This window comes from Nocardia canadensis (genome assembly GCF_032656385.1).
Taxonomy (GTDB): Bacteria; Actinomycetota; Actinomycetes; order Mycobacteriales; family Mycobacteriaceae; genus Nocardia; species Nocardia canadensis.
In genome coordinates, this window is the sequence record NZ_JAVCWB010000008.1 from 567521 (window position 1) to 623298 (window position 55778).

Here is a 55778-nt window from a genome sequence, read left to right on the forward strand (position 1 = left end):
GCACGTTCGACGTGGCGACCAGATCGGCGCAGGTCAACGCGAAACTCGGGCCGCCGGGCAGGATCTGGCCGAACTCGGCCGACGCCGCGGCGAACACGATCCGCCCGACCTGCGCCCACACCATCGCGGCCGCGCACATCGGACACGGTTCGCCGCTGGCGTAGACGGTCGCGCCGCGCAGTCGGTCGGCCTTGCCCGCGGCGGTGGCCGTGGTGATCGCGGCCAGCTCGGCGTGCGAGGTGATATCGCCGCTGCTGCTCACCGCGTTCTCGCCCTCGGCGACGACGTGACCGTCACGGTCGACGGCGACCGCGCCGAAAGGGCGATCACCGCGCGCGGACGCCTGGCCGGCGAGCTCGATGGCCCGACGCAGGTGGGTGAGGTCGTTCTCGGTGAGTGCGGTCATGCGCTGAGGTCCACTTCCGTTCCGATGCCGTTGGCGCGAGCCTTGTCGATGAGCAGGCGGGCGGCGGCCAGGTCCTGCAGGCCGATGCCGACCGAGTTGAACAGGGTGATGTCGCGATCGCCGGTGCGGCCCGGTGCCCGCCCCGCGACGACCTCACCCAGCTCCGTGCCCACCGCCGCTTCGGTGATCGCGCCCTCGGCGATGGCCAGCAGCGTGTCACCGGACTTGGTGAGCGTGGTGCCGATCGAGTCTACGACGACCGTCGCACGGCGCAGGGCCTCGCCGTCGACCTCCCGGTGATCGGCCCGCGGTGGTGCGCCGACCGCGTTGACGTGCAGTCCGTCGCCGAACCACGCGCCGCGCACGATCGGCTCCCGCGAGGGCGTGAGCGTGCACAGGATGTCGGCGGCCCGGGTGACCGCCTCGGGCGAGGGTTGCGCCCGCACCTCGAGTCCGAGATCGGCGACCGCCGCGCGGAACCGTTCGACGGTCGCGATGGACCGTGACCAGACCAGGACCGTCGTCAGCGCGCGCACCTGGGCGATCGCGCGGGTGTGCTCGACGGCCAGCCCGCCCGCCCCGATCAGGCCGAGCACCGAACTGTCCCGGCGTGCCAGGTATTTCGTCGCCACCGCGCTGGCGGCGGCGGTGCGGACGGCGGTCACGAGCCGCCCGTCGATGAGCGCCTCGCAGGCGCCGTCGACGGCCGAGGTCACCAGGATCGCCGAGCGCTGCACCGGCAGCCCGCGCTCGCGGTTGGCGGGCAGATCGGCGAGCAGTTTCACCGCGGCGGCGCCGGCGGATTCGGCGGCCGCGACCATCGGCACGAAGGCCGCGCCGCCGAGCGTCACGGCGGGCGGTGCGGGGACCAGCGCGGTGCCGAGCGCGAGGTCGGCGTGCGCGCGTTCGACCGCGGCCAGCACCTCGGCGCGGTCGAGGACGGCGGCCACATCGGAATGCGACAGGATCAGAGTCAACGCGGGTGCTCCTCGAAAGCGGGGACGGGTCAGGACGTTCGGGCGAAGGCGACGGTCAGGTCGCGCGGCGAGCGGCTGTTGCCGACCAGGCCGCTGACGGCGACGATCGCGATCAGGTAGGGCAGCATCACCAGCAGGGCGAACGGCACGTCGACGCCCAGCGCGGGCAGCGCGAACTGCAGTGCCTGCGCGAGGCCGAAGAACACCGACGCCCAGATCACCCCGAGCGCGCGCCACCGGCCCGCGATCACCGCGACCACGGCGAGATAGCCGATGCCGCCGGTCATGTTGTCGCTGAACGAATGCACCTCCGACAACGCCAGCTGGGCACCGCCCAGGCCGGCGGCGACCGAGGCCAGCAGCACGCATCCGTAGCGGACGGCCCGCACGGACAGGCCGGTGCGGTCGGCGGCGACGGCGTCCTCGCCGATGGCGTCGACGACCAAGCCGAGCTTGGTGCGCCGGGAGAACACGATCGCGAGGACCGCGACGACGGCGATGCACAGGTAGCCGAGCGCGGTCTGGCCGAACAGGGCGGGACCGATCACCGGGATCCGGTGCAGCAGCGGAATCGCCAGCGGGTCGAAGCCGGGGACGGCGTGCCCCTTGCCGTCGGCCAGCAGCAGCCGCGCGCCGTAGGTGGTCGCGCCCAGGGCCAGCGCGTTGGCGGCGATGCCGACGACGATCTGGTCGGCCCGCAGGCCGATGCTCCAGACCGCTTGCAGCACACCGAAGATCAGCGCGGCGATCACGGCGGTGAGCGCGCCGAGCACCGGCGAACCGGTGGTGACGGCACCCAGCACACCGGCGAAGGCGCCGGTCAGCATCATCGCCTCCAGGCTCAGATTGAGCACGCCCGCGCGTTCGCTGACCAGTTCGCCGCTGGCGGCGACCAGGATGGGCAGGGTGAAACCGATACCGCTGGTGGCGATGTCGGTGACCGTGTCGAGGCTCATCGCGGCGCTCCTGCCAGGTCGGTGGAATCGGCGGTGTCGATCGGGGAAACCGTCGGTGGCGAAGCGGGTTCGGACCTGCGCCACGATCGGGTCCACAGCGCCGCGCCCGCGATGAACACGATCATCAGCGACTCGACGACCGAGATGGTCGACGCGGGCACGTTCGCCGCCAGCTGCAGATTGATCCCGCCGGAGACGAGGAAGCCGAGCAGCAGCGAGACGGCGACGACGGCCGACAGCGAGCCACGGGCCAGCAGGCCGACCACCAGGCCGGAGAAGCCGTACCCGGAGGAGAAGCCCTCGGCGAGCACGAACGGCGCGGTGGCGACGAGCAATCCGCCCGCGACGCCGGCGAACGCGCCCGCGGCCGACAGGCTCAGGAAGCGCAGTCGCTGTACCGGCAAGCCGAGCCGGGCCGCCGCGTCGGGGTTGAGCCCGACCGCCCGCAGCCGGGTGCCGAGCGCGCTGTGGCGCACCAGGATCGCCGTGCCGACCGCCGCAGCCAACGCGATCCACAGGGCGATCGTCGCGGGGGAGCGCTCGATGCCGAGCAGCGGCAGATGCGCCGCCGGGGTGAGCGGTTCGGATTGCGGCAGCGTCTCCGAGGACGTCACCGGCTGGCGCAGCAGCGCGGGTTCGTGCACCACCAGCAGCACCAGCGCCAGGCCGACGAAGTTGAGCAGCAGCGTGGTGATGATCTCGCTGGTGCCGCGCCGCACCCGCAGGTACGCCGCGATGGCCGCCCACAGCCAGCCCGCCGCCCCCGCACCCACGATGACCGCGGGCAGGGTGATCGCGGCGGGCGCGCCGGTGAGAGTGGTGCCGATCGCGGTGGCGGCGATGCCGCCCGCGCAGATCTGACCCTCCCCACCCACATTCACCAGTCCGGCCCGGTGCGCGATGGTGAAGCCGACCGCCACCAGCATCAGGGTCGCCGCCACATTGAGCGAGGCCCCGATCGCGTAGTCGCTGCCGAACATGCCCTCCCACAGGGCGGTCATCGTCGCCGCGGGCGCGGCACCGGCCGCGACGGCCAGAAGCAGTCCGATGACCCCGGCGGCCAGCATCGCCGCCACGGCCACGACGAGCGGTTGATGCGCCCACCGGCGCAGGGGGATTCGGTTCGCGAGCGGAGCGATCATGCCGCGACTCCCATCATGAGTTCGCTGATCTGCTGGGCCGCCGTCGGATCGGCGGTCTCGACCGGACCGGCGAGCGCGCCGCGATAGGCGACGAAGACCCGGTCGCACAGGGCGAGCAGCTCGGGCACCTCGCTGGACACCACGAGCACACCGCAGCCGTCGGCGGCGGCGCGGCGCAGCTGGGTCATCACGAAATCGACCGCGCCGATATCCAATCCGCGCGTCGGCTGGGCGGCCACCAGACAGCGCAGGTTCGCGGTGGACAGCTCCCGGGCGAGCACCACCTTCTGCTGATTGCCGCCCGAGAGCGAGCCCATCGGTACCCACGGGCCCGCCGCCCGCACGTCGAACCGCTCGAGTTCGGCCTGCGCGGCCCGGCCCATGGCGCGTTTGTCGAGCAGGCCGAACCGGCGGAACCGGCCGAGCTGCCCGAGGAACAGATTCTCGGCGATCGTCATGTCGGCGACCATCGCGTCGCGGTGCCGGTCCTCGGGGACCACCCCGAGCCCGAGCCCGGTGCGGGTGGCCGGGCGCGCCGCGGTGATGTCGGTGCCGTCGAGGGTGACGGTGCCGCCGGTGACCGCGTCACCGCCCGCCAGCACGGTGACGAGTTCGCTCTGCCCGTTGCCTTCCACACCGGCGATGCCGACGATCTCGCCCGGCCGCACCGCGAGCCGGACCTCGTCGAGCGCGACGCTGCCGTCGGGGCGTCGCGCGCTGACGCGGTCGACCGCGAGCACCGGGGCGGTATCGCCGAGCTCGGTCGCCGCGCGCGCCACCGGTTCGGTCGCCGTGTCCAGGCCGAGCGTGGCGGCCACGGTCGGGTCCAGATCGGCGGCGGTGCGTCCGACCATGGCGGTGAGCAGTTGCGCGATACCGGTGTTCGACATCCGCCCGCCCCCGGCCACCGTGCCGCGGCGCAGCACGGTCGCGGCGTCGGCGACCCGGGCGACCTCGCCGAGCTTGTGGGTCACCAGGACCACGGCCTTGCCGTCGGCGGCGACGGCGCGGCAGGTGTCGATCAGCGCGTCGATCTCGGCCGGATCGAGCACGCCGGTCGGTTCGTCGAGCAGGATCAGCGACGGATCGCGCAGCAGCGCTTTGACGATCTCGACCTTCTGTCGCGCGCCGACCGGCATGGTCGCCACCCGCTGGTCGAGATCGACGCGCAGCCGGTAGCGGCGGGCGATCTCGTCGAGCCGGTCGGTCAGCTCCGCCCGGCGCATCCGCACGCCCCGCTGGGTGAGCAGCAGGTTCTCGGCGACGGTCATGGTGGTGACCAGGCTGAAGTGCTGGTGGACCATGGCCACGCCCGCGGCCATCGCGGCGGCGGGGGAGTCGGGCCGGAACTCGGTGCCGCCCAGCGTCATCCGGCCCGTGTCGGGCCGGTAGCCGCCGAAGACCAGGTTGCACAGCGTCGACTTGCCCGCGCCGTTCTCGCCGAGAACGCAATGGACGGTGCCGGATTCGACGGTGACGTCTACATCGTGCAGGGCCTGCACGTCACCGAAGCTCTTACCCAATCCCTGCAGGGTCAGTGCGGAAGCGCTCATCGGATCAGTACGGCTCGACTGCGCCGGTGGCCAGGGCCGTCTTCGCCTTGGCGAGCGCGTCGGCGACCGCGGCGTCCTTGCTGCACAACACGAAATCGGTGCCGTGGTTGGGCGAGGTGAGCCCGAAGCGCACGTTCTCGGCCTTCCAGGAGTTGTCCAGCGCGGCGTTCACGGCGTACTCGACCTCGGCGCCGATGTCGGTGTGCACGTAGCCCAGGTAGACCGGATTGGTGCAGTCGCCGGGGATCGGGCCGCCGACCATGGCCGCGCCGGATTGGGTCGCGGCCTGCTCCATGCCCGCCTTGCCGAGGTTGACGATCTGGCCCAGCGCGCCCGCGCCGGCGCCGTAGTCGGCCAGGGCGGCCTGCTTGGCCTTGGCCGGATCGTTGAAGTCGCCGACGTACTGCGGGGTGAGCACCTTCACGTCGGGCTTGGCGAACCGGGCGCCGTTGCCGAAGGCGTTGGCGGCGTTGACGATCGCGGGCAGTTCGACGCCGCCGACGAAGGCGACCGCACCGGTCTTCGCGCCCGCCGCCGAGACCGCGCCGCTGAGGAATTCGGCCTCGGCCTGCTGCGGGTCGTAGTAGGCGAGGTTGGCCATCGGCGCGGCGTCGGCGGGACCGCCGATCTCGACGAACTTCACATTCGGGAACTGGGGGGCGACCTTGCGCACATCGGCGTCGGTCTGGCCGCCGAGGGAGATCACCAGGTCGTTGGTGGAAGCGAAGCGGACCAGGGCCTGCTGGTAGTCGCTGGCGGCGACCTGTTCGACCTTGCTCAGTTCCACCTTGTCGCCGAGTTTGTCGGCGATGCGCTGGTACCCGAGATACCCCGACTGCATGAAGCCGGTGTCCGACAGCGAGCCGGGGAAGAACACGCCGACCTTGAGCTTGCCGCCCGAAGCAGCGGAGTCGGAGGATCCGCAGGCCGACAGCAGGGCGGCGGCGGCGAGAGCGGCCGAGCCGAAGGCGATCGCGCGCCGAGTGGACTTGTGCACGGGGTACTCCTTGATCGAACGAACCGCTCACTTAGCGGTATACCGTTAAGTGTCAGCTTCGTGCCCGCAGATGACGGGCGGATTACCGAAACGTAAGAAACGGTCGCCGGTGGCCCGCGGTACTACCGTGGTGGACGTGCAGGCGCGGAAGGATGGTGCGGTGGCGGAGGAACCTGCTAAGAAATCGCTGCGGGATCGGGCCTACGAGGAGCTGCGCGACCGGATCATCGACCTGCGACTGAGCCCCGGTCAGCGGCTGGTCGAACGCGATCTCGCGACCGAATTGGCGATCTCCCGGATTCCGCTGCGCGAGGCGCTGCAGATGCTCGAGCGCGAGGGGCTGGTCGTCATCGTGCCGCGGCAGGGGGCCATCGTCGCGCCCTTCACCGTGACCGATGTGCGCGATCTGTTCGACGTCCGCGAGAGCCTGGAGGTCCTCGCGGCCCGCTTGGCCGCCGAACGCGCCGCCCCCGCCGACCGCGCCGCGCTGCGCGACCAGCTCGACGCCGCGCGCAGCGCCACCGCCGCCGGTGACCAGGCCGCGATCGCCGCCGCCAACGCCGGCTTCCACGCGCTCATCGTCGAGGTCTCCGGCAATCCACTGCTGCAATCGTTGCTGCGCCCCTTGGAATCTCGCGTCCGCTGGCTGTTCCATCTCACCAAGGAGCGCGACCCCGGCACCCAGTGCGAGGAGCACGAAGCCCTCTACGCCGCCATCGCCGCGGGCGACCCCGACGCCGCCGCCGAGATCGCCTACCGTCACGTCGCTTCGGGCCGCGAACCCAGCCTCGCCCTCTCGGCCCAGTGGTCCATGCCCGCCATCGACCCGGTCTCGGCCACCCGCACCCGCCAGCGGACTCCGCACCGGGAGAGGACCGCCGCGGGCGGTGGGTGATCGGTTGCCGGAACGGGTGACCGGGCCTGGCTTTCAGGCGATGTCCGCGGCGCGGGCCGCCGCGCGCAAGGCGGTGCGAGCCGCGTGGAGAGCGGGGTGGTCGGCGGTGCCGTTGCGGTAGGCGAGATGGGTGCGGCGGCGGGTCGTCAGCGGGGTGAGGACGATGTCGCCGGGTGGGGAGTGCAGGGCGAGGGCGGGGACGATCGCGGTGCCCGCGTCGGCGGCGACCAGGGCCAGGACGGTGTTGAAGTCGTCGGCGTGGTGGCGGATGTGGGGCGTGAAACCTGCGGCCTGGCAGGCGCGCAGGGTGACCGTGTGGCAGAGGGTGCCGGGAGTGCCCGCGATCCAGGGGGCTTCGCGGTGAGCGCGGAGGGCCTCGGTGGTGACGGTGGGGTGTCTGGTGGCGAGATAGACGGTCTCGGTGTGCAGGGGCTCGGTGTGGATGGCTGGGTCGGTGGTGGCGGGGACGAGGTCGTAGTCGTGGGTCAGGGCGATGTCGAGGGTGCTCGCGCGCAGGGCGTCGGGGACGTCGGCGGGGTCGATCTCGGTGACCGTGAGTTCCAGGCGGGGGTGGTCGGTGCTCAGGGTGACCAGGGCGGGGGAGAGCAGGGTACGGGCGGCGGTGGGGAAGGCGCCGATGCGCAGGGTGCCGACGAGTTCGTCTCGGGCGCAGGCCAATTCGGCATCGGCGCGTTCCAGCGCGGCCAGCACGGTCTCGGTGTGGCCGACGAGGACGTGCGCCGCCGGGGTGAGCCGGACGCGTCGGCCCGTGCGCTCGAGCAGCGGGACGCCCGCTTCGCGTTCGAGGGCGGTGAGCTGTTGGGAGACCGCCGACGGCGTGTAGCTGAGCGCGTCGGCGACCGCGGCGATGGTGCCGCGATGGGCGAGTTCGCGCAGCAGACGGAGTTTGCGGACGTCGAGCATCAGATCAGCTTACGTTTATCGTCACGAACGTGAACTGGACCTGATGAATCCGTGGCTCGACGATGGACCCATGACATCGCTGCAGGGACTGTTCGTTCCCATGATCACCCCCTTCACCGCCGACGGCGAGCTCGCGCTCACCGCGCTGGACGAGCACGCGCACCACGTGCTCGACGCGGGTGCGACCGGGCTGGTCGCCCTGGGCACCACCGCCGAACCCTCGGCACTCACGGCCGGGGAACGGGCACGGGTGCTGGATCGCTGCGCCGCCGTGTGCGCCGACCGGGACGCGCCGCTGATCGTCTGCGCGGGCGGCAATGCCACCGCCGACTCGGTGCGGGCGGTCGGCGAACTCCGGCAGCCGGTCGCCGGCGTGCTGGCGGTGGTGCCGTACTACGTGCGGCCCAGCGAGGAGGGCGTGATCGCGCACTTCACGGCGCTCGCGGCGGCCAGTCCGGCCCCGCTGTACGTCTACGACGTGCCCTACCGCACCGCGCGTCCGCTCGGTGGCGAGACCCTGGTGCGCCTCGCCGGGATTCCGAACATCGCCGGGTTCAAGCATTCCGTCGGCGGTATCGACGCGGCCAGTGTCGAGCTGATGGCGCGGGCGGGGGAGACCACGACGGTGCTGGGCGGCGACGACCGGTTCGCCTCGGCCCTGCTCGCACTCGGTGCGCGCGGCGGCATCCTGGCCGCGGCCAATGTGGCGCCCGCCGCCTACGCCGAGCTGGTCGCCGCCTGGCTCGCCGGTGACGTCTCCCGAGGACGCGCTCTCGGCCACGGCCTCGACGCCCTCGGCGCCGCCCTGTTCGCCGAACCCAACCCGACGGTGATCAAAGCGGTGCTCGCCGAGCGGGGGCAGATCCCCAGTGCGGCGGTCCGATTGCCGTTGTTGCCCGCTTCGTCCGAGTCCCTGGTGGCGGCGCTGCGGGCGGCCGAGGCGGCAGAATAATTCCACTGGTCTTCGGCGTCGAAAGGTGCCAGGCTCAAGCGGTGACGAAACCTCCGGATATCGGCGCCGCCGATCCCACCTCCGACAAGCTGGACGCAGCCGTACTCAAAGTGGCGGGCGTAGTCGTCCTCGGCGCGGTGATGTCGATCCTCGACATCACCGTGGTCACCGTCGCGATTCCGACGTTCATGGCGGACTTCAACGCCTCCGTCGAGGTCGTCGCCTGGACCATGACCGGCTACACCCTGGCCCTGGCCTCGGTCATCCCGATGACAGGCTGGGCCGCCGACCGCTTCGGCACCAAACGTCTCTATATGGCCGCGCTGAGCTTCTTCATCCTCGGCTCGGTGCTGTGTTCGATGGCGTGGAGTATCGAGTCGCTGGTGGCCTTCCGTGTCATCCAGGGCATCGGTGGCGGCATGCTCATGCCGCTGGGCATGACGATCATGACCCACGCCGCCGGCCCGCAGCGGATCGGGCGAGTGATGGCGGTCCTCGGTGTGCCCATGCTGCTCGGCCCGATCTGTGGCCCGATTCTCGGCGGCTGGCTGATCGACTCCTTCAGCTGGCACTGGATCTTCCTCATCAACCTGCCGCTGGGCCTGGTCGCTCTGGTCCTGGCCTACCTCGTGCTCGCCCCCGACAAGCCCAAGCCGTCGGAATCGTTCGACTTCCTCGGCATGCTGCTGGCCTCGCCCGGTCTGGCATTGTTCCTGTTCGGCGTCTCCTCCATCCCGGAGAAGGGCACGGTGCTCGCCGCGCGCGTGCTCGTTCCGGCGCTCATCGGCGCGGTGCTGCTGGTGGCGTTCGTGTTCCACGCGCTGCGCACCGAACATCCGCTGATCGACCTGCGCCTGTTCCGCAATCGGTCGCTGCGCTTCTCGGTGCTGACCATGTCGCTGTTCGCGACGGCGTTCTTCGGCGCAGGCTTCCTGCTGCCCAACTACCTGCAGCAGGTGCGCGGTGAGACGGCGTTCGACTCCGGTCTGCTCATGGCGCCACAGGGTATCGGCGCCATGTTGACGATGCCGATCGCCGGCTTCCTGGTCGACAAGATCGGGCCGGGCAAGATCGTGTTGTTCGGCATCACCTTCATCACCGTCGGCCTGGCCGGGTTCACCCAGCTCGAGGCCGACACGTCCTACCTGATGATCGGCGGCGCGCTGTTCGTGATGGGTCTGGGCATGGGCTGCACCATGATGCCGGTGATGACCGCCGCCATCCAGACGCTCTCGCACGCCCAGGTCGCGCGCGGCTCGACGTTGATGAACATCATCAACCAGACCGCGGCTTCGATCGGCACCGCGACGATGTCGGTGGTGCTGGCCGCCCAGCTCAACGATCACCCCGCGACGCAGATCGGCATCGCCTCCAACGCCAAGCCCGAACTCGCGGCGCAGTTCCCGCCCGAGGTGATCCAGCACGGCTTGGACCTGGCCGCCGAGGCGTTCAGCCACACCTACTGGGTCGCGGTGATCCTGGCCGGGTTGACCTTGATCCCGGCGTTCTTCCTGCCGCGCACCAAGCCGGACGCCCCGGTCGACGCCGAAGCCTCGCTCATGGTCTGATCGGCCGATCGAACCGGAAGGCCCGGGTGGAACACGATGGTCCACCCGGGCTTTCGCGTCGTCGCGGCATCGGGCGGCGCGCTCGCGCCGGACCACGCCACAGCAGGCGCCGACGTGACCGAGGGCACCGCCGGTCGGGTGGACCACCTCAGCCGTAGAGCTTCACGAATGCCTCGAGCGAGCGTTCGATGTCGCCACGCAGTGCCTTGGCCACGGCCGAGCCGATCGGGCCGAACAGCGGTGCGCCGCCGAGGTCGATGTCGACGCTGACCTTCGAGCCGGTGCCCTTCGGTTCGACCAGCAGGGCCAGGCCGAACTTGGTGCCGCCGATGCCCGCGCCGGTGAGCGCGAGACGGCGCGGGGGCTCGGCGGTGCGCACGGTCCAGGTGACCTTGTTGCGGAATCCCTTCACGCGCGCGATGCCGACCAGCACGGTGCCGGGGGTGAGGTCCTCGGGCAGGGTGCCGCGCCAGGCCTCGTGGATGGTGAGCCAGTCGCCGAGTGCGGGCAGGTCGGAAGCGTGGGCCCACGCCTGGTCCGGCGGGACGGGGACATCGACGGAGAGCTTCAGTTTCGCCACGCCGGGATGGTATCCGGTACCCGAGGTTCCGACTCGACCGGACCGCGGCATAGCAAACCAGAATAGATCAAGCGCCCAGGTGGACGGGCGGGAATTCTGATGCCGGACAGGACGATCCGCGCCGAAGTCGATCATGGTGCTGCTACTGTGTGCGGGTCGCTGGAAGCGGGGCGTGTGGATCGGATATCCGACCCCACCGCGCCCCCGGGCGAATGCCTCCCGGGCGGGCCGGTGAGGGCCCACCGGCCAGGGCGTGGTGTGGTCGACGACGACGAAAGATCTGATGAACTCAGGAATCGCGGTGCTGTTACTCGTCATCGGAGCGCCGCTGTTACTGCTCGCGCTGGCCGTGACGGTGTTCGCCATGCGCAACGAGCGCCAGCAGCGGCTGCGGGCCGATGCCGCTATCCGCGAGCGTGTCGCGTGTGAGAACGCGCTGATCCAGCTGGCGCAGACGACGCTGCCGGCGATCACCACGGCCGTGCGCAGGCACGAGATCCCCTCGGTCGCTGTCGATCTGCCCCCCGAGCTGCAGGAGTCGCAGGTCGGCCAGGTGCTGCAGATGATCGCCACCGGTCACGCGGAGGATCTGCGGGTGGTCGCCGAGGAGACCAGGGCGATGGTCGAACGCTACGGCGAGCAGCGGCGCATCAGCGAGGTGCAGGCCGCCCAGGAGGCCGCGCGCGACGAACTGTCGGCCACCTCGCGGGCCGCCACCAGTGCCGCGGTGCGCTCGTTCGGCACCTCCGTGGTGAGCCTGGGCACCGACCTCGGCCAGGTGGTGAGCGCGGCGCTGCGCGAACACCGCGACGACGCGATCTACGAGACGCTGACCAGGATCGACCACACCGTCCAGCAGATGATCCGGCAGGCGCAGTCCTATGTGATCGTCTCCGGTGGTCTGCCCGGGCGGCGCTGGCCGCAGCAGTCGCTCACCGATGTGGCGGGCGGCGCCACCGGCCGTGTCCGGGAGTACCTGCGGGTGCGCTCGGGACAGTCGGACCGGGTGGTGATCAGCCGCGCGGTCGAGCCGCTCGTGCACACCCTGGCCACGCTGCTGGACAACGCGTTGCGCTATTCGCCGCCGTCGTCGTTCGTCGAGGTGGGGTTCCAGGAGGGGCATCACGGCGTCACCGTGATCATCGACGACGCGGGCATGCGGATGAGTCCGGAGCAGCTCGAGGACGCGCGGCAGGTGCTCAGCGGCGAACGCGCCGTCGACATCCACGATCTGGGACCCGCGCCGAAGGTCGGCTTCCCCGGTATCGCGGCGCTCGCGCGGCGCTACGGGTTCTCCGTCCACGTCGACGGGCCGAACATCTTCGGCGGCATGCGGGCGATGGTCTATGTGCCGTCGGCGCTGCTGGTCAGCGGTGCCGCGCCGCGGCTGCCCGAACCGGAACTGGCCGCGCCCGCGCATCTTCCGGTGCCCGTCCCCGCGCTCGTCGAGGACGACGCGCCGCACGCCGAGGTACACGAGATCACCAGTGGGGGACTACCCAAGCGCCGCCGCAGGCCGGTCGCGCCGGATTCGGCGGGAGTACCCGCCGAAGAAGCGGGGCAGGCTCGCCCCGACCTCGCCGCTGCCTGGCACAGCGGCTCCCGCAGCGGTCGCCTCGCTGCGGCCGAGCGAACCACGGAAGGAACAGCCGATGAGCACACCGGTAGCCGATAGCACGAACCGATTGGCGTGGCTGCTCGAGGATCTGGAGATCCCGGGCGTCCGCTTCGCGGTGCTGCTCTCCGATGACGGTCTGCGGATCGCGCACTCCCGTGGCGTGGCCAAGGACGACGCCGAACGCTTCGCCGCGGCCGCCTCCGGCCTGCGCTCGCTCGGCAAGGCCCTCGGCGAGTTCTGCGGTGGTCCCGCGAACACGGTGCGCCAGAACATGACCGAATACGACGAGGGCATGGTGATGATCACCGCCGCGGGGTCCGGCGCGCTGCTAGGCGTCGCCACCACCGCCGATGTCGACGTCGCGCTGGTGGCGCACCGGATGAACGAGCTCGCCTCGCGGGTCGGCCACGAGATCGGCAGCGCGCCGCGGCACGGTGGCAGGTAATGAGCCGGGGCAGGCGCGATCCCGACCTGGTCAGATCGTATGTGCGCACCGGTGGCCGGGTTCGGGCCGCCCATGAACTGGACCTGGTGACCCTGGTCCGCTCGGTCGCCGACGCACGACCCGATCACCGTCCCGACGAGCGCCGGGTCCTCGCGCTCACCAGCCGCCGCGGTGCGCTCTCGATCGCGGAGCTGTCGGCGTATCTGGATCTGCCCGCGTCGGTCGTGAAGATCATCGTGTCCGATCTGCTCGACAGCGGCCATCTACAGTGCCCGACTCCGGCCGAAGTGAAGCCGGAACTCGCGTTGATCAAGGAGGTGCTGCATGGTCTCCGTGCCATCGCGGGGTGAGGTCGACTACGTCGCGGAGACCGTGACGCGATCGGTGAAGATTCTGGTCGCGGGCAATTTCGGCGTCGGCAAGACGACCTTCGTGTGCGGGGTGTCCGAGATCCGGCCGCTGCGCACCGAGGAGACCATCACCGAGGCCAGCATCGGCGTCGACGATCTGGCCGGGCTGGGCAGCAAGGTGCAGACCACCGTCGCGCTGGATTTCGGCAGGCTCACCCTGAATCCGCAACTGGCGCTGTACCTGTTCGGCACGCCCGGCCAGGAACGCTTCGCCCCGCTGTGGGAGGAGCTGGCCCGCGGCGCGCTGGGCGCGCTGGTGCTCGTCGACACCCGGCGCATCGAGAAGGCCGACGACGTGCTCTCGGCGCTGGAACAGCGCGGGGTGCCGTACGCCGTGGCGGTCAACGAGTTCGAGGGCTTCCGCCGCTACCCGCTCGAGGAAGTGCGTGAGGCGCTGGACCTGGCGCCGGAGACGCCGGTCGTCGCGGTCGACGCCCGGCGGCGCGACCACGGTCTGCGCGCGCTGATCACGTTGGCGGAGTATCTGTTCCGCAGGCAGGAAGCAACAGCGTCATGACAGTGGACCTCGCGGCCGACGAGCGGGTACCGATGTACGCCCCCGAGTTCGCCGCCGATCCCCAGGCGGCCTACCGGGAGATGCGACGCCGGTTCGGTTCCGTGGTGCCGGTCGAGCTGTCGCCGGGGATCCGCGCGACGCTGGTCATCGGATATCACACGGCGGTGCGGATCCTCAACGATCCCGAGCACTTCCCGGCCGACCCGCGGATGTGGCAGCGCAACATCCCGCAGGACTGCCCGGTGCTGCCGATGCTGCAGTTCCGCCCGGCCGCGCTGCGCACCACCGGTGCCGAACACGCCAGGTACCGGCAGGCCAATGTCGCCGGCATCGCGGGCGTGGACCTGTACTCGATGCACGCCACGATCGAGCAGTTCGCGATCCCGCTGATCAACAGCTTCTGCACGACCGGCTCGGCGGACCTGCTGAGCCAGTACGCGTTTCCGCTGGTGTTCCAGGCGCTGAACTCGATGCTGGGCTGCACGCCCGAGATCGGTCAGCAGGTGGCCACCGGCATGGCGCAGATCTTCGAGGGCGACGACGCCGAGGCGGGCAACAACCTGCTGGCCTCGGCGCTGACCGACCTGGTCGCGCTGCGCCAGCGCGAGCCGGGCGACGACGTCGCCACCCGGCTGCTGCACCATCCGGCCGCCCTCACCGACGAGGAGATGGTGCACCAGCTGCTGGTGCTCTACGGCGCGGGCATCGAGCCGATGCTCAATCTGGTGGTCAACACGCTGCGGCTGATGCTCACCGACGACCGCTTCGCCGGCAATGTCCTGGGCGGCAGCCTGTCGACCCGCGACGCGCTCGACGAGGTGCTCTTCACCGACCCGCCGCTGGCGAACTTCTGCATGACCTACCCGCGCCAGCCGATCCTGGTCGACGACATGTGGCTGCCCGCCAACGAACCGGTCGTGATCAGCATGTCGGCCTGCAACAACGACCCGGCCATCGCCGGGCGCGACGTGGTGGACAACCGGGCGCACCTGGCGTGGAGCGCGGGCCCGCACGGCTGCCCGGCCAAGTCGGTGGCGTACTTGATCGTGCAGGACGCGATCGACCAATTGCTCGACGCCCTCCCGGAACTGCGGCTGGCCGTGCCCGCCGAGGAACTGGTGTGGCGGCCCGGCCCGTTCCATCGTTCGTTGGCCGCGCTGCCGGTCGAGTTCCCGAAGACGCCGCCGCTGCCGCTGCCGTGATCCGCGCTCAGCGCGGGCGCAGGGCCGGGCCGACGAACCGTTCGACGAGCTGACGTTCGGCCGCGGCGTCGGGCAGCGGCCAGGTGAGCAGCGAGAGCACGACCCGCACGATCCAGCCCGCCGCCGCGTCGTCGGGGGCGATGCGGGTGAGCGCGGTCGCGATCCGGCCCAGTTCCGGTGCGTCGGCGAGGAATTCGTCGGTGTCGGGGGAGCGGTGCCGGACCAGCCACTGCCGCAGCACGGGATCGGCGCGGATCGCCGCCACGGCCGCCAGGATCGCCTCGACCGGACGTCGTCGGGCGGGCACCTGGTCGACCGCCGCCTCGACCCGGCCGGCGACGGTGCCCGCCGCCCGGACCATGACCGCGCGGACCAGGCGTGGCTTGCCGCCGACATGGCGATACATCGTCGCGCGTGAGCACCCCGCCGCGGCGGCGATGTCGTCGGCGGTGACGTCGTCGATGCCGCGTTCGAGGAACAGGGTGAGCGCGGCCCGCTCGATCCGGTCGATCGCCACGGCGCGGCGGTCGCCGCCCGCCAGCCAGTCGGTGGTCATCCCGGTCTCCTTCGTTGTCTCGAGGTGAGACGGATTCGCCACTGTGTCTACCTCATCTCGCGCAGGAAGAAGGCCCCTTCGTGTATCGGGTGAACCCCTGTTCTCCGCATCCTCCGTCTCACCCTGAGACGGATGTTGACCTCCTCATCACCCCGGGGAACCGTGAGCGCGACAACCTGATCAGGAAAGGCGGCGACGATGACCACGGACCTCGGGGCGATCGATCTGTTCGACGCGGCAGTACTCGACGACCCCTACCCGCTCTACGACGCGCTGCGCGAGCACGCCCCGGTCCACCGGGTGCCCGGCACCGACTTCTACCTCGTCGCATCGTGGGCCGCCGTCACCGAAGCGACCGCGCGGACCCAGGACTTCTCCTCCCATCTGACGGCCGTGTTGGTCGCCCAGCCGGGCGCGGCGCCGCTCGCCTTCGACCTCGACGCCACCGGCGCGGGCGTGCACGTGCTCGCGACCGCGGACGGCGCGGTGCATGCCGCGCACCGCAGCGTCGTCGGCCCCGCCTTGGTCAAGCGGGTCCGGACGCTGGGGCCCGTGGTCACCGACCTCACCGAACAGCTCTGGACGGAAGAACTCGACGGCGACCGGATCGATTGGGCCACCGGCATCGCCGACCGGCTGCCGCTGGCGCTGATCGCCGACCTCGTCGGCTTCCCGCGCGCCGATGTGCCGCGGCTGCTGGCATGGGCCTACGACTCCACCGAGATGCTGGGCGGCGTGGTCGCCGAGGGCCGGATGACCGAGCTGGTCACCTCGGCCGCCGCACTGGCCCACTACGCCTACCTGGCGGTGACCGCGGCGATCGCGCGGGCCGGCGGGCAGCGGGCGCCGCAGACACTGGTCGACGTGCTCGCCGCGGCCGTGGCGGCGGGCCGGATCGACGAGCAGCAGGCGGTGCTGATCGTGGTCCAGCTGATCGGGGCGGGGGGCGAGTCCACCGCGGGACTGATCGCCTCGGCGGCCCGGCTGCTGGCGACCGACCTCGACCTGCAGGACACGCTGCGCGAGCGTCCCGAGCTGGTGCCGGCCTTCCTGGACGAGGCACTGCGCGTGGAGTCGCCCTTCCGCGGTCACCACCGGCACGTGACGGCCGACACCGAACTGGCCGGGGTGGCGCTGCCGGCGGGCAGTCACCTGCTGTTGCTGTGGGGTGCGGCCAATCGGGATCCGGCGATGTTCGACGCACCGGACATCGTCGATCTGGCCCGGCCACGCGGTCGGGCGCACGCGGCCTTCGGCGCGGGCGCGCACTTCTGTATCGGGTCGGCGTTGGCCCGACTCGAGGCGACCGCCGCGCTCACCTTGCTGCTCGAGCGCACCGCGAGGTTCACCCTCGTCGAGGATGCGCCGCCCCGATGGGTGCCGAGTCTGTTCGTCCGGCGGCACGCGAGTCTGCCGATGCGGGTGGTCGTGCGCTGATCGACCGGCCGTGCGGATCGGGCGATCCCGCGGCGGCCTCGCGCCGGACCACGTGACTGCCCGACACTAGGTCCCGGGTGCGGGGTAGTGGCCGGCGGAAGGGCACCACGCAGGGTGTCGGGAGTGGCGGACGGGCGCGACGCCGGGTGCCCCGTGCCGGCGGCGGGGTGCCCTGCGGCGCAGAGCGGACGCTCTGACGGGTGTCCGGCGACCCGCGATGCCGCGTGTGGCACCGTGGCGGGGTGCGCACCACGCTGTTCCTGCCCGTCTGCCTGCTTCCGGCTACCGTGCTGTTCGCCGGATGTGCCACCACCCCGGCGTCTGCGCCCGCTCCCGTGGCGGTCGAATCCTTGACGAAAACCGGCCCCGCCCAGGCGGTCCCGTCCGCGTCACCGGTGTCGTCGGTGGCGCCGCCGGTGGCGGGCCGCACCGTCGTCCTCGATCCCGGACACAACGGCGGCAATGCCGCGCACCTCGAACAGATCACCGCGCAGGTGCCCGACGGCCGCGGCGGCGCCAAGGCCTGCAACACGACCGGCACCGCCGCGGCGAGCGGATACACCGAGCACGAGTTCACCTGGGACGTCACCCAGCGGGTGCGCGAGGCCCTGAGCGCGCGCGGCGTGCGGGTGATCCTGACCCGCGACGACGACACCGGCGTCGGCCCGTGCGTCGACCGGCGCGCGGCGATCGGCAACGACGCGATGGCCGACGCGGTGGTCTCCATCCACGCCGACGGCAATACCGGCGCGGACGCGCACGGCTTCCACATCGCCTATGCCGACCCGCCGCTGAATCCGGTCCAGGCCGAGGCGGGCGTGCGGCTGGCGACGGCCCTGCGAGACGCGATGGTGGACGGCGGCGCGGTGCCCGCCACCTATGTCGGCTCCGCCGGACTCGACCCGCGCGCCGACCTGGCCGGTCTCAACCTCGCGCAACGCCCGTCCGCCCTGGTCGAATGCGGCAACATGCGCTCCGGCATCGACGCCGAACTGATCGAGACGCCGGCGGGCCGGGCCCGCTACGCCGAGCTCATCGCCGCCGGGATCGTGGCCTTCCTCGGCTGAGCGACACAGCCCGCCGGACGAATTTCGAGGAGTCGCGCAACGTTCGCCGGGCTCGCCGCCCAGCGGTGCCGCCGACTCCCGGTAAGCATCCTTGTTGCCAACTCGATGGCATTTCGGCAACTTCCGGCAAACTTGCCGGAAGTCCAGAGCTGGGCTGATAACCGGATGATTGCCAGATGTGCGAACCGGTCGGTCCTGATCGGTGATTATTCGCTGTCTTCGCATCGAGTGTGTCGCGGAGTCGAATACCCGTGAGTAGTCGCATTTTTCGCTATTGGCGATGGTTGACGAGTGATCTTCCTCGCCCTACTGTCCCTGTCACGGTTCGATATCGAAGTGTTCGTGACATCGCTCGAATGGTTTCCCGGACGGCACGCCGGCCCCTGCCGTCCTCCGTGTGCGTTTCCTAGGAGTATTGACAGTGCGAAGCCGAATTCTGTCCATCGCCGGAGCCATTGTCCTGGCACCCCTCACCACCCTGCTGGTTCCCACCGCGAATGCGAATGCCCACGGTTGGGTCACCGGCCCGGCCAGTAGGCAGGAACAATGTGCCCGCGGATCGGTGTCCTGCGGTGCGGTGAAATACGAACCGCAGAGTGTCGAGGGTCCGAAAGGGCTGAACAATTGCAGTGCGAACAAATATCCCGAACTCGACGACGACAGTCTCGGCTGGGTTCCGCAGAAGGTCTCCGGACGCGCCACCTTCACCTGGAAGAACACCGCCAACCATCGCACCCTGAATTGGGAGTACTTCATCGGAACTACCCGCATCGCGGTGATCGACGGGCGCAACGAGCAGCCGCCGATGGAGGTCAGTCACACCATCGACCTGTCGAACTATTCCGGCCGCCAGAAATTGCGCGCGGTCTGGAATATCGGTGATACCGCGGCCGCCTTCTACAGCTGCGTCGACCTCGAAATCGGCGGCGGCGGAACACCGACGACCGCACCGAAACCGACCACCACCACGACACCGTCCACGACGACATCGCCGACCAGCACGACCAAGCCGTCGGCCACCACGACACCGCCCGCCACCACCACCCACCAGCACCCGACCACCACGGCCCCGGCCGTGTCCGGGTGGCGCCAGGGCGCCACCTACGCGATCGGCGACAAAGTCACCTACCAGGGCGTCACCTACAGCTGCCGACAGGCCCATACCGTGCACGACCCGAATTGGACGCCGCCGAACACTCCCGCCCTCTGGTCGCGCGTGTAGTGGACCGGGCCGGGAAACGTTTCGTGTGTTCTCCCACCATCGGTCGCGCGATGGGGTGAGGATTGACCTCGACTCGCCGGCCTCGCGTTCGGCCGGCCCCGCAGCACAAGGACGTGAGATATGAGTGACAGGAAATTCGCCTTCGCCATCGCGGCCACCGGGACGGCGTTGCTGGCCATGACGGCCGGCTCCCCGTCCGCCTCCGCGGCGGTCTCGCAATTGACGGTCGACCCCGGACTCAGCGTCGGGATGGCAACCAACTACGGCACCGGGTGCACCCATCACCTGGTCGCCCGGCTCAGCGTCGACCTCGAACCTGTCTCCTTCTACGACAACGGCACTCTGCTGGCCGTGGTCGTCCCGCTCGACGGCACCGCCAGCATCGACTGGATCCCGTCCAGCAGCGGTCCACACAGTCTGGCGGCGTTGCAGGGCGGGATCGGCCGCGGCGCCGACGTCCGCGTCGGCAAGGGCTACCGCTTCGGTGAATCCTGCGTGGTCACCGGCGGCTGACCCGCGGCGAACGACGATGGCCCGGTCCGCGCGGACCGGGCCATCGTCGTTCGCCGCTACTTCTTCGAGGAGGCGAGCTTCTTGTCCTCGCCCTTCTTCGCCGACTTCTTGGCGGGCTTCTTCGCCTGCGACTTCGGCGCGGACCCGTTGGTGGCGGCGGTGTTCGCCGCCGCCTGGGCGGTGACGACCAGGTCGTCGTCGGCGGTGTCGACCTGCACGGTGGCGCCCGGGTCGAGGCCGCCGTCGAGCAGCAGCCGCGAGATCCGGTTGTCGAGTTCCTTCTGCACCGTGCGGCGCAACGGCCGGGCACCGAACTCGGGCTGGAATCCGCGTTCGCCGAGCCAGTCCACCGCCGAGTCGCTGATCTCGAGCCCGATGTCCTGCGCCGCCAGCATGCGCCGGGTCTTGTCCAGGATCAGGTTCACGATCCGTTCCAGCTGCGTCTTGTCGAGGCGATGGAACACGATCTGCTCGTCGATGCGGTTGAGGAACTCGGGCCGGAAGTGCTGGCGCAGGCGCTCTTCCAGCTCGGGCACGATCGAGTCCAGATCGCCCTCGGGTGCCTTCAGGATCAGATCGGAGCCGATGTTGGAGGTCATGATCACGATGGTGTTCTTGAAATCGACGGTGCGGCCCTTGGAATCGGTGACCCGGCCGTCGTCGAGCAGCTGCAACAGCACATTGAACACATCGGGGTGCGCCTTCTCGACCTCGTCGAACAGGATCACCGAGTACGGCTGCCTGCGCACCTTGTCGGTGAGCTGGGCAGCGTCGTCGTAGCCGACGTATCCGGGTGGGGCGCCGACGAGCCGGGAGACGGTGTGCTTCTCCTGGAACTCGCTCATGTCGAAGCGGATCAGCCGGTCCTCGTCACCGAAGACGGCCTCCGCCAACGCTTTCGCCAGTTCGGTCTTGCCGACACCGGTCGGGCCGAGGAACAGGAACGAGCCGATCGGGCGGTTCGGATCCTTGAGCCCGGCCCTGGCCCGGCGCACCGCCTCGGCCACCGCGACGATCGCCTCGTCCTGCCCGATGACTCGCTTGTGCAGCACGTCCTCGAGCTGGAGAAGGCGCTGCTTCTCCTCGGCGGTCAGGTCGGCGACCGGGATGCCGGTCTGCCGCGAGATCACCTCGGCGATGTCGACGACCTGGACCTCGGGCTCGCCGGATCGCACGCCGGACTCCTCGAGTTCCTCTTCCTTGGCCGCGATATCGGCCTTGATGGCGTTGGCCTTCTCGTAGTCCTCGTTGTCGACGGCGGCGTCCTTCTCCCGGTACAGCCGCGCGATCTCCTCGTCTCTGGCCTTCGCCTCCGGATCGGGGGTGCCCGAGCGCAACCGGACCCGCGCGCCTGCCTGATCGATCAGGTCGATCGCCTTGTCGGGCATGAACCGATCGGTGATGTAGCGATCCGAGAGCTGGGCCGCCGCGATGAGCGAGTCGTCGGAGTAGCGCACCTGGTGGTGCTCCTCGTAGACGTCGGCCAGGCCGCGCAGGATCTCGATGGTGTCCTCGACCGAGGGCTCCGAGACCATCACGGGCTGGAACCGCCGTTCGAGTGCGGCGTCCTTCTCGATGTACTTGCGGTACTCGTCGATCGTGGTCGCGCCGACGACGTGCAGTTCCCCGCGGGCGAGCGCGGGCTTGAGCAGATTGCCCGCGTCCATCGAGCCCTCCCCGCCGCCACCGGCGCCGACGATGGTGTGCAGTTCGTCGATGAAGACGATCAGTTCGTCCTTGTGCGCGCGGACCTCGTCGAGGATCTTGGTCAGCCGCTCCTCGAACTCGCCGCGATACTTGCTGCCCGCCACCAGCGTGCCGACGTCGAGCGCGATGACGCGGCGGTCGGTGAGGGTCGATGGCACGTCGTTGTTGACGATCCGCTGCGCCAGACCCTCCACGATGGCGGTCTTGCCGACACCGGGATCACCGATCAGCACCGGGTTGTTCTTGCGCCGCCGCGACAGGATCTCGATGGTCTGCTCGATCTCCTCGGCCCGCCCGACCACCGGGTCGACCAAACCCTCGCGGGCCTCCGCGGTCAGATCACGGCCGTACTCGTCCAGGGTCGGCGTGTCGGTCTTCTGCTGCCGCTTGGCCGGTGCGCCCGTGGTGGCCGGACCCGAGGAAGTGCCGCTCTGGGTGGCGGCGATGCCCGCCATCAGCGACTGGGCGGCGACGGAGTCGGGCAGCGAGGCGATGCCGAGCAGGATGTGCTCGGGCCCGATGTAGCTGCTGCCGGACTGGGCGGCCTGGCGTTGAGCGGCGCGCAGCGCCATCTTCGTGCCGGGACTGAGGGTGATGTCGGAGAGGTCGTTTTCGCTGGGCGAGCCGGTGTCGAGGAAGTCCTGCATCTGCTCGGCAACCTGGTCGGGGTCGAGGCTGAGCTCGGCGACGATGCTGCGGCCCGGCTCGGCCTCGGTGGCGGCGTAGAGCAGATGCTCCGGGGTGATCTCGGTATTGCCCCACTCCTGGGCGGCCTCGCGCGCCGATCCGATGAGCAACTTGGCGTTGTCGGTCATCAGTCTGCCCAGGTCGATGCGCTGCACGGGGGGTTTGGCCGACATCCCGGGGCCGAAGAATCGCTGGAAGATGTCGTCGAAGGAGTTCATCGAACCTGGCCAGCTCGCTGTCATATCCACACCTCTTCGCTCGTCGTGCCGCGCGGGGCGGCGACTTCTGCAGATCGGGTCGGTACTGCTAGCAATACTTCGGCATCCCCGGGTGGGGTGCAAGCGATTGGACAGTTTCACATCTACAACGTCGTGAGGTGTGGCGCGCAAACCAAAGTCCGGCGGAAGCGGTCCGAAACCACCGGTTTTGTCTGATTCTGGATCGAGGAGCGGCACGGACGGGTAGCGTGACGACCCGCGCCGCGGTATCGACCGCGGCGCCCAGATTTGCCCGCCGACCGACTGGTCGAACAGGCCGACGGGAAGAGCACGGAGTTTGGTCACCGACGTCATCGATGTCTCCGCGGATTTCACGATCGCGCGTCAATCACTGTGGGACGTACTGCTGGACCCACAGAGCTACCCACGAATGTTCACCGGCATCGGCAGTTGCGAACGGGTCGAGCGACCCGACGGCTCGCTGGTCTGGCAGGTCCGGGTCGGCTCGGCCGCCGCGGGCATCCAGACCCACGAGTTCGTGCTCGAGATCGGACGCTGGTACGAGAGTTTCGAACTGCGCAGCTCCGCGCTGGGCAGCTTCGCCGCGATCCGCCTGCGCGGAGACGAGCAGCGCACCCGCCTCGACATCACCCTGTTCGCCGCGGCCAGGGTGCACCCGATGCTGGACGCGCGCAGCAATTCCGTGGTCACCGACTGGGTGAAGGCGGGTCTGCGCCGGACCGCCGACATCATCGCGGGCACCAGATCCTCGATCGTGATCAACGCCGAGCGCTCGGTGCTGCGCCGCAATACCGGAGTGGTCCGCAGCATCGCGGCCACCGGCCTGATGCGTCCTGAGCCCGTCTCGATCGTGAAACAGCTTCGCTCCCTGGCGAAGTGGGGCTTCAACCTGGCCGGTGGCTACGCCGCGGGCGCGGCGCACACCCCGACGCGGCTCGCGTTGATCGACCCGCACGGCACCCGCACCTTCGCCGAGGTCGACGCGCGCTCCACCGCGCTGGCCGGGGCGATGTACTCCCTGGGCCTGCGGGCCGGCGACGCCATCGGCCTGCTGTCGCGCAATCACGCGGGCATGGTCGAAACCATGGTCGCGGCGGGCAAACTCGGCGTCGACGTGGCGCTGCTCAACGCCGGGCTGTCGGGCCGGCGGATCGAGGAGATCGTGCAGCGGCACCGGCTCAGCGCGGTCTACGTCGACGGGCCGCTGGAGACCCTGATCCGCTACCTGCACAGCGACGTACCCCGGTTCACCACCGACGACCAGCCGCCGGACCCGGAACGCACGACCATCGACGGTCTGATTGCGTTGGCGCAGAACGACTTTCCGGTACCGGCCCACCCCGGACGGCTGATCGTGCTCACCTCGGGCACCAGCGGCTCGCCCAAGGGCGCGCGCCGTCCGCATCCCAAGGGCTTCGGCACCATCGCGGCGCTGCTGTCGCGGATTCCGATGCGGGTCGAGGAGGTCGTCCTCATCCCGGCGCCGCTGTTCCACACCTGGGGGCTGGCCGGATTGCAGCTCAGCACGGCGCTGCGCGCGACCGTGGTGCTCACCGACGGGTTCGACGCGCTCGCCTGCCTGCGCGCGATCGTCGCGCACCGGATCACCACGCTGATCGTCGTCCCGACCATGGTCGAGCGGCTGCTCGACGTGCCCGACGAGGTCCGCGCGAGCTTCGACCTGTCGAGCCTGCGCCACGTCGTCAGTTGCGGCGCGCCCCTGGCCGGGGCCACCGTGCTGCGCTTCCTGGACACCTTCGGTGACGTGCTCTACAACGTGTACGGCTCGACGGAGGTGTCCTGGGCCAGCGTCGCCACCCCCGCCGACCTGCGGGTCTCGCCGACCACCGCCGGTCGCCCGCCGCTGGGCACCCGGGTGGCGGTGCTCGGTCCCGACCTGCGACCGGTGCCGGTCGGGGCAACCGGGCACATCTTCGTCGCCAACCACATGCTCTTCGACGGCTATGTCAACGCCGCGCCGCCGGAGGAAGCCGATGGGATGCTCGACACCGGCGACCTCGGCTACCTCGACGCGGCGGGCCGGTTGTTCGTCGCGGGCCGCGACGACGAGATGATCATCTCCGGCGGCGAGAACGTCTTCCCCCGCCCGGTGGAGGAGGCGCTGGCCCATCTGCCGCAGATCACCGAGGTGGCCGTAGTCGGCGTGCCGGATCGGGAGTTCGGGCAACGGCTGGCCGCGTTCGTGGTGAAACGCGAAGGGGCGGGTCTGGATTCGGACATGGTGCGGACCTACATCCGCAACCGGCTCAGCCGCTTCTCGGTCCCGCGCGATGTCACCTTCCTGTCCGCGCTGCCGCGCGGGGAGACCGGCAAGATCCTCAAACGGGTGCTGGTGCGCCCGGAGTCAGCCCTGAGCGAGTAGCCGCCGCACCGCCCGCTCGATCGCGGCCGCGGTCTGCTCGCGAGACAGGCCGCGCCGATCGCGCAGATGGTGGTGGGCGGGCCAGGCCAGCGCGCCGTCGACCAGGTCGAGCAGCTGATCGTCACCGGCCAGCTCGGGGGCGAACAGCGCCGCCAGGGTGTCGCGGATGCGCTCGTCGGTGCGGCGCATCCGCGCGTCGATCGCGGGCACCGAGCGGGACTCCTGCAGGCCGGGCAGCCGCGGCGAGCGCTGCAGCTCGAAGATCGCCGCGCTCTGCCGGACCGCCAGCGTGATCCGATCATCCAGCGGCAGTGTGGGATCGGGGGTGATCAGGCACGCCTCCACCGTCGCCGACTGGCGCTCTACCGCGGCGACGAGCAGGGCCTCGCGATCGGCGAAGTGCACGAAGATGCTGCGCTCGGAGGTGCCCGCCCTGGTCGCGATCGCGCGGGTGGTCGGCGCGAAATCGCCGTCGATGAGCGCGGCGAGCAGTCCGTCGATGATGGCCTCGCGGGTCTTCTCCGGATCGCGCCGCCGCGGCGGGCGCGCCGTACGCTCGCCCGCCGCCTCGACTTCGTGCCCTGAACTCATCGGCCCATCACAGCACAGACCGCCCGGACCCGGGCTATGCGCTCGGCGGGACCGCCGTCCGGTTCATCACCGAATGCGTGCGCGAGTAGCCGAAATAGACGACCAGACCCACCATCAGCCACACCAGGAACCGCACCCACGTCTCCCACGGCAGCGAGTAGATCAGGTACGCCGAGAACCCGATGCCGACCAGCGGGATCACCGGCATCAACGGCAGCCGGAACGAGCGCGGCGCGTCGGGCCTGGTGCGCCGCAACACGATCACCGCGACGCACACCACGATGAAGGCCATCAGGATGCCGATGTTGGTGAGCTCGGCGACGGTGTTGATCGGCAGCACGCCGGCCAGGATCGCCGCGCCGACACCGACGATCCAGGTGACCCTGGTCGGGACCTTGCGGGTCGGATGGGTCTTGGCGAACCACGCGGGCAGCAGGCCGTCGCGGCTCATCGCGAACCACACCCGGGTGACACCGAGCATGAACGTCAGCACCACGGTCACGATGCCCACGATCGCGCCCACCGCGATGATGTTGGCGACACCCGGCATCCCGACCGACTCGAACGCGGTGGAGAAGCCGCTGGTCGGGCTGATCTCGGTGTACTTCTGCATACCGGTGAGCACCAGCGTGGCCAGCACGTAGAGCACCATGGCGATGGCGAGGGAGTAGATGATCGCCTTGGGCAGGTGTTTGCGTCCGTCCACCGATTCCTCGGCGGCGGTACTCATCGCGTCGTAGCCGAACACCGCGAAGAACACCGTCGCCGCGCCCGTCCACACCGCGCCGGTCCCGAACGGGAAGTACGGGTCGTAGTTGGCGCTGTCGATGTGGAACACGCCCAGCGCCACGATTAGCACGACCAGCGCGACCTTGATGCCGACCGCGATCGTCTCGAACCGGCCGACGCTGCCGATCCCGCGCGAGAGCACCCACGCGGTGCCCAGGCAGAACAGCACGGCGAACAGGTCGACGACCCGTCCCTCGCCGGTATCGGGCGCGCCGAGCATCCATTCGGGCAGGGTCAGGCCGACCTGGTCGAGCAGGAACCCGAAGTAGCCGGACACGCCGATCGCGACCACCGCCGCCACGGCGATGTACTCGAGCAGCAGATCCCAGCCGATGAACCAGCCCGCCAGCTCACCGAGCGAGACGTAGCCGTAGGTATAGGCCGACCCCGCCTTGGGCACCATGCCCGCGAACTCGGCGTAGCACAGCGCCGCCGCCGCGCTGGCCACACCGGCGATCAAGAACGAGATCAGCACCGCCGGACCGGTGACCGAGTGGGCGACCGAACCGGCCAGGGTGAAGATGCCCGCGCCGATGATGCCGCCGACGCCGATCGCCGTCAGCTGCCACAGGCCGAGCGATTTGGCGAGCCGTTCGTCGCTCGGGATCTCGTCCTCGACGTCGACGAGGGGTTTACGGCGCAGCATCTGGGCGCGCAACTGTGCGAAAGACATTCGCGTTCCTTCCGTCGGCGCACACCGCCGCGTCGCGATGTACGAGCCGACCTCCTGCCGGGCGGCTCAGCTGAGTACACCGCCACGTCGGGGCCGCGGGCGCCGAGAGTGAATATTGTTCAGCGGTGGTGCCCGAAGGGACAGCCGGTCGTCACCCGCGCCCACCGACCAGCGCGCGCAGGAAGAACCCCAGGTTGGCCGGCCGTTCGGCCAGCCTGCGCATGAAATATCCGTACCACTGGTCACCGTAGGGGACATAGACGCGAACGTGGTTGCCCGCGGCGGCGAGTCGCTGCTGTTCGTCGGCGCGGATGCCGAACAGCATCTGGTACTCGTACTCCTCGGTCTTGCGTTGCGCCGACTGCACCGCCACCCCGGCCGCCGCGATCACCGCCGGATCGTGCGAGGCGATCATCGGGTACCCGCCGCCCGCGGTCAGGATCGCCAGGCAGCGCAGATAGGACGCGTCGACCTCGGCGCGGTCGCGGAAGGCGACCGACTCGGGCTCGTCGTAGGCGCCCTTGCACAACCGGATGCGCGAGCCGGGACCCGCCAGCGCGCGGCAGTCGTCCTCGGTGCGGCGCAGGTAGGCCTGCAGGACGGTGCCCAGCCACGGGTAGTCGGCGCGCAGCTCGCGCACGATCTCGAGCGTCGAGTCGGTGGTGGTGTGGTCCTCGGCGTCGACGGTGACCCACAGTCCCGCGGCCTCGGCGGCCGCGCAGATCTGGCGGGCGTGGTCGCGGGCGATCGCGTGACCGTCTCGGGGGAGGGCCTGACCCAGCGCGGACAGCTTCACCGAGACCTCCAGTGGCCGAACGGCGCCCGCCGCGACCTCGGCCTGGGAAAGCCGGCCGAGCGCGGCGATGAGGGTCCGGTACTGCGCGACGGTCGATTCCGCGCTCGCCAGGTCGGTGGTGTCCTCGCCCAGATAGTCGACGCTGACGAAGCGGCCGGAGCGCAGCAGTGTTTCGGCCGCGCGCACCGCCTGGTCGGTGGTGGTGCCCGCGACGAAACGGGCGACCACGGCCCGGCTGACCGGCAGTCGGGTGACGGCGCGTTCCAGCCGGGGTGAACGGGCGGCGGCGAGCAGGGTCGAGCGCAGGAGGGCGGACATCAGCGGACCTCCGGGTCGGGTGCCTGATGGGGATAGCGGTGCTCGGTCGGCGGGGTGAAGGTCTCCTTGATGGTGCGTGCCGAGGTCCAGCGCAGCAGGTTCTGCGCCGAGCCCGCCTTGTCGTTGGTGCCCGAGGCGCGTCCGCCGCCGAAGGGCTGCTGGCCGACGACCGCGCCGGACGGTTTGTCGTTGATGTAGAAATTGCCCGCGGCGAAGGTGAGCCGCTCGGTGGCCGCGGTGATCGCGGCGCGGTCCTCGGCGATGATCGACCCGGTCAGCCCGTAGGCGCTGCCGCGATCGACGAGGTCCATGGCCGCGGCGAAACCGTCGGGGGTGCGGTCGTCGTAGACGTGCACGGCCAGGATCGGGCCGAAGTATTCGGTGTGGAAGATCTCGTCGGCGGGATCGTCGCCCACGACGACGGTCGGCTCGACGAACCAGCCGACGCTGTCGTCGCTGTGGCCACCGGCCACCACGGTCAGCCCCGGTGTCGCCTTGGCCCGCTCGAGAGCGGCGGTGTTGCGTTCGAAGGCGCGCCGGTCGATCAGCGCCCCACCGAAATTCGTGAAGTCGGTGACGTCGCCGTAGCGCAGCGCCGTCGTGCGTTCGATCAGATCCTCCGACATCGCCGCCCACACCGAGCGCGGGACGAACGCGCGCGAGGCGGCCGAGCACTTCTGGCCCTGATAGTCGAACGCGCCGCGCAGCAGCGCCGTGGTGAGCACGGCGGGGTCCGCCGAGGAATGGGCCAGCACGAAGTCCTTACCGCCGGTCTCGCCGACCAGGCGCGGGTAGCTGCGGTACCGGTCGATGCGCTGCGCCACCTCGCGCCACAGGTGCTGGAAGGTGGCTGTCGACCCGGTGAAATGCACGCCCGCCAGCCGCGGATCGGCGAGCACGACCTCGGAGATCTCCGGTCCCGCGCCGTGGACGAGGTTGATCACCCCGGCGGGCAGTCCCGCGGCCTCGAGCAGGCGCAGGGTCAGGTAGGCGGCCACAGCCTGGGAACGGGCCGGCTTCCACACCACGGTGTTGCCCATGAGCGCGGGCGCGGTCGGCAGATTGCCCGCGATGGCGGTGAAATTGAACGGCGTGACCGCGTAGACGAAACCCTCCAGCGACCGGTACTGCATCCGGTTCCACACCCCGGGCGCCGAGATCGGCTGTTCGGCCAGGATCTGGCGGGCGAAGGCGACGTTGAAGCGCCAGAAGTCGACCAGCTCGCACGGCGCGTCGATCTCGGCCTGATAGGCGGACTTGGACTGGCCGAGCATGGTCGCGGCCGAGATCCGCTCGCGCCACGGTCCGGCCAGCAGGTCCGCCGCGCGCAGGAAGATCGCGGCCCGGTCGTCGAACGACATCGCCTGCCAGGCCGGTGCCGCGGCGTCGGCCGCCTCGACCGCGGCGGCGGCCTCGGCGGCGGTCGCGTCGTGCAGGGTGCCGAGCACGGCGGTGTGCCGGTGCGGCTGGACGACCTCGAAACTCGGGCCGTCGCCGCGCAGGTGACGGCCACCGATCACGTGCTGGATCTCGGTGGGTGTCGCGGACAGGTCGGCGAGTGCGGTACGCAGCCGGGCGCGCTCCGGGGTCCCCGGGGCGAAGGTGCCGACCGGCTCGTTGACCGGCGGCGGAGTGGTCGCGATGGCGTCCATGAAGGCGGCTCCTGCGTCGAGTAGGGGCGGGATGTGACGTAGTCAACACCGATGGGGAGGCGGCATAATCAGCTGATCGGACGAAGAGCCCGACTGATATTCGTCCGATCGGACAAAGCAACGGGAGGTTCGTGATGCCGGAGGACGCCACCACCCTGGGTGAGCTGCTCGCCGCCCTCGACCACACCGTCGCCACCCTCGTCGCCGCGCCGGCGGGGGAGTCGGTCCCGCTGCGCTCGGTCGCGCTCGCCGAACCCGCCGATCTGCCCGACCAGCTCGACACCGAGGGCCCGCTGCCGGAGGTGTATCTGCTCGTGGGCGTCGACGCCGAGGCCATGGTGCGATGGCTGCGCGGCGTGGGTGCCCGCGATCCCGGCCAGCGCCCGCGCGTACTGATGACCAAGAGCGCCAACGACTCGCCCGCCGTGCGGGCCGCGGCGTCGGCGGCGGGCATCGCCCTGGTGCATGTGCACCGGCAGGCACGCTGGGACCAGGTGTTCGCGCTGGTACGCCGGATGCTGGCCCGCTCGCCCGGCCAGCGCGCCGCGGCCGACGACCACGACCTGCTCGCCCCCGACACCGACCTGTTCGGGCTCGCGCAGGTGGTCGCCAGGGAGACCGGCGGGATGGTCTCCATCGAGGACCCGCACTCACACGTGCTGGCCTACTCGGCCTCCGACGCCTCCGCCGATCAACTGCGTATCCGGTCCATCCTCGGCCGCGAAGGACCCGGCGACTACCTGCGGATCCTGCGCGAATGGGGTGTGTTCGACCGGGTGCGGCGCAGCGACGAGGTCGTCGACGTGCCCGAACATCCCGAGCTCGACATCCGGCGCAGGCTGGTGGTCGGCATCCGGCGCGGCACACCCCCGCGGATGCTCGGCACCATCTGGCTGCAACAGGGTCACCGCCCGCTGCGCCCCGATGCCGCCCAGGTGCTGCGCGGCGCGTCGGCGGTCGCGGCGCGGATCATCGCGCGCGGACTGGACGCGCCCTCGACCGAGGCCCTGCTGGTGCGCAGGCTCTTCGGCGCGCACGGTGACGGCGTGGACGTCCCGTCCGTGGCGGCCGCGCTGCACCTGCCCACCACCGGCCCCGCCGCGGTGATCGGCTTCGCGCCGGTCGGCCCGGGCGCCGACCTGGCCGCCTCCAGCGCCCTGATCCGCTTGCACGCCAGTGCTTTTCGCGACGACTCGGTGACCGAGGCGATCGATGACCGGGTGTATGTGCTGCTGCCGTCGTATCACTCCGAGCGCAGCGTCGGCTCCTGGCTGCGCAAGCTCGTCGAGCAGCTCGAACAGGCGCGCGGGCTGGTGGTGCGCGCGGCCGTCGCGGCTCCGGTGGCCGGGCTGACGGCGGTCGCGAGCGCCCGCGCCGAAGTCGATCGGGTCCTGGACAGCCCGGCCGCCGCGGCGTCGGGCAGTCGGGTCGCCACGCTGGCCGAGGCCAGGACGGCGGTGCTGCTGGCCGAGATCGTGGGGCTGGTCCGGGACCGCCCGCACCTGCACGATCCCCGGCTGAGCGCGCTCGACGCCTACGACCGCGAACACGCCGCCGAACTGCGCCGCTCGGTGCTGGCCTACCTGCGGGCACACGGCGAGGTCAGCGCCGCGGCCGCCGCGCTGCGCGTGCATCCGAACACGCTGCGGTACCGGTTGCGCCGGGCCGAGTCCGTGCTCGGCATCGACCTGGCCGATCCCGCCGACCGGTTGCTGCTCGAGATCCAGCTGGCCGCGGTGCCGATCGCCGCGCCCTAACTCGGCTATTGCAGTTATGCTGCAATAGCGACGCCTGGTCGCACCGCCGCGGCGGGACGTGAGCACCTGAGTGAGGTTGTCGTGGTGGACGGGACGAATACCCAGCGGTTCGAGGTGTCGCGCCGCGGCATGCTCGGCGTCGGAGCCGGGACGGCCGCCGCGCTGGCTGTCGGCCTGACCGTCACCGGCCGCGGCGACGACACCGGCGCGATCACACCGTCGAGGACGCAGACGGACCCGACCGAGGCCGTCGCGGACGCCAATCGCGCGCTGGCCGACAATCTGCCCTTCGGCGACACCGCCGATTTCGCCGATGCCGATCGGGGCTGGATCGCCTCCCTCGAGCCGGGCAAGATCACCGACGCCTCGGGAAAGGTGGTGTGGGACAACGACTCCTACGACTTTCTGGCCGGTGCCTGTCCGCGATCGGTGAATCCGAGCCTGTGGCGGCAATCCCAGCTCACCGTGAAACAGGGACTCTACGAGATCGCGCCCGGCTTCTATCAGATCCGCGGCTTCGACCTATCGAACATGACGCTGATCGAGGGCGACACCGGGGTCGTCGTCATCGACCCGCTCGTGTCCGCCGAAACCGCGGCCGCGGGGCTGGCGCTGTATCGCGAGCATCGGGGTGACCGGCCGGTGACCGGTCTGATCTACTCGCACTCCCATGTCGACCACTTCGGCGGCAGCTACGGGGTCCTCGCCCCGCAGGATGTCGCGGCGGGCCGCTGCCCGGTGCTCGCGCCTGTCGGCTTCCTGGAACACGCGGTCGCCGAGAACGTCTACACTGGCACCGCGATGGCCCGCCGCGCCGCCTACATGTACGGCGCCGCGCTGCCGCGCGGGCCGAAAGGTCAGGTCGGCTCGGGTCTCGGGCAGACCACTTCGACCGGCACGGTCAGCCTGATCCCGCCCACGCTCGACATCACCCGCACCGACCAGGTCGAGACGGTCGACGGCGTGCGGATGGTCTTCCAGCTCACGCCGGGCACCGAGGCGCCGGCGGAGATGAACATCTACTTCCCCGACCGTCGCATCCTGTGCATGGCCGAGAACGCCACGCACACCATGCACAACATCGTCACCCTGCGCGGCGCGCTGGTCCGCGACCCCCACGTCTGGGCGAAATACCTGACGGAGTCGATCAACCGGTACGGTCGCCGGGCCGAGCTGGTGTTCTCCTCTCATCACTGGCCGATCTGGGGCACCGACCGGATCGTCGAGTTCCTGTCGCTGCAACGCGATCTCTACGCCTACCTCAACGACCAGACGCTGCGGTTGCTGAACAAGGGCTACGTCGGCGCCGAGATCGCCGAGATGATGACGATGCCGCCCGCGCTCACCGCCACCTGGTCCACGCACGGCTACTACGGCTCGATCAGCCACAATGTCAAAGCCGTCTATCAGCGCTACATGGGCTGGTTCGACGGCAACCCCGCCCACCTCTGGGAGCATCCGCCGGTGGACAACGCCCGCCGCCACGTCGAGGCGATGGGCGGGATCGCCGCGGTGTTGCAGCAGGCGCAGCGGGCCTACGACGCCGCCGACTTCCGCTGGGCGGTGCAGTTGCTGAACTACGCGATCTTCGCCGAGCCGGGCAACGACACCGCGAAAGCGTTGCAGGCGAGTGCTTTCGAACAGCTCGCCTACGGCGCGGAGAACGCCACCTGGCGCAACTTCTACCTCAGCGGTGCCCATGAACTACGCCACGGCGCCTTCGGCACCCCGACCGCGGCGAACTCGGCGGCGCTGGCGGCGGCACTGAGCGTGGAGCAGGTGTTCGACGCGATGGCCCTGCGCATCGACGGGCCCAAGGCTTGGGACGTGAAGCTCACCAGCGACTGGCGGATCAGCGACGAGGGCAACCGGATCCACCGCGTGGAATTGCGCAACGGCGTGCTCGTGCACTACGACCGGTTCCCCGGCGACGAGCTACCCGCGCCGGAGGCCACCCTCACCCTGACTCGGCCCGTGCTGATCCGCAGCCTGGCCGGCGGCGGAGAACTGAGGAAGGAAGTGCTCAGCGGTGACATCGTCGTCGAGGGCGATGTCACCGCGCTGGCGAAGCTGCCCGGCCTGATCGACAAGCCGGACCCGAACTTCGCCATCGTGACGCCCTAGCCGCTACCGCTTGGCGTAGTCGGCGACGCCCTGCCAATCGAGCATCACGCAGGCTTCGTCGCCGACCACCCAGGCGTCGTGGCCGGGCGGCACCAGCATCAGGTCGCCCGGCCCGAACTCCTGCTGTTCGCCGTCGTCCATCACCACCACCATGCGGCCGGACAGGCAGTAGCCCATGTGCGGCGCCTGGCAACTGTCGGTCCCGGCGATCGGTTTGACGTGTAGTGACCATCGCCAGCCCGGTTCGAACACGGCGCGGCCCACCGGTCCGCTGTCGAGATTCACGAGATCGAGCCGGCCTTTGTCCTGCTCGAAGGGCCGGGTTTCCTCGGGTGCGTCGAAATTCTTGCGGGTCAGGGCGGACATCATCGGCTCCTGTGTTGTCGAAGGTGGCCGAGGAGTCGTGTCCACCAGGGCGCGTCCACGCGCTCGGCCCGCGACGGCAGCCACCGCACAGCTCATCGTTCGCCGATAGGGGACCATGCGCAAGCGAACGGCAGTGCGGATTCGCCGTCAGGCGCCGGTGGGGACCTCGCCCACGGCCTCGGCCGGATCGATGACGCCGAACACCTCGCCCTGGGGCGCCTGCAGGATGCCCATCCGCCCGAACGGGCTGTCGTCGGGGCCCATGATCACCGAGGCGCCCAGTTCGGTGGCCTTGGCCAGCGCGGCGTCGGCGCCGTCGACCTGGATCCAGGTGAGCCAGTAGGTCGGCGTGCCCAGCGCGGACGCGTCCATCATCCCGCCGATGGTGTGGGTCTGGCCGGGCAGCGCGAAGGTGGAGTAGACGAAGTTCTCGCCGTCGCCGATCTCGGTGTAGTGCCAGCCGAAGACGGCGTTGTAGAAGTCGTGGGCCCGGTCGTAGCCGCCGGTATGCAGTTCGTTCCAGCAGTAGGCGCCGTGCTGGTTGTAGACGCCGGCGCCGGTGTGCGCCTTGGCCTCCCAGACGCCGAACACCCCGCCGGTCGGATCGGCGCCGATGAACATGCGGCCCACGTCGAGCACGTCGAACGGGGGCATGAACACCTGGCCGCCCGCCTTGCTCACCTTCTCGGCGATCTCGTCGACGCGCTCGGCCGCGAAGTAGGTGGTCCAGGCCGAGGGCATCGGCATGCCGTCGGGCTTCGGGCCGATGCCGGCGGCGGGCCTGCCGTCCAGTGTCGCCATCAGGTAACCGCCCGCATCGGCGGGCCCGTCCTGGATGTCCCAGCCGAACAGGGCACTGTAGAAGTCACGGGCGGCGGTGGTGTCGTCGACCTGACAGTCGATCCAGCAGGGCGTGCCCTGCGGCCAAGCTTCGTCACGTGTCGGCATTGTCGAACGTCCTTCCTCGGTGATGGATGGAAGCCGGCCGGAACCACGCCGGCGGGTGCCAGTCAACCATCAGCCTCCGACAGTCGTGCGACCCGCACAGCGCGCTGAACTGGAACAACGGGTATTCACTGCGACAGTCCGAGCGGGCCGACGCTCGGCTCGCCAGGTCGTTACCCCTGTTACAGTTTCCGCGCTCGATCGTGTGGTGGCTAGGTCAACAGTGGAGACGAACGAACCGGTCGGGGAGCGACGCAATGGCAGTGAGAGGTTCCGAACGTGGGTTCGTCCGGATGCTCGTGACGATCCTCGCGGTGATGCTCGTGCTCGGATGCGGCGGCGGACCGGCGGCGGGTGACCCGGCCGAACCGCCCGCGGCCCGGTGGACGGCCCTGCACGACGGGCCGGGCGCCTATCCCGAGGTGCGAGTGGAGCGCGGCGTGCGGATCACCATGAGCGACGGCGTCGTGCTCAAGGCCGACGTCTACCGGCCGGCGAACGCCGCGGGTGAGATCGAGCAGCAGCCGCTGCCGACGATCGTCAGCCTCACGCCCTACTCGAAACTGATGACCGGCCTGATCGAATCCGCCGCCGCCATCCCGGGCCTGCAGGCCACGGCGGTCGACATCGTGCGCAGGCTGAACCTGTCGGCCACGCCGATCAGCGGGTTCGGCGACCTGATGCAGGCACTCGACGGCGGCATGATCCAGACCATGCTCGGCGTCGACCGCAAGCTCATCGGCAGCGGGTACACCGTCGTCGTCGCCGACGTGCGCGGAACCGGCCTGTCGCAAGGCAAATGGGACACCCTCGGCGCCCGCGAACAGCTCGACACCCGCGAGGTGATCGACTGGGCGGCCCGCCAGCCGTGGTCGAACGGGCGGATCGGGATGAGCGGCGGCTCCTATTCCGGCATCAATCAGCTGCGCGCGGCCGAGAACGCCCCCGCCGCGCTGCAGGCGATCTTCCCCGTGGAACCGGGCAGCGACCTGATGCGCGACGTGGTCGCCCCCGGCGGCGGCGTCGGCACCACCTTCCTGCCGCTGTGGCTGAACTCGGTCAACCAGCTCAAACTCGTACCCGATGTCGCCTCGATGGCCGACGGCACCTTCGACTGGACCTGGTTCCACGATCGCCTCGCCGACCCGACCACCAATTTCGACCTGCTCGCCCAGTCCCTGCTCACCCCCTCGCTGTCGAATATGCCGCCCGCGCTCGACGGCGCCCTCGACGACACCTCCGCGTTCCGCGAGGCGATCATGGGGCATCCCGAGCAGGTCACCGTGCCGACCTTCGTCTACGGCGGCTGGCACGACATCTTCGCCAACAGCGCGACCAAACTCTACGAGCAGATCCCGCTGCCCGCCGGGCGCAAACAGCTCGTCGTCGGCGACACCTATCACGCCAATCCCGGTGCGGGGACCGGTGTTCCGGGCGCACCGCCGCGTCTGGACGTCTTGCAGCGGGCCTGGTTCGACAAGTGGCTCAAGGACATCGACAGCGGCGTGGACACCTTCGGGCCGGTCACGGTCAAGCAGCAGGGCGGTAGCTGGATCACGCTGCCGGAGTTCCCGATGCCCGGTGTCACCCATCGTCGCGTCTATCTCTCGGCCGCGCCCAGCGGCAGTACCGAGGACAGCCTCCACGACGGATCGTTGAGTGCCACCGGGCCGACGACGACCGAAAACCTCACCGTCGCACCCGGTCTGAGCACGATCTGCTCGCGCGACGCGGCGCAGGGCTCGGCCGGGATGGCCGCCGCGCTGGACACCTGCGCGAAGGACTCCCGGATCGCCGAACGCAACGGGCTCACCTTCACCAGCGCCCCGCTCACCGAGCAGACGGTGATCTCCGGTCCGATCAATGTGCGGCTCAACACCGTGCACGACACGACCGACGGCTTCTGGAATGTCACCGTCAACGACGTATCGCCCGACGGCACCTCGACGGTGCTGACCACCGGTCAGCTCACCACATCGATGCGCGCGATCGACGAACGGCGCAGTGCCCGCTCGGTCAACGGCGACCTCACCGCGCCGTTCAATCCGCTCACCGTCGACGATCTGCTGCCCGTGGTGCCCGGCGCGCCCACCGACCTCGACGTCGCCGTCATCCCGACGCAGGCGGTCCTGGCGCCGGGGCATCGGCTGCGCATCGATGTCTACGCGGGCAACGCGCCCAAAGCACTGCCGTTCCGGCCGATGCTGAACGCGAGCGGCATGGAACCCCAGCACCTGCGTCTGGATCCGGCCGCGCCGAGCTTCGTCAACCTGCCCACCGACCGCCCGATTCCCTGAAACGGCGCACGGATCGACCGCCGGTCCGGCGTTTCCCGAACCCGGTCGCGGCGTGGTGTGTGAGCCTGTAGGGCAGTGGCTCGGACGAGGAGGTCGGTGTGGTGCAACCCGTCATCGTGGTGATGGGCGTGTCCGGATGCGGGAAGACGACCGTCGGCGCGCTCGCCGCCGAACGGCTCGGGGTGCCCTACGCCGAGGGCGACGACTTCCATCCCATCGAGAACATCGAGAAGATGGCGGCGGGGATCCCGCTGACCGACGAGGACCGCGCGCCCTGGCTCGACATCGTCGCGGGCTGGCTCGGTGAGCATCAGGAATCCGGCGGTGTCGCCGCGTGCTCGGCTCTGCGGCGCACCTACCGTGATCGACTCCGCCGCGGCGCCCCGAACACCTACTTCGTGCACTTGGCCGCGGGCCGCGAGGAACTGCTGCGCCGGATGACCGGCAGGCTCGGCCATTTCATGCCGACGGCGCTGCTCGATTCCCAGCTGGCCACGCTGGAACCACTACAGCCCGACGAAGCGGGGATCACCCTCAACGCGCTCGAGCCGCCGACCGTCCTCGTCACCGAGGCCGTCGAGGCCTGGCGCGCCGCTCACCGCTGAAGCAGCGGGTGCAGCTGCTGGACCGGCGCCAGCAGCAGTGCACCGCCGACCACCAGCGCGGCCAGGCACAGCACCGCGAAGATCCCCACCCACAGCAGCGCGGGCAGATGGGTGAGCCGGGCCAGCTGGTCGGCGTCGGAGGCGGTGTGACCGGGCTGCCTGCGGCGGCTGCGCTGCAGTTCGATCACCGGGCGGACCGCGGCGGCCAGCAGGAACCAGGCGGCGAGATAGGCGAACGCGGCCTGCATCTGGTCGGTACCGAACCAGGACACCCCGAACACCAGCGCGCCGAGCACGGCCACGGTCAGCAGCCCATAGATGTTGCGGACCTTGATCAGCACGGCGGCCAGCATCAGCAGCGTCGCCCACAGCATCAGCGTCACCCGGCCCGACCCGAGTAGCGCCGCGTACCCCAGCCCGAGCAGCGCGGGCGCCGGATAGCCCGCGGCGGCGGTGAGGATCATGCCGGGACCGGTCGGCTTGCCGCTGGACACGGTCAGGCCCGAGGTGTCGGTGTGCAGGGTGATCGCGTGCAGCCTGCGCCCGGTGAGCAGGGCGACCAGCGCGTGTCCGCCCTCGTGCGCCACGGTGACCGCGGCCCTGGTGAGCCGCCACAGCGGCCGGTAACCGACCAGGAAGAGCGCGACGGCGGCGGTGGCGAGCACCAGCCACCAGGCGGGCGCGGGTTGGGTGGCGAGGAGACGATCGAGCAGCGAGCTGGCGGATCCGGTGTTCACCGCCGCACTTTAGCCGTCCACGGCGGGTGGCGTGGGTTCGCGCGTGAGCTGGGACGGCAGTGGATGATCCGGTTCCAGCGCCGGCAGGCCGTCGATGCTGGTGGCGTTGTCGCCGGCGATGCGGCGGGCGAAATCGGCGTCGGTGCGGCGGGTGTGCGCCTCGTCGAGGATCGAGCGTTCCTCGACGAGGTCGAGATAGGGCACCGACCAGCCGCACGAGTCGGCGATCCGCTCCACCGACACCACGACCACCGCCCGGATACCGGGGTGGTCGGTGCCGAAATGATCACGCAGCGTGGCGAATTCGGCCGAGTCGGGCCGCACTACGCGGCCGGTGCCGAACAGCCGCAGGATGCGGGCGGTGCGGGTGAACGAACAGAACATCACGGTGATCCGGCCGTTGTCGCGCAGATGGGCGATGGTTTCGGAGCCGCTGCCGAACAGATCGAGATAGGCGACGGTGTGATCGTCGAGGACCGCGAAGGTGTCGCGGTAGCCCTTGGGGGAGACGTTGACGTGGCCGCCGGCCGAGGGCGCGGTACCGACGAAGAACATCGGCTGGTCGCCGATGAAGGTTCGTAGTCTGTCGTCGATCCGATCGAACACCTTGCCCATGACGCACTCCCTCGTCCCACCCGTCGGTGGGTTCCCCCGCACCACTGTATCGATCGGCCGTGCCGGGGTCGTCGTTCGGTTCACGCTGAGGGTTACCGCAGACGTGCGCGGCCCGTGCGGCGACGATGGCGAGATGACGCAGACCGCCCCCAGCCCCGTCCACATCGTGCAGCAGCGTTACGCCGATCCGGCGACCGAGGTTCCCGCGCAGTGGAACCCGGTGCTGGAGGTGCTGCACAGCCACAAGTCGGTGCGCCGCTACCTGCCCGATCCGGTGCCGCCCGCGACGATCCGGCTGCTGGTCTCGGCCGCGCAGTCCGCGGCGACGTCGTCGAATCTGCAGGTGTGGAGCGTTGTCGAGGTGCGCGATCCGGCGCGCAAGGCCCGTCTCGCCGAGGTCGCCGGTGGGCAGGAGCACATCGTGCAGGCTCCGGTACTGCTGGTGTGGACGGCCGACTTCGCCCGTCTGCGCCAGCTCGCCGACGATCGCGGCGTGCCGCTCGACGGCGCCGACTACCTCGAATCCAGCTACGTCGGTTTCGTCGACGCGGCATTGGCGGCGCAGAACGCGGTGGTCGCCGCCGAATCCCTGGGCCTGGGCACCGTCTACATCGGCGCGCTGCGCAACGATCCGGAGCGGGTAGCCGCCGAGCTGGGGCTGCCCGACCACGTGTTCGCGGTCTTCGGCCTGGTCGTCGGCCATCCCGACCCGGCCGAGGGAACCCGGGTGAAGCCGCGCCTGCCGCAGGCCGCCGTCCTGCACCAGGAGACCTACGACCTGGCCGGTCAGCGCGCCCCGATCGACACCTACGAGGAGCGGATCGGCGAGATCTACGCCGACCAGGGTCTGCCGTTCTCCTGGACCGAGCGGGTGCTGGCCCGGCTCGCCTCGGTGGCCTCGCTCAACGGCCGCCACCGCCTGCGGGAGTCGTTGCAGACCCGGGGATTCCGGCTGCTGTGAGCCGGGTCCGGCTCAGCCGTTGATCGCCTTGCTGCTGAGCTCGAGCGAGCGGATCCTGGCGTCGATGTCGTAGACGAGGGTGTTGAGCATCAGCTCGTCGGGCGCGGTGGCGGAAAGCAGCGCGGCCGCCTGTTCGCGCACCGTGTCCGGCGAGCCCTGCAGCTGACCGGCCTTGCGCTGCTCGGCGAAGCGGCGCTCGGCGTCGCTGCCGGGGAAGGCGGCGGCCTGCGCCGGCGTGGCGAGTGCCTGCGGGCGGCCCGCGCGCAGTTGGGCGAAGGCGAGGTCGCGCGGCGCGGCGAGCCGGTCGGCCTCGGCATCGGTGTCGGCGCAGATCGCCGAGGCGGCCACGATCGTGTACGGCTCGCTCAGCACGTCCGAGGGCCGGAAGTTGTCGCGATAGAGGGCCAGCGCGGCGGCGGTGTTGTCCGGGGCGATGTGATGGGCGAACGCGAAGGGCAGCCCGAGGACCGCCGCCACCTGGGCGCTGTAGCCGCTCGAGCCGAGCAGCCACACCGCCGGTTCGGTGCCGCGGCCGGGGCTGGCGACGATGCCTTCGCCGTCGGCGCCGCGGAAGAACCCGATCAGCGCGGTGAGCTCGCGGGAGAACGACTCGCCGCCGAGCCCTTCGGCGCTGCGGCGCAGGGCACGCGCGGTCACCGGATCGGTGCCGGGGGCACGGCCGATCCCCAGATCGATCCGGCCGGGATGCAGCGCCTCGAGCGTGCCGAACTGCTCGGCCACCACCAGAGGCGGATGGTTGGGCAGCATCACCCCGCCCGAACCGACCCGGATGCGCGAGGTCGAGGCCGCCAGATGCGCCAGCACCACCGCGGGCGCCGAGCTGGCGATGCCGGGCATGTTGTGGTGCTCGGCCACCCAGAATCGGCGAAAGCCCAGTTCCTCGGCGTGCTGGGCCAGCCGCGTGGTGGCGCGCAGGGCATCGCCCGCGCTCACGTCGGCTTGCACCGGCGCCAGATCCAGAACCGACAGCGTGACCGCGCTCATGAGCCTCCTCGACCGTGACGAACCCCCGCAAGGGGCAACTCGTGCGCGGCGGCCGGTATTTCCGTGCCCGCGGTGGGGGTGACTGGGGCCACGCTTGCCGGGCGGTAGCGTGCAGGACTGATCGACGCGACGGAAGGACACGATCCATGTCAGCTGACGGCCCCGGGCTATCCACCGCAGCCGTGCAGGCGCCCACTCCGACGACCGAATCGGAGGGCTACGCGCGGGGGCTGAGCCCGCGCACCATCCAGATGATCGCCATCGGCGGCGCGATCGGCACCGGCCTGTTCTACGGCTCCGGCGCCGCCATCGAGCAGGCCGGGCCGTCGTTGATCCTGGCCTACCTGGCCGCGGGCCTGGCGATCTTCGTCATCATGCGCGCGCTCGGTGAGTTGCTGACCTATCGACCGGTGTCGGGCAGCTTCGCCGAATACGCGCACGAATTCCTCGGCCGCTTCGCCGGTTTCGCCACCGGATGGTCGTACTGGGCGGTGTGGGTGTCGACCTGCATGGCCGAGATCACCGTCGCGGGCAAATACGTGCAGTACTGGTTCGACATCCCGCAGTGGGTGACCGCGCTGGTGGTGCTGGCGGTGCTGTTCGCCGCGAACCTGATCTCGGTCCGGATCTTCGGCGAGGGCGAGTTCTGGTTCTCGGCCATCAAGGTGACCGCGATCCTGGCGATGATCCTGATCGGCATCGGCGTGCTCGTGTTCGGCTTCGGCCATGCCGCGAACCCGACGGTGACCAACCTGTGGGCCGACGGCGGGGTCTTCCCGCACGGCTTCGGGCAGACCCTGCTGGTGCTGCAGATCGTCGTGTTCGCCTATGTGGGTGTGGAACTGGTGGGTGTGACGGCCGGGGAGGCCCGCGATCCGAAGGCCACCCTGCGCAAGGCGATCAATACGCTGCCGTTCCGCATCGGCCTGTTCTATGTCGGCGCGCTCGTGGTGATCATGTCGGTGGCGAGCTGGCGGACCTTCCATGCGGGCCGCAGCCCGTTCGTGGAGGTGTTCGAGCAGATCGGTATTCCCGCCGCCGCGGGCATCATCAACTTCGTGCTGCTCACCGCGGCGCTGTCGTCGTGCAACTCCGGCATCTACTCCACCGGCCGGATGCTGCGCAGCCTCGCGCTGCGCGACGAGGCGCCCGTCGGCTTCGCGAAGCTGAGCAAGCAGTCGGTGCCGTTCACCGGCATCTGCGCCTCGGCCGCGGCGATGGTCATCGGCGTCGTGGTCAACCTGATCTCGCCGGACAAGGCCTTCGCCTACATCACCTCGGTCAGCACCGTCGGCATCATCGTCGTGTGGGGCGTGATCCTGATGTGCCACCTGAAGTATCGCGCCAAGGTCCGGGCGGGGGAGCTGCCCGCCAGTGACTACCGGCTGCCCGGCGCGCCCGTGACGACCTGGGCCGCACTGGGATTCCTCGGCCTGGTCGTGGTCCTGCTGCTGTGGACCGACGGTGGGCGCACCGCGCTGGTCGTCGGCGCGGTCTGGGCGGCGCTGGTGTGCCTGGGCTACTACGCCTTCGGCCGCCGCGGCGTCACACACACCGGCTGAGCACCACCTCCGTTTGCTGGAAAGCCGCTGGCAGACAACCGTTTTCTGTCATACCCCACCGGTATCGTCGAAGGGTCACACAAACGAGCCCGGCGCGAGTGTGGCCGGGCGGTGCGAGAACGGGGGCACGGGGATGAGTGACGACGACCGTGGCGATCTGCAGCCACCGAGCAGGCATGGGACCACCTGGCGGGAATCGGAATACCGGGTCCTGGCCGATGATCTGCGCGCGGGGGCCGACCTGGCGCGCACCGCGAGGACGGTGGGGCGCACCGAGTCCGCGGTGCGCGCCGCCCTCCGCAATTTCGTGCCACCCGAGGAACGGGTGCCCACGGCCGAGCGGGAACGCTGGATTCGCGGCAGGCTGGTCGCCGAGCCCGAATGGGATTGGTGGGCGGTGGTCGTCGATCAGCACCGCCGCACCCGCAGCGGGCTGTGGTTCACCCGGCACGAACACTGCGCCCGGATCGGCTGGCGCCGGCGCACGCCGATGACCGCGCTGGCGCAGGAATTGGGGACCTCGGAGCTGTCGGCGGCCGAGCTGCTGCGCTCGCTCGGGCTCGTCGCGAGCATCGAGGAGGCGGCCGACCAGCTGGGCGCTACGCCGGGACTGGCCCTGGCCAAGCGGGTCTCGGCCCGCCGCGACGACGCCGTCGGCGCCCGGTGGATCCTGGTGATCGACGGCGCGGCGGGCACCACCCGTTCCCGCAACGCCCCGGTCCGCAGGCAGGTCTCCCTGCACGAGACCCGCGCGGCCGCCGAGGCAGAACGCGATCGGGTGTTGGCCTGGCACGCGCGCGTCGGTGTCGGCGAACCGGAATCGACGGTGTGGTGGACCATCGCCGAGCGCGGCCTCGGCGCGACCACCGGCCACACCCGCTGCGGCACCTTCGATCCCACCGCGGCGTTCGGCGGCCCGGTCCGGGCCGAGGCGCTCACGGTCGGTGACGTCATTCGCGTCGGCGTCCCCGACGGCGGCTTCCTCCAGGACCGGATCACCGCGATCGCGCAGGAGGGCCCGGGCGCGCCGATCGTCGTCGACCTGGCGCCCATGGCCAATTCACGGGTACGCCGGGTCGTCGAGTTCGCGCCGGGCGAGGTCGTCGACGTGGTGCGTGGCCTGGCGGAACGCGCGAGCTGACGCTCAGTGCCGCGGTGATCCGCGCAGCACCGCCCGGATCACCTCGGTACGCAACGGGAAGTCGAACTCGCCCTGTGCGGTCTCCGGTGTCGCGCGCAGGTAGTCCCGGATGCGGTCGAGCAGCGCGGTGCGCTGCTCCGGGGAGATCACCACGGTGTGCGAATGGGTGCCGATCGTCGTGACCAGCGATTCGGCGGTGCGTCGCTGTGCGTGCGTGAACTCCGCCTTCTCGAATGCCGTGAACAGTGGATGCGCCGGGAGCTGGTCCTCGGTCTCGGACGGGGTGAACGACACCGCCGACCGGGAGATCCGCTGGAGCCCGGCCACCCACTCGGTGCTGTCGTCGTCGGTATTCCAGAACGCCGCGAACACCCCACCCGGCCGCAGGACCCGCGCGATCTCGGGGAACGCGCTGTCCTGATCGAACCAGTGGAACGCCTGCCCGGCGACCACCGCGTCCACCGAGTCGTCGGGCAGCGGAATCGCCTCCGCCGCACCGGCGAGCGCCCCCACCGCCGGATACCGCCGCACCAGCTCCGCGAGCATCGCCGCATCGGGTTCGACCGCGATGGTCGTCGCTCCGGCCGCCAGCAATCCGTCGGTCAGCTTGCCGGTGCCCGCGCCCAGATCGAGGACCACCGGGTCTGTCCGCCCGACCCGGGCCAATGCCCACCGGATCGCGGCCGCCGCGTAGTCCGGCCGGTGCTCGGCGTACACCGCGGCCTGCGCCCCGAACGACCTCGCCCGACTCGCCCGTCGCCCCGCCGGATCCGTCGAATCCCCTGTTCCCCACACCGTCTCGACCCTACCGGCGCGCACCCCGGCGGTGCAGCGCAGCTCCGCCGGTGGCGTCCGATCGTTCGGCACTGCGCCGAGAGCTCGTGTGGCCGAGCGGGTTCGATCGGCCCAGTATCTAGCGCGGGTGTCGTGGCCGCTGGCAGTGAGGGTTCGGTGCCGCGACCGAATGCTCGTGCGGCGTAGCGGGGATCAGTCGACCTGGACGTCGGCGGGGGCGGTGGGCCGTGCGCCGGGCATGGTGGCCGCGGCGGCGAGCAGGACGACCGACATGGCCAGGAGGGTGACGAACACCAGGTGGATCGCGTCGGCGAGTTCGCCGGGGTCAGGGCGGTCGGCCGCGTCGACCCGCGCGTTGACGACGGCGCCGAAGACGGCGACGCCGACCGCGCTGCCGATGGAGCGGGCGAACATGGTCGCCGAGGTGACGACGCCGCGCTCGGACCAGGCCGCGTCGGTCTGGGCGGCGATCAGCGTCGGGTTGGCGACCAGGCCCATGCCCGCGCCGATGAGGAAACAGGCGCCCGCGAGCTGCCACGGACTCGCGTGATCGCCGATCGGCAGCAGCGTCAGGCAGCCGAGGACCGCGATCACGCTGCCGATGAGCGCGGTCGTGCGGAAGCCGAGTCGCAGGTAGAACCGGCCTGCTTGGGAGGCGGTGATCGGCCAGCCGATGGTCAGGGCACCGACGGTGAGGCCGGCGAGGGTGGCGGAGGTGCCGAGGACGCCCTGGGCGAAGGTCGGGACATAGGAGGTGAGCCCGAGCACGATCGCGCCGATCAGCATCGACACCGCGCTCGCCGCGACGACCACCCGGCGGGTGAAGATCCACAGCGGCAGAATCGGATTCGCGGTGCGGTGCTCGACGACGCCGACGACGACCAGCACGACGGCGCTGCCCGCGAACAGCGCCAGGCTGACGGGGGAGTTCCACGCCCACGACTGGCCGCCCTCGAGCAACGCGAGGATCAGCGCGCCCGCGCCGAGGGTGAGCAGGGCCGCGCCGAGATAGTCGACGTGTCCGCGCGCCCGGCGCGGGGCCGGCTCGGTGAAGTTGCGCAGCAGCATCACCCCGGCCAGCGCCGCCAGCGGCAGGTTGACCAGGAAGATCCAGCGCCAGCTGGCGAAATCGGCGAAGGCGCCGCCGACCAGGGGGCCGAGCACCGCCGATCCGGCCCACACCCCGGCCAGATAGCCCTGTACCTTGGCTCGCTCGGGCAGGGTGTACAGGTCGGCGGCGATGACCATCGTCATCGGCTGGATCGCGCCCGCGCCGATGCCCTGGATCGCCCGGAACGCGATCAGCGCCACCATGCTCGTGGCGAGCCCACACAGCAGCGAGCCCAGCGCGAACACCGCGATGCCGAACAGGATCACCGGTTTGCGGCCGACGGTGTCGGCGATCTTGCCGTAGATCGGCACCGTCACGGCCTGGGTGAGCAGATAGATCGAGAACAACCACGGGAACAGCGCGAATCCGCCGAGATCGCTGGTGATGGTCAGGACGCCGGTGGCGATGATCGTCGAGTCCAGCGCGATCAGACTCGTCGACATCATCAGCGAGGCCAGGATCGCGCCGCGTTCGGAGCGCAGCCCGACCGCGGGACCTGCGGTATCGGTCGCCACTACCGCTCCCTTCATGAGCTCAACTAAACAAATACAAAGTATCGTCCCAGGAATTCGGGTGCACCCGAACGGACCCAAGGGGCGCGGTCAGTCCGCGGCGGCGGCGAAGGTGGCGGCGATATCGGCCGCGGTCACCTTGGCGAGTTCGACGAAGAACGGCACCCGTTCGTCGATCATCAGCGCGACCGGCCCACGCAGGCCGAGCGCGAAACGGCACCGGCCCTGCGGGTCGAGGATGGGCATGCCGATGGTGCGGTAGCCCGGATCGAGCTCCCGGTCGTTGAAGGCGTAGCCGCGGGCCCGGGTCGCGACCAGTTCCGCGCGCATCTCCTCGGCGTTCGACACCGACCGCTCGGTGCCCTCTTCGTAAGGAAGGGAACGCAATTCGTCGTTGTCGACGTCGGACCACGCGAGCAGTGCCTTGCCGAGCGCGCTCGCGTGCAGCGGCAGGCGCACGCCCTGTAGCTCGTGCCCGTCGCTCTCGCGCCAGCGGCTCGTGCCGAGCAACACCGCGTGGATGCCGTGGCGGGTGGCGACCGACCCGGTGGCGCCGGTGGTGGCCGCGAGCTGCTCGAGATACGGCTCGGCGAGGTAGATCTTGTGCTGGCGGTAGGCGATCTGCCCGTACTCGGCCAGCGCGCCACCCATGCGGTAACGGCTCGATTCGGCGTCCTTCTCCAGGAATCCGGCCTGCACGAGGGCGCTGAGCAGTCGGTGGGTGGTGCTCACCGCCAGGCCCTGGGCGCGCGCGACCTCGGAGACGCCCCGTTCCTCGCCGCCGCGGAAGCAATCGAGTACCGACAGGGCCCGGGTCACGGTCTGCACGCTGGAGGTCTCCACGGAGCCGACGGTAACACAGCGGTTCGGCGAGACGCCTCGTCATCTTTCCGATATTCGGAAAGGGATGGGGGTCTGTCGCGGAAGTGGCTATAGATCGCCCGATCGGCGGCTGTCAAGCTTTCCGATCATTGGAAAGACATACCTCGTTCGGCGACAGGGCCGCTCCTACGCTGCGAAAGCACTACCCGCCCTTCCCCGAACACAGGAGCCCCGATGTCCCGCAGGCTGCCGGCCTTCTCGAGGATCGCGCTCGCGATCGTCCCCGTCGTCGCCCTCGTCGCGGCGTGTGGCTCCGGCTCCACGCCCGAACCGGGCGCGCAGGCCTCGTTCGTTCTCAAGGTCACCGATCCGGGCAATACCGGACCGCTCGCGGTCGGCAAGCGCGACGGCACTTTCGACGCGGCCCTGGCTCCGCTCGGCGCGAAGATCCAATGGGTCAGCACCACACCGGGTTTCAGCTCGATGCTGAAACTGTTCAACACCGAGGAGCTCGACGTCTCCGGCGCCGCGTTCAGCCCCGTCGTGGGGGCGCTGTCCAAGGACGTCGGCGTCAAGATCGTCGCCGTGGCCGATCCCGCCGGTCAGGATCAGAGCGGCATCGTCGTCACCCCCGAGTCCGGGGTCACCTCGGTCGCCGGGCTGGTCGGCAAGCGGATCGCGGTCAACCCCGCGGGCAAGGGCGAGTACATCACCCTGAAAGCCCTGGCACAGGCCGGCATTCCGGCCGACGAGGTGACCAGGGTCCCGCTGCAGCAGAAGGACGCCGCCTCGGCCTTCGCCACCGGCAAGGTCGACGCCTGGGCCTCGTTCCTGGTGCCCTACCAGGAGGCCAAGGCCGCCGGCGCCCGCGAGATCGTCACCGAGAAGGCCATCGGCTCGCACGACAACACCGTGGTCGTGTTCCGCACCGAGGTCCTCGAGCAGCGCCCGGACGTCGCCGCCAAGTACCTGGAAGTGCTGCAGGGACTCACCGCCGAGCAGAAGGCCGCGCCCGCCGACTTCGAAAACGTCTTCGACAAGACCGGTCCGCGCGCGCTGACCGGTGACCGCCTCGCCGACGCCGTGCGGGTGGGCTCCGAGGTCACCGTGCCGCGCCTGCCCGCCGAATCCGACGCCGCCGCCCTGGCCGACGTGGTGAACACCTTCGCCGACAACGGCGTGATCAGCCGTCGGATCACCGCCGCCGACATCTTCTACGACCTGCGCTCCAAGCTCAGCCCCGAGCAGCTGGCAACACTGAAGGAAAAGTGACATGACCACCCTCGAACTGGCGCCGCCGCTGGCCCGGGTCACCGGGCAGCGTCCCCGGTGGCTGTCCCTCGGCCTGCGTGCCGCGCTGCCCGCGGCCGTCGTGGCGGCCTGGTGGGTCGGCTCGGCGAGCGGGGCGATCTCGCCCCGGGTGATCGCGAGCCCCGGCGCGGTCTGGGCGGCCTTGCTGGAACTGCTCGACGGCGGCCGGCTGATCGACTTCGCGCTGGCCTCCTTCGGCCGGGCCGCCGCCGGCGTCGCGATCGGCGTCTCGGTGGGCCTGGTGCTCGGGCTGCTGTCGGGGCTGTCGAGCCTCGGCGAGGAACTGGTCGACTCGACGATGCAGATCGTGCGTGCGGTGCCCTTCCTCGCGCTGGTCCCGCTGTTCATCTCGTGGTTCGGTATCGACGAGCTCTACAAGGTGCTGCTCATCGCGGTGGCGACCACCGCTCCGATGTATGCCTACACCTATCTGGGCGTGCGCAATGTCGACCGCAAGATGGTCGAGGCCGCGCGCAGTTTCGGACTCACCGGCACCCGGCTGGTCGCCGAGGTGATCGTGCCCGCCGCGCTGCCCGGCATCCTGATGGCGCTGCGGATCTGCCTGTCGATCAGCATCACCGGCCTCATCGCCGCCGAGCAGGTCGGCACGCAGGAGGGCGTCGGCTATCTGGTGACGCTGGCCCAGGAATACAACCGCACCGACTACATGGTGCTGTGCGTCGTGCTCTACGCGCTGCTCGGTCTGGTGTTCGACGCACTCGTACGGCTCGCGGAACGCTACGCGATGCCCTGGCGCAAGCAGGTGGCGATCCGATGACCACGACAGCGGCCGCGCCCGTCGAGCCTGCGGTCGATCAGCAGGCGCCGGTGGCGGTCTCGATCACCGGGCTGCGCAAGGCCTTCGGCGACAAGACGGTGCTCGACGGCGTCGACCTGACCATCCGGCGCGGCGAGTTCGTCGTGCTGCTCGGTCCGAGCGGCACCGGCAAGACCACGCTGCTGCGCCTGCTCACCGGCCTGGAGGTGCCCGATGCCGGGGAGGTGCTGGTGCCGCCGCGCCGCACCACGGTCTATCAGGAGCCCCGGTTGATCCCGTCCAAGCGGGTGCTGGCCAATGTGCTCGTCGGTCTGCGCCGCACCAAAGCGCAGCGCGAAGCGGGTCTGCGGGCCCTGAGCGAAGTGCACCTCGACGGCAAGGCGGGCCAGTGGCCCGCCACTCTGTCCGGCGGCGAGGCCCAGCGCGCCGCCCTGGCCAGGGCCCTGGTCCGGGAACCGGAACTGCTGCTGCTCGACGAGCCGTTCGCCGCGCTGGACGCGCTGACCCGGCTCCAGATGCAGGACCTGGTCGGCGATCTCGTCGCCCGGCACCGCCCCGCCGTCCTCATGGTCACCCACGACGTCGACGAGGCGATCCGGCTCGCCGACCGGGTGATCATCCTCGACCACGGTCGGTTCGCCGTCGACGAGGCCATCGACCTGCCCCGGCCGCGTGACCACGCGGCACCCGAAACCCTCGGTTACCGAACGCAATTCCTCGCCCAACTCGGCGTCGGACCACACATCAGGAGCCTGTCATGACCGAAACCCTGTGGTACACCCGCTGCCCCGTGCCGACCGCGAGCGGTCTCGCGCACAGCCTCGGCTGGCTCGGCGAGACCGCCGCGAGCGCCGGCCTCGACTTCGGTGTCCTGCAGGACGCGGGCCCCGAACTCGCCGGCCACCACTTCCTGCACGATCTGTCCGGACTGATCCGCGAGGGCGGCAACGTGCCCGCGCTGGCGGCCCGGGCGCAGGGCTCGCCCACCCGGCTGATCGGCCTGACCTGGATCGACGAATCCCAGGCGATCCTCGTCGGCCCCGACTCGCCGGTCACCGACGCGGCGGGCCTGGCCGGACTGCGGCTCGGCGTGCCCGCCTGGGCGCAGGACCAGGCCCGCAGCTTCCCGCGGGCGATGGCACTGCACGGTTTCGCCAACGCGCTGCGCCCGGCCGGGCTGACCTTGGCCGACGTGCGCGTCACCGAACTCGACGTCGACCGGGATCCGCAGGTACGCACCGCGATCCCGTCGGCCCGCCGGTCCACCACCTGGGGTGTCGAGGAACTGCTGGCGGGCACGGTCGACGCCGTCTACGTCAAGGGCGCCCGCGCGCAGGAGGTCGCGCGGGAGCACGGGCTGCGCGTCGCGGTCGACCTGGACGCCTCGGCCACCAAGCACCTGCGCGTCAACAACGGGACCCCGCGACCGATCACGGTGCACGCGGACCTGCTCGAATCCCGGCCCGAGGTCGTCGTCGGCTTCCTCGCGCAGAGCCTGCGCGCCGCCGACTGGGCCGCCGGGGACCTCGACGGGGTCCGCGCGGTGCTGCAACGCGAAACGCTGTCCGGCCCCGAGGGTGTCGTCGCCGCCTACGGCGACGAGTTCCATCGTGGGCTGCACCCGTCGCTGAGCGAGGAACGCATCGAACTGCTCGGCGTGCAGAAGCAGTTCCTCTACGCCCACGGCTTCCTGGCCGCGGACTTCGACCTCGAATCCTGGGTCGCCGCCGAGCCGTTGGCCCGGGCGAAGGAACTCGTCGCCGCCGAGCGGGTGCCCGCATGACCGAGTTCGTCTGGACCCTGCCCAGTCGGGGCGACGGTCGCCGCGCCGTCCCCGCGCTGCGCGGTCGTGGCGGATTCGGGCCGCAGGCGCCGCGCACCGAGGCCACCGATGTGCGACCCGGCCGGTTCGGCCCGTTCGACGATCTCGCCCAGATCGTCGACGCCGCGGAACTCAACGGCTTCGACGGCGTACTCGCGCCCTATGATCCACTCGGCGAGGAATCCTGGATCGTCGCCGGCGCCGCGCTGCGCTCGACCCGCTACGCGCGGGTCACCGTCGAATTCCAGCCCGCCTTCGGCACACCGGTGTACGCGGCCAAGATCTCGGCCACGCTGCAGCGGCATTCGCGGGGCAGGCTGAACTGGCGGCTCGCGGTCGAGACCGACGACGCCGAGGCCCGCTCGCGCGGCGACCAGGTCGGCGGGGACCAGCGCTACCGGCGCGCCGCGGAGTTCCTCACCGTCGCCCGCGGGGTGTGGAACGAAACCGAGGTCGGCGCGGCCGGATTCGCGGGCACCGGGTTCGAATACGCGGGGCAGTACTACGACGTGGTCGACGGCGGGTTCCGTGGCATCCTGTCCGGCCTGCCGTTCCCGACGGTCCATCTGAGCGGCACCTCGGCGGCCGCGCTGGAGCTGTCGGCCGCGCACGGCGACGTCCACGTCTTCGGCGAGGAACTCGACGGGATCTCCCGCGCCGCCGCGGAACTGGGGGAGCGGGCCGCCGCCGTGGGCCGCCGGGTCCGGGTGGCGCTCGACCTGCCGATCATCGCCAGGGAGACCGAGGACGAGGCCTGGGCGCGCGTGCACCGTCAGTGGGAGGAGCTGGGCCGCACCGATTCCGCGGCCGCGCACGCTCTCGGCGACGGCCGCTGGGCCGGCTTCGACGCGCTCGGCTACGGGCAGCGCATCGGCCTGGTCGGCAGCTACGAACAGGTGGCCCGTCAGCTGTCGGTCTACGAGCTCGCCGGCGTGCAGAGCTTCGTGCTGTCCGGTCATCCGCAGATCGAGGAGATCCACCGCGCGGGCGAACACCTGCTGTTCCTCGCCGACCCGGCAGGCCGCACCCTCAGCACCGCGCAGGAGCTCACCGCATGACCATCGACGTCTACTGGCGCATCGGCATGGAAGGCGACCACGCCTCCCTGCGTACCCCGCGCCGCTACAACCGCGGCAACGCCGGCGGCTACGGTCCCGGCAATCTCGCCCCCGCCATCCGCGGCGGCGCCCTGGACGAGTACAGCTATCTCGACCACGTCGCCGCCGTCGCCAAGGCCTCCGAATCGGCGGGCTTCCTCGGCGGTCTGCTCCCGTCGTTCCCGGTGACCGACGATCCGTGGGCCGTGGCGTCCGCGCTGGCCGCCGAGACCACCACCTACCGCTTCATGGTCGCCTTCCAGCCCGGGTTCCTGCACCCGGTGCAGGCGGCCAGGATGTCGGCGAGCCTGCAGCGCGCCACCGGCGGCAGGCTGGTCTACAACATCATCAGCGGCGGCGGGGGACCGGCGCAATTGTGGTGGGGCGACAAGGTGTCCCACGACGACCGCTACGCGCGCACCAGCGAATTCCTCGACGTCCTGCGCGGTGTGTGGGACGGCGAACCGTTCGACCACGACGGTCGCTTCTTCCGCACCGCCGGGGCCGCGCTGCCGTCCGGTCTGGCCGGGCAGCCCTTCCCCGAGGTGTACTTCTCGGGGTCCTCCGGCGCCGCGGTGGCCGCCGCGGGCCGCCACGCCGACTACTACCTGTCCTGGCTCGAGCCGTTCGCGGACCTGCGCGCCAAGTTCGACGGTGTCCGGCGTAACGCCGAAACACTCGGCCGTACACCGAAGTTCGCGGTCCGCGTCGACGTCGTCGCCCGGCACACCGAGGAAGCGGCCTGGGCCGAGATCGAGAAGGGCTGGGCCTTCGTCGACCGCGACGCCGCCAACCGCGCCGCCCAGGGCGACTCGGTCGGCGCGGCCAGGATCGCCGGCTGGGTGCCCGAGACCATCACCGGCTACCGCGATCTGGAAGTCCAGCCCAATGTCTGGTGCGGCTTCAGCCTTATCCGCGGCGGACCCGCCTTCGGTCTCGTCGGCAGCTACGAGCAGGTCGCGCAGCGGCTCGACGAACTCATCGACCTCGGCGTCGACGCCTTCATCCTCGCGGGCAACCCGCACCTGGAGGAGGCCTACCGGGTGGGCGAGGAAGTGCTGCCCCTGCTCGGCCGATCCCGGCTCACCACCCCGTCCACCGACACCGTCCTCGCGACGGTCCGATAACCACAGGAGTCCTTCGATGACCACCACCGAAACCCGTCTGCCGGAGGCCGTCGCGGCCTTCGTCGCGGCGGCGACCCGCGACGCCGAGACCGCGTTCCGGGTGTTCCGCGAGACCGGCACCGTCACCGGCAACGGCACTGTCAACTTCGTCGAGCGGGTGCCGGGCGAGGAGATCGCCGTCGCGCTCAACGAGCCCGGCCCGTGGGCGGCCGAGCGCACCGTCGAACCCGTCGTCGCCACCTTCGACGGGCACGTGCTGTCCGGCAAGGGATCCGCCGGTTTCGTGACCGGCTACGCCGAGGTGTTCCGCGCGCATCCGGAGATCACCTCCGTCGTGCACATCCACACCCCGTGGCTCGGTGGCTGGGCGCAGACCCATCGCACCCTGCCGATCCGCTACGCCGCCTCCCAGCGGCTGACCCTGTCGCGGGAGATCCCGCCGCACATCGACCGCACCATCGGGGCGGGCGAGTTCATCCTGAACAAGCTCGAGACCGACCCGCACCTGGTCGCGATCTTCGAGGCCAACGGTGGTGCCAATGTGCTCGGCCGGGCCGGACTGCTGGAACTGGCCGAGTTCGTCGTCCTGCTCGAGGAGGGCGCGCAGTATCAGGCCATCGCCGAAACCCTCGGCGGCTCGGTCGAATTCGATCCCTCCAATCTCGCGGTGCAGTGGCACCGGAGCGGCCTGGCCGAGGAGGCCCGTCGGCTCGGCCTGATCGGAGACGCCCGATGAGCCTGCGCGTCGGGTACTTCCCGCACAACAACTCGCTGTTCGTCCTGCGCCACCGGGGCATCCTGGAGCGCGCGATCCCCGACGTCGAGTGGGTCGATCTGCGCGCCCTGCCGCAGGCCGAGCGCGTCGACCCCACGACCGGTCTGCCCGGCGAGCACTCGGATTGGTTGTTCACCGAAGGCGGCTACGACATCATCGGCACCGGCTTCACCCCGCCGTTGACCGCGCTGGCCAATCAGCGCGACATCGTCTACCTCGGCATCTCCGGCCCGCGGGTGGAGAACGGCAGGCTGGTGGCGACCGCCGCGAGCGGCATCACCACCGCCGCCGACCTGAAGGGCAAGCGGGTCGGCATCGCGCACGGTTCGTGGCAGACCACACTGCTGCTGTTCGCCCTCGACCAGGTCGGGCTCAGCTGGGCCGATGTCGAGCCCGTCGACGTCGACGTGCGCGGTGGCGGCGCCGCGCTGCTGTCCGGGGAACTCGACGCCTGGGTCGGCACCTATCCCGGCCTGCGGGAGGTCGAGGCCGCCACGGAGTTGACCACGCTGGTCGACACCGCGTCGGTGTTCAGTCACCCGTCGCTGTGGTTCACCCGCCGCGATCTCGCCGAGCACAACCGGGCCGCGGTCGAGGCGGTGCTGGCCGCGCTGCAGGAGTCCGACGCCTGGATCGTCGCCAACCCGCGCGCGGCGGCGCAATACTTCGTCGACGACGCGCGGTCTCGCGACCTGCCCGCCGACCTGGACGCCTGGGAAGCCGCGCTGCGCGGCCGCCCGTTCGGCGTGCACCCGGTGAGCGAGGAGTTCCTCGACGAACAGCAGCGCGCCGCCGACCTGCTCGCCGCCAACGGTCTGCTCCCGCGCGCGGTCGACGTGCGCTCGGCGGTCCTGCCGTGGATCGGGGAGATCCTGGCCGAGAAGGCGCCCGCCGCGGTCTGAGCCCGAGCCGACGATGCCCCGGAACCGAATCAGTCCCGGGGCATCGGTCGGTGTGGGTCAGTCGCGCTGGGAGCCGGTGACCCACACCGGTCCGGTGAGCAGCCAGATCACGGTGATCACCCCGAGCGAACCGAACACGCCCATGAGTTGCTCGCGCTGCTGGGCGTCGGCCACCGTGTAGCTCAGCGCCAGTGTGAGCGCGCCGGCGATGGCCGCCGCGCCGAGCCAGCGCGCGAAGTCGGCCCACTCCTTGCGGGTGCGTTCGGGACCGTACTTCGGCACCTTCACCGGCGGCGGTCCACCGGCGAAGCGGTAGGCGAAGCGCGCGTCGAGCCATTCGATCAGCCGATGCCCGAACATCACCGTGCAGCCGAGATAGATGCCGGCCAGCCGGTGGGCGAAACCCACCTCGCCGCCGCGGTGCAGATCGATGGCCACCGCGACCACCAGGACCACGTCCAGCACCGGAACCAGCGCCAGCGTCACCAGGCCCGCGCGGCGCAGCCGCACCACATAGCGCAGCAGCAGACCACCCACCACCAGCACCCAGAAACCGACCTCGCACGCGGCGATCGTCAGCAGTACGGGGTTGTTCAATGCGTCCATTTCCCTACTGTGCCGGGCCCACCGGTGCGTCGTCGTCCCGCTGACGGCGCGGGTGTGGTCCACCTTTCGGGGGACCCGAGGCGCGGTCGCGGTGTGCTGAAATGGGGCATGCCCGCTGCCCGCCCGTCCCTGTCCCGGCTCGTGGCGGTGTTCGACACCGCGACCGCGGCCGCCGTCGGGGTGTTCCTGGTCGGGGTGCTGTTGTGGGTCGCCGGCGGCTGGCCGGTGGTGAT

52 protein-coding genes (2 of these 52 running past the window's edge) are annotated in these 55778 nt (G+C 70.6%); 29 read left to right on the forward strand and 23 right to left on the reverse strand.

Annotated elements, in window-relative coordinates:
- The 6 genes in view from Q7X29_RS16355 to Q7X29_RS16380 are tightly spaced (at most 29 nt apart) and all read right to left on the reverse strand, a layout consistent with a single transcriptional unit that may run on beyond the window.
- Nucleotides 1-406: the 5' portion of a nucleoside deaminase gene (locus Q7X29_RS16355; RefSeq protein WP_218716367.1), read on the reverse strand. 71 nt of this gene lie to the left of the window's left edge; only the first 406 of its 477 coding nucleotides appear in the window; the start codon lies at nt 404-406; the stop codon falls past the left edge of the window.
- Nucleotides 403-1383: an ornithine cyclodeaminase family protein gene (locus Q7X29_RS16360; protein ID WP_218716366.1), complete on the reverse strand. Its 981-nt coding sequence runs from the start codon at nt 1381-1383 to the stop codon at nt 403-405. The genes Q7X29_RS16355 and Q7X29_RS16360 overlap by 4 nt, the downstream gene beginning before the upstream one ends.
- Nucleotides 1384-1412: 29 nt before the next feature.
- Nucleotides 1413-2339: an ABC transporter permease gene (locus tag Q7X29_RS16365; protein ID WP_218716365.1), complete on the reverse strand. Its 927-nt coding sequence runs from the start codon at nt 2337-2339 to the stop codon at nt 1413-1415.
- Complete coding sequence (locus tag Q7X29_RS16370) at nt 2336-3481, reverse strand: ABC transporter permease (protein WP_316574606.1); 1146 nt, start codon at nt 3479-3481, stop codon at nt 2336-2338. The genes Q7X29_RS16365 and Q7X29_RS16370 overlap by 4 nt, the downstream gene beginning before the upstream one ends.
- Nucleotides 3478-5034, reverse strand: coding sequence for an ABC transporter ATP-binding protein (locus Q7X29_RS16375; protein ID WP_316574607.1), 1557 nt, complete (start codon nt 5032-5034; stop codon nt 3478-3480). The genes Q7X29_RS16370 and Q7X29_RS16375 overlap by 4 nt, the downstream gene beginning before the upstream one ends.
- 4 nt (nt 5035-5038) lie before the next feature.
- Nucleotides 5039-6031: a BMP family protein gene (locus tag Q7X29_RS16380; protein ID WP_316574608.1), complete on the reverse strand. Its 993-nt coding sequence runs from the start codon at nt 6029-6031 to the stop codon at nt 5039-5041.
- Nucleotides 6032-6167: 136 nt separating this feature from the next.
- Here Q7X29_RS16380 and Q7X29_RS16385 point away from each other — a divergent pair, with 136 nt between their 5' ends.
- Nucleotides 6168-6926: a GntR family transcriptional regulator gene (locus tag Q7X29_RS16385; RefSeq protein ID WP_394358690.1), complete on the forward strand. Its 759-nt coding sequence runs from the start codon at nt 6168-6170 to the stop codon at nt 6924-6926.
- Between the two features lie 33 nt (nt 6927-6959).
- Here Q7X29_RS16385 and Q7X29_RS16390 read toward each other — a convergent pair whose 3' ends face one another.
- Nucleotides 6960-7850 carry a LysR family transcriptional regulator gene (locus Q7X29_RS16390; RefSeq protein ID WP_316574610.1) on the reverse strand — a complete coding sequence of 297 codons (891 nt, stop codon included), beginning with the start codon at nt 7848-7850 and terminating at the stop codon, nt 6960-6962.
- 70 nt (nt 7851-7920) lie between these two features.
- On the opposite strand from Q7X29_RS16390, the gene Q7X29_RS16395 reads away from it, so the two are divergent.
- On the forward strand, nt 7921-8802 hold the full coding sequence (locus tag Q7X29_RS16395) for a dihydrodipicolinate synthase family protein (RefSeq protein WP_316574611.1): 882 nt from the start codon (nt 7921-7923) through the stop codon (nt 8800-8802).
- A 41-nt stretch (nt 8803-8843) separates the two neighbouring features.
- Nucleotides 8844-10370, forward strand: coding sequence for a DHA2 family efflux MFS transporter permease subunit (locus Q7X29_RS16400; RefSeq protein WP_316574612.1), 1527 nt, complete (start codon nt 8844-8846; stop codon nt 10368-10370).
- A 148-nt stretch (nt 10371-10518) separates the two neighbouring features.
- Here Q7X29_RS16400 and Q7X29_RS16405 read toward each other — a convergent pair whose 3' ends face one another.
- Nucleotides 10519-10950 carry a type II toxin-antitoxin system Rv0910 family toxin gene (locus Q7X29_RS16405; RefSeq protein ID WP_218717403.1) on the reverse strand — a complete coding sequence of 144 codons (432 nt, stop codon included), beginning with the start codon at nt 10948-10950 and terminating at the stop codon, nt 10519-10521.
- A 283-nt stretch (nt 10951-11233) separates the two neighbouring features.
- Between Q7X29_RS16405 and Q7X29_RS16410 the strand changes: the two genes are divergently transcribed.
- The 5 genes from Q7X29_RS16410 to Q7X29_RS16430 are packed head-to-tail and all read left to right on the forward strand — an operon-like array spanning nt 11234 to nt 15142.
- The gene (locus Q7X29_RS16410) at nt 11234-12625 is read left to right on the forward strand and encodes an ATP-binding protein (protein ID WP_316574613.1); all 1392 of its coding nucleotides are present in this window, start codon (nt 11234-11236) and stop codon (nt 12623-12625) included.
- Entirely contained in the window at nt 12603-13013 is a 411-nt protein-coding gene (locus Q7X29_RS16415) for a roadblock/LC7 domain-containing protein (RefSeq protein ID WP_218717405.1), read from the forward strand. The genes Q7X29_RS16410 and Q7X29_RS16415 overlap by 23 nt, the downstream gene beginning before the upstream one ends.
- The gene (locus Q7X29_RS16420) at nt 13013-13363 is read left to right on the forward strand and encodes a DUF742 domain-containing protein (RefSeq protein WP_218717406.1); all 351 of its coding nucleotides are present in this window, start codon (nt 13013-13015) and stop codon (nt 13361-13363) included. The genes Q7X29_RS16415 and Q7X29_RS16420 overlap by 1 nt, the downstream gene beginning before the upstream one ends.
- On the forward strand, nt 13338-13940 hold the full coding sequence (locus Q7X29_RS16425) for a GTP-binding protein (RefSeq protein ID WP_218717407.1): 603 nt from the start codon (nt 13338-13340) through the stop codon (nt 13938-13940). Before Q7X29_RS16420 ends, Q7X29_RS16425 begins: the two co-directional genes overlap by 26 nt.
- Nucleotides 13937-15142: a cytochrome P450 family protein gene (locus tag Q7X29_RS16430; RefSeq protein WP_218717408.1), complete on the forward strand. Its 1206-nt coding sequence runs from the start codon at nt 13937-13939 to the stop codon at nt 15140-15142. The genes Q7X29_RS16425 and Q7X29_RS16430 overlap by 4 nt, the downstream gene beginning before the upstream one ends.
- 7 nt (nt 15143-15149) lie before the next feature.
- Here Q7X29_RS16430 and Q7X29_RS16435 read toward each other — a convergent pair whose 3' ends face one another.
- The gene (locus Q7X29_RS16435) at nt 15150-15698 is read right to left on the reverse strand and encodes a TetR/AcrR family transcriptional regulator (RefSeq protein ID WP_218717409.1); all 549 of its coding nucleotides are present in this window, start codon (nt 15696-15698) and stop codon (nt 15150-15152) included.
- A gap of 198 nt (nt 15699-15896) precedes the next feature.
- On the opposite strand from Q7X29_RS16435, the gene Q7X29_RS16440 reads away from it, so the two are divergent.
- From Q7X29_RS16440 to Q7X29_RS16455, 4 genes are all read left to right on the forward strand, one after another.
- The gene (locus tag Q7X29_RS16440) at nt 15897-17135 is read left to right on the forward strand and encodes a cytochrome P450 (RefSeq protein ID WP_316574614.1); all 1239 of its coding nucleotides are present in this window, start codon (nt 15897-15899) and stop codon (nt 17133-17135) included.
- Nucleotides 17136-17377: 242 nt separating this feature from the next.
- The gene (locus Q7X29_RS16445) at nt 17378-18202 is read left to right on the forward strand and encodes an N-acetylmuramoyl-L-alanine amidase (protein ID WP_316574615.1); all 825 of its coding nucleotides are present in this window, start codon (nt 17378-17380) and stop codon (nt 18200-18202) included.
- Nucleotides 18203-18623: 421 nt separating this feature from the next.
- Nucleotides 18624-19424, forward strand: a complete 801-nt coding sequence (locus tag Q7X29_RS16450) for a carbohydrate-binding protein (RefSeq protein ID WP_316574616.1) — start codon at nt 18624-18626, stop codon at nt 19422-19424.
- 120 nt (nt 19425-19544) lie between these two features.
- A complete protein-coding gene (locus Q7X29_RS16455; protein ID WP_218717412.1) occupies nt 19545-19937 on the forward strand; it encodes a hypothetical protein in 393 nt (130 codons plus the stop codon).
- A 56-nt stretch (nt 19938-19993) separates the two neighbouring features.
- Here Q7X29_RS16455 and Q7X29_RS16460 read toward each other — a convergent pair whose 3' ends face one another.
- Nucleotides 19994-22573, reverse strand: a complete 2580-nt coding sequence (locus Q7X29_RS16460; RefSeq protein ID WP_255587414.1) for an ATP-dependent Clp protease ATP-binding subunit — start codon at nt 22571-22573, stop codon at nt 19994-19996.
- A gap of 313 nt (nt 22574-22886) precedes the next feature.
- Between Q7X29_RS16460 and Q7X29_RS16465 the strand changes: the two genes are divergently transcribed.
- A complete protein-coding gene (locus Q7X29_RS16465) occupies nt 22887-24953 on the forward strand; it encodes an AMP-binding protein (RefSeq protein ID WP_316574617.1) in 2067 nt (688 codons plus the stop codon).
- On the opposite strand, the gene Q7X29_RS16470 is transcribed toward Q7X29_RS16465, so the two are convergent.
- From Q7X29_RS16470 to pruA, 4 genes are all read right to left on the reverse strand, one after another.
- A complete protein-coding gene (locus tag Q7X29_RS16470; protein WP_218717414.1) occupies nt 24936-25544 on the reverse strand; it encodes a TetR/AcrR family transcriptional regulator in 609 nt (202 codons plus the stop codon). The two genes, Q7X29_RS16465 and Q7X29_RS16470, sit on opposite strands and share 18 nt — an antisense overlap.
- A 34-nt stretch (nt 25545-25578) precedes the next feature.
- Nucleotides 25579-27006, reverse strand: a complete 1428-nt coding sequence (locus tag Q7X29_RS16475; protein ID WP_218717415.1) for an amino acid permease — start codon at nt 27004-27006, stop codon at nt 25579-25581.
- A 151-nt stretch (nt 27007-27157) separates the two neighbouring features.
- Complete coding sequence (locus Q7X29_RS16480) at nt 27158-28120, reverse strand: proline dehydrogenase family protein (RefSeq protein WP_316574618.1); 963 nt, start codon at nt 28118-28120, stop codon at nt 27158-27160.
- Nucleotides 28120-29772: an L-glutamate gamma-semialdehyde dehydrogenase gene (pruA, locus tag Q7X29_RS16485; protein WP_316574620.1), complete on the reverse strand. Its 1653-nt coding sequence runs from the start codon at nt 29770-29772 to the stop codon at nt 28120-28122. The genes Q7X29_RS16480 and pruA overlap by 1 nt, the downstream gene beginning before the upstream one ends.
- A 134-nt stretch (nt 29773-29906) precedes the next feature.
- Between pruA and Q7X29_RS16490 the strand changes: the two genes are divergently transcribed.
- Nucleotides 29907-31529, forward strand: coding sequence for a PucR family transcriptional regulator (locus Q7X29_RS16490; RefSeq protein WP_316574621.1), 1623 nt, complete (start codon nt 29907-29909; stop codon nt 31527-31529).
- 81 nt (nt 31530-31610) lie between these two features.
- The gene (locus Q7X29_RS16495; RefSeq protein WP_316574622.1) at nt 31611-33653 is read left to right on the forward strand and encodes an alkyl/aryl-sulfatase; all 2043 of its coding nucleotides are present in this window, start codon (nt 31611-31613) and stop codon (nt 33651-33653) included.
- A 3-nt stretch (nt 33654-33656) separates the two neighbouring features.
- On the opposite strand, the gene Q7X29_RS16500 is transcribed toward Q7X29_RS16495, so the two are convergent.
- Both Q7X29_RS16500 and Q7X29_RS16505 read right to left on the reverse strand, forming a co-directional pair.
- Nucleotides 33657-34019: a cupin domain-containing protein gene (locus Q7X29_RS16500; RefSeq protein ID WP_218717443.1), complete on the reverse strand. Its 363-nt coding sequence runs from the start codon at nt 34017-34019 to the stop codon at nt 33657-33659.
- 147 nt (nt 34020-34166) lie between these two features.
- Nucleotides 34167-34967 (reverse strand): VOC family protein, encoded by an 801-nt coding sequence (locus Q7X29_RS16505; protein ID WP_316574623.1) that lies wholly within the window; start codon nt 34965-34967, stop codon nt 34167-34169.
- Nucleotides 34968-35221: 254 nt separating this feature from the next.
- On the opposite strand from Q7X29_RS16505, the gene Q7X29_RS16510 reads away from it, so the two are divergent.
- Together Q7X29_RS16510 and Q7X29_RS16515 are read left to right on the forward strand one after the other, a co-directional pair.
- Nucleotides 35222-37261, forward strand: coding sequence for a CocE/NonD family hydrolase (locus Q7X29_RS16510; protein WP_316574624.1), 2040 nt, complete (start codon nt 35222-35224; stop codon nt 37259-37261).
- 122 nt (nt 37262-37383) lie between these two features.
- Entirely contained in the window at nt 37384-37866 is a 483-nt protein-coding gene (locus Q7X29_RS16515; RefSeq protein WP_218717445.1) for a gluconokinase, read from the forward strand.
- On the opposite strand, the gene Q7X29_RS16520 is transcribed toward Q7X29_RS16515, so the two are convergent.
- Entirely contained in the window at nt 37857-38603 is a 747-nt protein-coding gene (locus tag Q7X29_RS16520) for a M50 family metallopeptidase (protein WP_218717420.1), read from the reverse strand. The genes Q7X29_RS16515 and Q7X29_RS16520 overlap by 10 nt on opposite strands.
- Nucleotides 38604-38612: 9 nt before the next feature.
- Nucleotides 38613-39218, reverse strand: coding sequence for a pyridoxamine 5'-phosphate oxidase family protein (locus tag Q7X29_RS16525; protein WP_316574625.1), 606 nt, complete (start codon nt 39216-39218; stop codon nt 38613-38615).
- Nucleotides 39219-39351: 133 nt separating this feature from the next.
- Between Q7X29_RS16525 and Q7X29_RS16530 the strand changes: the two genes are divergently transcribed.
- The gene (locus Q7X29_RS16530; RefSeq protein WP_316574626.1) at nt 39352-40179 is read left to right on the forward strand and encodes an NADPH-dependent oxidoreductase; all 828 of its coding nucleotides are present in this window, start codon (nt 39352-39354) and stop codon (nt 40177-40179) included.
- A gap of 12 nt (nt 40180-40191) precedes the next feature.
- On the opposite strand, the gene Q7X29_RS16535 is transcribed toward Q7X29_RS16530, so the two are convergent.
- Complete coding sequence (locus Q7X29_RS16535; protein WP_316574627.1) at nt 40192-41184, reverse strand: LLM class flavin-dependent oxidoreductase; 993 nt, start codon at nt 41182-41184, stop codon at nt 40192-40194.
- 146 nt (nt 41185-41330) lie between these two features.
- Between Q7X29_RS16535 and Q7X29_RS16540 the strand changes: the two genes are divergently transcribed.
- Together Q7X29_RS16540 and Q7X29_RS16545 are read left to right on the forward strand one after the other, a co-directional pair.
- Nucleotides 41331-42746 carry an amino acid permease gene (locus tag Q7X29_RS16540; protein WP_255587416.1) on the forward strand — a complete coding sequence of 472 codons (1416 nt, stop codon included), beginning with the start codon at nt 41331-41333 and terminating at the stop codon, nt 42744-42746.
- Between the two features lie 133 nt (nt 42747-42879).
- Nucleotides 42880-43887, forward strand: coding sequence for a hypothetical protein (locus tag Q7X29_RS16545; protein WP_316574629.1), 1008 nt, complete (start codon nt 42880-42882; stop codon nt 43885-43887).
- Between the two features lie 3 nt (nt 43888-43890).
- Here Q7X29_RS16545 and Q7X29_RS16550 read toward each other — a convergent pair whose 3' ends face one another.
- The 3 genes from Q7X29_RS16550 to Q7X29_RS16560 all read right to left on the reverse strand — a co-directional run bounded on the left by Q7X29_RS16550 (nt 43891) and on the right by Q7X29_RS16560 (nt 47148).
- On the reverse strand, nt 43891-44754 hold the full coding sequence (locus tag Q7X29_RS16550; protein WP_316574630.1) for a class I SAM-dependent methyltransferase: 864 nt from the start codon (nt 44752-44754) through the stop codon (nt 43891-43893).
- Nucleotides 44755-44874: 120 nt separating this feature from the next.
- Nucleotides 44875-46308 carry an MDR family MFS transporter gene (locus Q7X29_RS16555; protein ID WP_316575372.1) on the reverse strand — a complete coding sequence of 478 codons (1434 nt, stop codon included), beginning with the start codon at nt 46306-46308 and terminating at the stop codon, nt 44875-44877.
- A gap of 87 nt (nt 46309-46395) precedes the next feature.
- The gene (locus Q7X29_RS16560; protein ID WP_316574631.1) at nt 46396-47148 is read right to left on the reverse strand and encodes an IclR family transcriptional regulator; all 753 of its coding nucleotides are present in this window, start codon (nt 47146-47148) and stop codon (nt 46396-46398) included.
- 213 nt (nt 47149-47361) lie between these two features.
- On the opposite strand from Q7X29_RS16560, the gene Q7X29_RS16565 reads away from it, so the two are divergent.
- The 8 genes from Q7X29_RS16565 to Q7X29_RS16600 are packed head-to-tail and all read left to right on the forward strand — an operon-like array spanning nt 47362 to nt 54939.
- Nucleotides 47362-48399 (forward strand): NrtA/SsuA/CpmA family ABC transporter substrate-binding protein, encoded by a 1038-nt coding sequence (locus Q7X29_RS16565; RefSeq protein WP_316574632.1) that lies wholly within the window; start codon nt 47362-47364, stop codon nt 48397-48399.
- Between the two features lies 1 nt (nt 48400).
- Nucleotides 48401-49216 (forward strand): ABC transporter permease, encoded by an 816-nt coding sequence (locus tag Q7X29_RS16570; RefSeq protein ID WP_316574633.1) that lies wholly within the window; start codon nt 48401-48403, stop codon nt 49214-49216.
- Nucleotides 49213-49977: an ABC transporter ATP-binding protein gene (locus tag Q7X29_RS16575; RefSeq protein ID WP_218717428.1), complete on the forward strand. Its 765-nt coding sequence runs from the start codon at nt 49213-49215 to the stop codon at nt 49975-49977. Before Q7X29_RS16570 ends, Q7X29_RS16575 begins: the two co-directional genes overlap by 4 nt.
- Nucleotides 49974-50999: an ABC transporter substrate-binding protein gene (locus Q7X29_RS16580; protein ID WP_316574634.1), complete on the forward strand. Its 1026-nt coding sequence runs from the start codon at nt 49974-49976 to the stop codon at nt 50997-50999. Before Q7X29_RS16575 ends, Q7X29_RS16580 begins: the two co-directional genes overlap by 4 nt.
- Nucleotides 50996-52096: an LLM class flavin-dependent oxidoreductase gene (locus tag Q7X29_RS16585; protein WP_316574635.1), complete on the forward strand. Its 1101-nt coding sequence runs from the start codon at nt 50996-50998 to the stop codon at nt 52094-52096. The genes Q7X29_RS16580 and Q7X29_RS16585 overlap by 4 nt, the downstream gene beginning before the upstream one ends.
- Complete coding sequence (locus tag Q7X29_RS16590; RefSeq protein WP_316574636.1) at nt 52093-53262, forward strand: LLM class flavin-dependent oxidoreductase; 1170 nt, start codon at nt 52093-52095, stop codon at nt 53260-53262. The genes Q7X29_RS16585 and Q7X29_RS16590 overlap by 4 nt, the downstream gene beginning before the upstream one ends.
- A 16-nt stretch (nt 53263-53278) precedes the next feature.
- Nucleotides 53279-53998 carry a class II aldolase/adducin family protein gene (locus tag Q7X29_RS16595; RefSeq protein WP_218717432.1) on the forward strand — a complete coding sequence of 240 codons (720 nt, stop codon included), beginning with the start codon at nt 53279-53281 and terminating at the stop codon, nt 53996-53998.
- Entirely contained in the window at nt 53995-54939 is a 945-nt protein-coding gene (locus tag Q7X29_RS16600) for an ABC transporter substrate-binding protein (protein WP_316574637.1), read from the forward strand. The genes Q7X29_RS16595 and Q7X29_RS16600 overlap by 4 nt, the downstream gene beginning before the upstream one ends.
- A 57-nt stretch (nt 54940-54996) precedes the next feature.
- Here Q7X29_RS16600 and Q7X29_RS16605 read toward each other — a convergent pair whose 3' ends face one another.
- On the reverse strand, nt 54997-55545 hold the full coding sequence (locus tag Q7X29_RS16605; RefSeq protein ID WP_316574638.1) for a hypothetical protein: 549 nt from the start codon (nt 55543-55545) through the stop codon (nt 54997-54999).
- Between the two features lie 93 nt (nt 55546-55638).
- Here Q7X29_RS16605 and Q7X29_RS16610 point away from each other — a divergent pair, with 93 nt between their 5' ends.
- A protein-coding gene (locus Q7X29_RS16610) for a sensor histidine kinase (RefSeq protein WP_316574639.1) crosses the window boundary here: on the forward strand, nt 55639-55778 show its start. Its footprint extends 1024 nt past the window's final position; only the first 140 of its 1164 coding nucleotides appear in the window; its start codon is at nt 55639-55641; the stop codon falls past the right edge of the window.

What these genes read in the sequence shown, in the direction of transcription:
- Q7X29_RS16365 (WP_218716365.1), bottom strand. Translation starts at nt 2,339, where the DNA reads ATGAGCCTCGACACGGTCACCGACATCGCCACCAGCGGTATCGGTTTC.
- Q7X29_RS16370 (WP_316574606.1), bottom strand. Translation starts at nt 3,481, where the DNA reads ATGATCGCTCCGCTCGCGAACCGAATCCCCCTGCGCCGGTGGGCGCAT.
- Q7X29_RS16375 (WP_316574607.1), bottom strand. Translation starts at nt 5,034, where the DNA reads ATGAGCGCTTCCGCACTGACCCTGCAGGGATTGGGTAAGAGCTTCGGT.
- Q7X29_RS16390 (WP_316574610.1), bottom strand. Translation starts at nt 7,850, where the DNA reads ATGCTCGACGTCCGCAAACTCCGTCTGCTGCGCGAACTCGCCCATCGC.
- Q7X29_RS16395 (WP_316574611.1), top strand. Translation starts at nt 7,921, where the DNA reads ATGACATCGCTGCAGGGACTGTTCGTTCCCATGATCACCCCCTTCACC.
- Q7X29_RS16410 (WP_316574613.1), top strand. Translation starts at nt 11,234, where the DNA reads ATGAACTCAGGAATCGCGGTGCTGTTACTCGTCATCGGAGCGCCGCTG.
- Q7X29_RS16415 (WP_218717405.1), top strand. Translation starts at nt 12,603, where the DNA reads ATGAGCACACCGGTAGCCGATAGCACGAACCGATTGGCGTGGCTGCTC.
- Q7X29_RS16420 (WP_218717406.1), top strand. Translation starts at nt 13,013, where the DNA reads ATGAGCCGGGGCAGGCGCGATCCCGACCTGGTCAGATCGTATGTGCGC.
- Q7X29_RS16425 (WP_218717407.1), top strand. Translation starts at nt 13,338, where the DNA reads ATGGTCTCCGTGCCATCGCGGGGTGAGGTCGACTACGTCGCGGAGACC.
- Q7X29_RS16430 (WP_218717408.1), top strand. Translation starts at nt 13,937, where the DNA reads ATGACAGTGGACCTCGCGGCCGACGAGCGGGTACCGATGTACGCCCCC.
- Q7X29_RS16435 (WP_218717409.1), bottom strand. Translation starts at nt 15,698, where the DNA reads ATGACCACCGACTGGCTGGCGGGCGGCGACCGCCGCGCCGTGGCGATC.
- Q7X29_RS16440 (WP_316574614.1), top strand. Translation starts at nt 15,897, where the DNA reads ATGACCACGGACCTCGGGGCGATCGATCTGTTCGACGCGGCAGTACTC.
- Q7X29_RS16455 (WP_218717412.1), top strand. Translation starts at nt 19,545, where the DNA reads ATGAGTGACAGGAAATTCGCCTTCGCCATCGCGGCCACCGGGACGGCG.
- Q7X29_RS16460 (WP_255587414.1), bottom strand. Translation starts at nt 22,573, where the DNA reads ATGACAGCGAGCTGGCCAGGTTCGATGAACTCCTTCGACGACATCTTC.
- Q7X29_RS16470 (WP_218717414.1), bottom strand. Translation starts at nt 25,544, where the DNA reads ATGAGTTCAGGGCACGAAGTCGAGGCGGCGGGCGAGCGTACGGCGCGC.
- Q7X29_RS16475 (WP_218717415.1), bottom strand. Translation starts at nt 27,006, where the DNA reads ATGTCTTTCGCACAGTTGCGCGCCCAGATGCTGCGCCGTAAACCCCTC.
- Q7X29_RS16480 (WP_316574618.1), bottom strand. Translation starts at nt 28,120, where the DNA reads ATGTCCGCCCTCCTGCGCTCGACCCTGCTCGCCGCCGCCCGTTCACCC.
- pruA (WP_316574620.1), bottom strand. Translation starts at nt 29,772, where the DNA reads ATGGACGCCATCGCGACCACTCCGCCGCCGGTCAACGAGCCGGTCGGC.
- Q7X29_RS16490 (WP_316574621.1), top strand. Translation starts at nt 29,907, where the DNA reads ATGCCGGAGGACGCCACCACCCTGGGTGAGCTGCTCGCCGCCCTCGAC.
- Q7X29_RS16500 (WP_218717443.1), bottom strand. Translation starts at nt 34,019, where the DNA reads ATGTCCGCCCTGACCCGCAAGAATTTCGACGCACCCGAGGAAACCCGG.
- Q7X29_RS16505 (WP_316574623.1), bottom strand. Translation starts at nt 34,967, where the DNA reads ATGCCGACACGTGACGAAGCTTGGCCGCAGGGCACGCCCTGCTGGATC.
- Q7X29_RS16510 (WP_316574624.1), top strand. Translation starts at nt 35,222, where the DNA reads ATGGCAGTGAGAGGTTCCGAACGTGGGTTCGTCCGGATGCTCGTGACG.
- Q7X29_RS16515 (WP_218717445.1), top strand. Translation starts at nt 37,384, where the DNA reads ATGGGCGTGTCCGGATGCGGGAAGACGACCGTCGGCGCGCTCGCCGCC.
- Q7X29_RS16525 (WP_316574625.1), bottom strand. Translation starts at nt 39,218, where the DNA reads ATGGGCAAGGTGTTCGATCGGATCGACGACAGACTACGAACCTTCATC.
- Q7X29_RS16530 (WP_316574626.1), top strand. Translation starts at nt 39,352, where the DNA reads ATGACGCAGACCGCCCCCAGCCCCGTCCACATCGTGCAGCAGCGTTAC.
- Q7X29_RS16535 (WP_316574627.1), bottom strand. Translation starts at nt 41,184, where the DNA reads ATGAGCGCGGTCACGCTGTCGGTTCTGGATCTGGCGCCGGTGCAAGCC.
- Q7X29_RS16540 (WP_255587416.1), top strand. Translation starts at nt 41,331, where the DNA reads ATGTCAGCTGACGGCCCCGGGCTATCCACCGCAGCCGTGCAGGCGCCC.
- Q7X29_RS16545 (WP_316574629.1), top strand. Translation starts at nt 42,880, where the DNA reads ATGAGTGACGACGACCGTGGCGATCTGCAGCCACCGAGCAGGCATGGG.
- Q7X29_RS16565 (WP_316574632.1), top strand. Translation starts at nt 47,362, where the DNA reads ATGTCCCGCAGGCTGCCGGCCTTCTCGAGGATCGCGCTCGCGATCGTC.
- Q7X29_RS16570 (WP_316574633.1), top strand. Translation starts at nt 48,401, where the DNA reads ATGACCACCCTCGAACTGGCGCCGCCGCTGGCCCGGGTCACCGGGCAG.
- Q7X29_RS16575 (WP_218717428.1), top strand. Translation starts at nt 49,213, where the DNA reads ATGACCACGACAGCGGCCGCGCCCGTCGAGCCTGCGGTCGATCAGCAG.
- Q7X29_RS16580 (WP_316574634.1), top strand. Translation starts at nt 49,974, where the DNA reads ATGACCGAAACCCTGTGGTACACCCGCTGCCCCGTGCCGACCGCGAGC.
- Q7X29_RS16585 (WP_316574635.1), top strand. Translation starts at nt 50,996, where the DNA reads ATGACCGAGTTCGTCTGGACCCTGCCCAGTCGGGGCGACGGTCGCCGC.
- Q7X29_RS16590 (WP_316574636.1), top strand. Translation starts at nt 52,093, where the DNA reads ATGACCATCGACGTCTACTGGCGCATCGGCATGGAAGGCGACCACGCC.
- Q7X29_RS16595 (WP_218717432.1), top strand. Translation starts at nt 53,279, where the DNA reads ATGACCACCACCGAAACCCGTCTGCCGGAGGCCGTCGCGGCCTTCGTC.
- Q7X29_RS16600 (WP_316574637.1), top strand. Translation starts at nt 53,995, where the DNA reads ATGAGCCTGCGCGTCGGGTACTTCCCGCACAACAACTCGCTGTTCGTC.
- Q7X29_RS16605 (WP_316574638.1), bottom strand. Translation starts at nt 55,545, where the DNA reads ATGGACGCATTGAACAACCCCGTACTGCTGACGATCGCCGCGTGCGAG.